Source organism: Curvibacter sp. EU05-FHT14A10, from assembly GCF_058791075.1.
In genome coordinates, this window is record NZ_JBYTDE010000001.1 from 344,095 (window position 1) to 399,626 (window position 55,532).

A 55,532-nucleotide genomic window follows, 5' to 3' on the forward strand; every position below is an offset into this window, starting at 1 on the left:
GCCGTCAGGCCGCACCGCTGCCCAGCACCCGCAGCTGTCCGGAATGCCTCAGCGAAGGGCATCTCGCGGCGGCTCGGTATTGCTACCACTGCGGTGCCGCCTTGCCCTGACGCAGGCGTGCCATGGTGACATCTGTCACGGCCTGGCCGGGTTGTGTGGCGGTTTTGTCGTCGAAATGGGTTACAAATATCGTTTTCTGATGACAACTCGCTGCCCGATCGCAGCACGATACCCATGGCCCTGTTTTCTCTGCTTCCCTGGCTGGCCCTCCCGGCTGCACATCGGTCTGCGCTGCCCGGGGTGGCGCCGTGATCGGTCGGTGGCTGTTGCAAGTCGGCCTGGGCTGCGGGGTCGGCGTGCTGGCCTGGGCCGGGCCATTGGGGGGTACCCCCGCTGCGGAGGGCGTTGTCGCTGGAGTTTATGGCCGCGTCAGCGAATGGGGCGAGCAGACACCCCCTGTGCTCAATGATCGACCCGTGCAGGTACGCAAGACACCCGGGCAAGCTGTCGAGCCGATCTATCTGAATGTGCCTCCGGCCGAAAGTCGCCACTGGGCCCAGCATTGCGCCCGTCACAGGGCCTGTGCGACGCCGGTGTATTTTGTCGATGCGCCGCGCTGGGCCCAGGTCCAGGCGGCTCGCACTGAGCCGACGGCGCCGGCGGCCGAGGCCACGGGTCCGAGCTCAGGCGCGGCTGAATAAGAAGAAGTCACGTTGCTTGAGTGGTGGTGTGGGCGCCGGCACGCGGTAAGCTCCAAGGCCATGACCACCCCCACTTTTCCTCCTCCGGCCGTTGAGGCCGATCAAGTGCTGCACCAGCTTCGTGAACGCGGTTATGCGGTGTTGAACGCGGCCACCGTCAGCCAATGGGCCACCTGCGCACTGCCTGACCTGCAGGGGCTGCGGCCGGACTGGGACGGCTTGCCGCCGGACAATTTCCTCAAGGACGGGGGCCGGTATCGGCGGCGCCGCCATTCCTGCTTTGTGGTGCAGGGTGAGCATGTCGAGCAGGTGCCTCACCGATCCCATTGGCAACCGTTGGAGTACAACGCCTTGCATGGCGGCATGGAGCGCTGGTTTGAACCCATGTTGCCTGGCACCGTGGCCCAGCCCGTGTGGGCGCAACTGTTGTGCGCGGTGGCCGGTACCACGGCGGCCCTCAAGCGGCCGGCAGGTGCCCGCCCCGAGCCCTGGTTCATCGAGGCGCACCAGTTCCGCATTGACACCACCGACGGCATCGGCCGTCCCACCCCGGAGGGGGCCCACCGTGATGGCGTGGATCTGGTGGCTGTGTTCCTGATCGAACGCAGCGGCATCAAAGGCGGCGAAACCCGTGTCTTTGAAGCCGACGGCCCCAACGGGCAGCGCTTCACCTTGTCCGAGCCCTGGTCCCTCTTGCTGCTCGACGATGCGCGCGTGATCCACGAGTCCACCCCCATTCAGCCCTTGGCTGAGGGCGCCCACCGCGATACGCTGGTGTTGACCTGCCGCGCTGGCGGGTTCCAGGGATTGCCGGTTTGACACCGTTCTTTTTCCGATTTGATGCGTGTCAATGCGGCTGGCGAACATTCCGGCACACTTCCTGACATCAACCCACAAGGAGTTCTCCATGTTCAAGCACATCCTGATTCCGGTCGACGGTTCTGCCACGGCGACGCTGGCTGTGGACAAGGCGATTGGTCTGGCCAAGGCTTTTGCCAGCGATGTGACCGTCATCTACGTCATCGATCCTTACCCGTTCACCGGCGTCGGCGCTGATTTTGCCTATGGGCAATCGCAGTACCTGAGTGCTGCCACGGCTGAAGCCAATGCCGCGTTGGCCAGCGCGCGTGCTGCCTTCGAGGCCGCGTCTGTGCCGGTGAAGACGACCGTGGTTGAAGGCCATGCCATCCATCGTGGCATCCTGGACACGGCCCAGAGCCTGGGCACCGACCTGATCGTGATGGGCTCGCACGGCCGCCGCGGTATCGAGAAGCTGGTGCTCGGCAGCGTGGCCCAGAAGGTGCTGTCGGATGCCCACCTGCCGGTGCTGGTGGTGCGCGACTGAACACCGCCTGTCTGGCCCTTCGGGGCCTTTGAACCAGGGGCGGGAAATGGCTCTCATGGTTGTCCCTAGGTTGGGGCACCTGGGGGCTGTCTCCGTTGGTCAGGCTTGATAGCATGGTTGCACGATCTGCACTTTGCGCCCCAGGCCCATACCACCATGTCTTCCACCCCGGAAACGCTTCCCCTGGTTCGTACCATCGGCATCATGCAACCCTTGACCTGGCTGGCATTGGCCTGGCGCGACATGGCTCGCGCGGGCTGGATCAGCTTCGCCCATGGCCTGGCGATGACCGTCTTCGGAGGGCTCATCATCGCCGTCGCCGGTAACCGTTTCTGGTTGCTGGCCGGGGCACTGTCGGGTTTTCTGGTGGTGGCACCTGTGTTGGCCACCAGCCTGTATGCGCTGAGCCGGGCCCTGGAGCGCGGTGAACCGGCCTCGATGCAAGTCGTGTTCAAGACCTGGTTCAACTGGCAACACAGTCATTTCAGCAAGTGGACCCATCAATACTGGTGTCTGGTGCAGTTCGGCCTGTTGCTGGCCCTGGCCGCCACCACCTGGGTGCTGACCTCGGCGGCCCTGATCACCTTGCTGGCGCCTGAGCCGGTGCACACGCCGGTCGATTTCCTGCGGGTGGTGGTGGCCGACCCCGAGTCGGGGCTGTTCGAGCTGTGGTTGGCATTGGGCGGCTTTCTGGCAGCGCCCATCTTTGCTTCCAGCGTGGTGTCGATCCCCTTGCTGCTGGACCGCCGTATCACCCTGATGCAGGCGGTGCTCACGAGTTGGCGCACCGTGCTCTACAACCCGATTCCGATGGCTTTCTGGGCGGCCTTGATTGCCGGCTTCACGCTGCTGGGGGTCGGGTCTCTTTTGTTGGGCCTGATTGCGGTCATGCCCATGTTGGGGCACGCCAGCTGGCATGCTTACCGTGACCTGGTGGACGTTTCGACGCTGCCCTCCCGGGATGCAGCGTTGGCCCCCGTTTTTGTTCAGGTCAGACACTGATGTTTGGTTTTTCAGAAGAGCAGATCTCCACCTTCGGCCTCACGTTCGGGGTGGGGGGCTTCATGCTCTACATGTTGTTCATCATTGGCCACCTGGCCTGGGAGTCGAAGGCCGGCAAATTCGGCACCTTTGTGCTGTTTCTGGGGCTGGGCCTCGGCATGGTGGGTTTTGCCGCCAAGTTTGTGATCCAGTGGTACATGACCAAGTAGGCTGAGGCCCTAGCCACGGCCCAGCGCCTGAGTGCGTCCAGGTTTCAAAGCAATTCTTCAGGCACCAGCGGCCCGAGCAGCCAGGCCTTGAGCCGCAGTTTCAAAGAGGCATCGGGCTCGGTGTCCAGCACCATTTCACTGTCGTCCTGAAAGCCCAGCCATTGCAGACCGCGGCCATCCGGGGCCAGGCGCAGTCGGTAGGCGCTTTGAAGCCGGTCGATGTCGATGATGCGGATCAGCTCACGCGCCACCTCAGGGCTGTCGATCACGGCACCGAACTCGGTGTTGATGGTGGCTGAGCGGGGGTCCAGGTTCATCGAGCCGATGAAGGAGGTACGCCGGTCGATGACGAACAGCTTGGCATGCAGTCGCCCCAGGGATTTTCCGAACAGGAAGGGATGCTTGTTGTTGCTGACCTTCGAGGGGCTGAGCTCGTAGAGATCGACCCCCATCTTCAGCATGTCTTCCCGGTAACGGCTGTAGCCGACATGGACAGCAGGTTCGTCGGTCGAACTCAGCGAGTTGGTCAGCACCGTCACCTTGACGCCCTGGTCGCGCAGGGATTTCAAAAACGCCATGCCTTTCGGGCCAGGCACAAAGTAGGGCGACGAGGCGACCACTTCCTTCTTGGCCTTGGCCACGGCTTCCAGAACGTTGTAGGTGACACTGGTTTCCAGAAGCTCGCCACCGGCGACCCCGTCGAAGGGCTTGTCGGGATGGTCGGCAAAAACATAGGCCTGGCCCCAGTTCAGGCCCAGGCGGCCGGCATCCAGGTCATCGGCAATCGGCGCGTAACCCAGCACATCATTGGGTGGCAAGGGGGCCGGTGCCGCAGTGGTGGCTGGACCGGTGGCGGTCTCGAACTGTTGCCGCAGCGCCTCGGGGCTCAAGGGGCTGCTGGCAATGCTGGTCAGGGGGTAGACCGCCAGACTGTTCCAGTAACGGTCGAACAGCGCTTGCATGGCCGGCAGTACTGCCCCGGTCGTGAAGGCATCGACATCGACGAAATTGTCAGTGGCGCCTCTCAGGTAGTACTCATTGGCCACATTGCGTCCACCGATGATGGCCATCGCGCCGTCGGCGATGAACATCTTGTTGTGCATGCGGTGATCGAGCCGACTCCAGTCGCCGGTAGAAGCCAGGAAACGGGTGACTTGCCCTTTCCCTCGGGCACAACAGAAGGGATTGAAAAGCCTCACCTCGACGTTCGGGTAGGCCGTGAGCCCGAGAAACAAAGGGTCGTGTCCCCCGGTGTAGAGATCGTCGATCAGCAGGCGAACCCGCACGCCTCGTTGTGCCGCGTCCCGCAGGGCACGCAGAAAGTAGCGGCCGGTGGCGTCGGCCTCGATGTTGTAGTACTGCACATCAAGTGAAACCTCAGCGCGGCGAGCCAGTTGCAGCCGCGCATCGAGCGAGAAGGTGCCCAGCGGCATGAGTCGGAAGCCCGACTGATCGGGGGCCGGTTGGGATTCCTGCGCGATGCGGCCCAGGGTGCTGGTCGCCGCGGCTGGGATGGCTTCGCTGGCCAGCCGCTCCCGGTCCACTTGTGGCAAGCGGGTGGCGCAGCCCCCAAGGGCCAGCAAGAGGAGGGCGAATGCCCACAACAGCAGTCTTGTCGGCCATCGGGTGACAAGCCACCTCTCCAACCGACCCAAGAGCCTGTGCTGGCGCTCAGGGTATGAGCCAGACACCAGACCCATGTCATGGTGCTCGCTATACTGACATGGGTACAAAGCTGCCATCAGGTAACGCAATGAACGCATGGTCTAGGACGGTTGTCTTTTGCGGGATGAGCCTGTTGTGGGGCTCGGCCCAAGCCGCGCTCGACATTGGGGATGCTGCGCCGGAGTTTACGGCAAAGGTGGCTCTGGCCGGCAATCTGCAGAGCTATTCTCTGCATGATGAATTGAGCCGGGGCCCGGTGGTGCTGTATTTCTTTCCGTCTGCATTTTCCGTGGGCTGCTCGATTGAAGCGCACCAATTTGCCGAGGCGCTGGACGACTACAAAGCCTTGGGTGCTTCGGTAGTGGGGGTGTCCCGCGACGACCTGGAGACCCAGAAGAAATTCTCGGTGCAGGAATGCCGGGGCAAGTTCCCGGTGGCTTCGGACGCCGATCAGTCGATCATGAAGGCCTATGACGCGGTGCTGCATTTCCGGCCCGACTATGCGAACCGGGTGTCCTATGTGATCGCCCCGAATGGCAAGATCATTTACCAGTACACCAGCCTGAACCCGATGAAGCACGTCAGCAACACGCTGACGGCTTTGCGCAACTGGGCCAAGACGGGCATGGTTCAGCAGCCCTGAGGCCCTGGCCTGCCGCTGGGGGCAGACGGCAGGCCAAGCGCCTCAGTTTGGCTCGATCAGAGTCGTTCGAAGATCGCGGCGATGCCCTGGCCGCCGCCGATGCACATGGTCACCAGCGCATAACGGCCCTGGATGCGCTGCAACTCGTACAGGGCTTTCACCGTGATCACGGCACCGGTGGCACCGATCGGGTGGCCCAGCGAAATGCCCGAGCCATTGGGGTTGACCTTGGCCGGATCCAGACCCAGGTCGCGGCTCACGGCGCAGGCCTGGGCAGCAAAGGCCTCATTGGCCTCGATCACATCCAGGTCGTTCACGGTGAGGCCAGCCTTCTTGAGCGCCAACTGGGTGGCCGGCACCGGGCCGATGCCCATGTACTTGGGGTCAACGCCGGCGTGGGCATAGGCCACCAGGCGGGCCAGGGGCTGCAGGCCGCGCGCCTTGGCGGTGCCGGCTTCCATCAGCACCACGGCGGCGGCAGCGTCATTGATGCCCGAGGCGTTGCCGGCCGTGACCGTGCCATTCTCCTTGACGAACACAGGCTTGAGCTTCTCCATGTCGGCCAGCGTGGCGCCGGCCCGGAAATGCTCGTCGGTGTCATAGGCCACCTCACCCTTGCGGCTTTTGAGCATCACCGGGGTGATCTGCTCCTTGAAATAGCCTGCCGCCGTGGCGCGTTCGGCGCGGTTGTGGCTTTCCACGGCCAGGGCATCCTGGTCGGCGCGGGTGATGCCCCACTTGGCGGCAATGTTCTCGGCCGTCACGCCCATGTGAATGGTGTGGAAGGGGTCGTGCAGGGCCCCCACCATCATGTCGATCATCTTGGTATCGCCCATGCGGGCCCCAAAGCGGGTGGCCAGGCTGACATAAGGGGCTCGGCTCATGTTCTCGGCGCCGCCCCCAATGGCGATGTCGGCGTCACCCAGCAAGATGGCCTGGCTGGCCGAGACAATGGCCTGCAAGCCAGAACCGCACAGGCGGTTCACGTTGAAGGCCGGCGTTCCTTCAGCGCAGCCGCCGTCGATCGCGGCCACGCGCGACAGGTACATATCGCGTGGCTCGGTGTTCACCACATGACCAAACACCACGTGGCCCACGTCGGCACCGTCGACCTGCGCACGTTTGAGCGACTCGCGCACCACCTGGGCGCCCAGGGCGGTGGGCGGGATGTCCTTCAGGCTTCCGCCAAAGGTACCAATGGCGGTGCGCACACCGCTGACAACGACGACTTCACGGGACATGTTGACTCCTCGGGTTGAAATTGAATTGAATTCTTAATTACGAATTCAGCCTGCTGATCTTAGCTGCTGCCGAAGGCCACCCGGCCTGGGTGCTGTCACGGGCGCGGCGCGGAGGGGCTTGGCTCGTCAAGGGATTGTTAAGTTGGTTACACTCGCACCCGTTTCAGGTGCCTGCCGTCGCTCTCGACGCGTGGGTTAAACGGGAAGCCGGTGACGTTGACGTGATCAACCATTCCGGCGCAGCCCCCGCTGTAAGAGCCTATTCACGATCTCCCACGGGTCACGCAGCGGTCTTTTCGGGATGGGATGCAAGGCGCGGTGCGCAGTCGATAGCCCGGCTATCGACAAGCGCCGCAACGCCGCAGACCGCCCGAAAAGACCACTGCCCGAAGGGTTGGAGCGAAATCGGGCGATTGGGCGCCCCGACTGCTTGCATGGGCACGAGCCCATGCGGCGCATCCGGGCCACCCACTCATCCCGATTGCGCTCCAACGCGACCTGTGCGAGATCGTGAATAGGCTCTACGCCAGACGACGCCGGACGACGCCACTGTGCATGAACTTGCATGGGAAGGCCCGGGGAAGGATGAAGGCGAGCCAGAAGACCGGCCTGATCCACGCGTGGTGCCAGTCCTCGGGGTGAGGGAAGGGTTCTGTCGGACACCCTTCGGGGCCCTGGGCATGCTTTTGCCTGGGCGCCAGCGCGTGGGTGCCCGTGGGCTTTTCCGGTTCGTCTTGGCGCGGTGCCGCCTCTGCAGTCCCACCGGAGATGCTCTTGTTCTCATGTCTCGGCCCTGTTTTTGCAGGCCACGTTCAACCCGCCTGCCGCCCTTGGCGGTTCGGCCCCTTGCTGGGCTGCCTCGCCACCTTCCCAGTGCTGGCCCAGCCCGCCTTGCCACAACTGGCCGAGATCCGCGTGACGACGGGCGAGGCTCTCGCGGCGGGGGAGTCCGACAGCGCCAGTGAGGGTTACGTCACGGCCACACGCCTGGCCCGGCGCCCTTTGCTTCGCCCGGCGGATCTGATGGAGTCGGTGCCTGGGCTGGTGGTCACCCAGCATTCGGGCGATGGCAAGGCCAACCAGTACTTTCTGCGGGGTTTCAATCTCGACCATGGCAGCGACTTTGCCACCCACCTCATGGGCATGCCGATCAACATGGTGTCGCACGCCCATGGCCAGGGCTACATGGACCTGAACTTCCTGATCCCTGAGCTGGTCAGCAGCCTGCAATACCGCAAGGGCGTGTACCACCTTGAAGACGCCGACTTTGCCGTGGCCGGCAGCGCCCGGATCGACTATGTGCGGCAGTTGCCTGCGCCCTTCATCGAGCTGGGTCTGGGGCCCAGGGGTTACCGGCGCAGCCTCGTGGCAGACAGCCGGGTGATCGATGACAAGCAGCTCCTGATGGCCCTGGAGCTGACGCACAACAATGGCCCCTGGCAGCAGCCCGAGCGCCTGGGCAAGCAGAACGCGGTGCTCAAGCTCTCGTCTGGCACCGTGGCGCGCGGTTATTCGATCAGCGCTCTGCTGTACCAGGCCGACTGGCAGGCCACCGAGCATGTGCCCGAGCGGGCCATCGTGTCGGGCGAAATCGGGCGTTACGGCGTGCTGTCCCCCGGCGACGGCGGGCGCACCCACCGCTACAGCCTGTCGGCCGAATGGGCCGACAGCGGCGCTGCCAGCGCCAGCCGGGCGCAAGCCTATGTGGTCGACTACGGACTGAATCTGTTTTCGGCGCCTTCAGGCTTTGTGAACGGTCTTTCGGGCGACCAGCATGAACAGGCCGACCAGCGTGTTTTGTGGGGCGGCGGGTGGCAGCACAGCTGGTTTCTGGGCGAGGGTGTCGGGTCCACCGAGCTGACGCTGGGTGGCCTGCTGCGGCAGGACCGGATCAGCAACGTGGGCCTGTTCAGCACGGTGAACCGCCAGCGCACCGAGGTGATTCGGCAGGACCGCATCACCGAGACCGCTGTCGGCCTGTCGCTCGAGGCCCGTACCAGCTGGCAGAGCTGGCTGCGCACCAGCCTGGGCCTGCGCCAGGACCACCTGCAGGCCCGGGTCACACCGCTGGCGGGGGCCTTCAATGCCGACAATGGCGGCAACGTGTCGGCACGCCAGCTCAGCCCCCGTCTGGGTCTGGTGCTGGGGCCGTTCCCGGCTTTGGGCGGCACCGAATTCTTTGTCAATGCAGGTCAGGGCTTTCACAGCAACGACGCTCGTGGGGCCACCACCCGCACCAGCCCGCAGGATGGCAGCGGCGCCAGCCCGGTGCCGTTGCTGGTCAAGGCCCGCGGCCATGAAATCGGCCTGCGCACCCAGCCCCTGCCGGGTTGGCAGACCCGCCTCAGCCTCTGGCAGATGCAACTGGCCTCTGAGTTGGTGTTTGTCGGTGACGAGGGCGTCACCGAGCCCCGGGGCGCCTCACGGCGGTGGGGGCTGGAGTGGGCCCAGGACGTGCAACTGGCGCCCGGTCTGGCGTGGGATGGCAACCTGGCCTGGTCACGGGCGCGCTTTGTGCAGGCGGTCAATGGCGGCAGCCACGTGCCCAACGCCGTGCCGCTGACGGCTTCGATGGGCCTGAGCTGGGATCCCGGCGGGCCTTGGTTCGGTGGGCTGCGCCTGCGTTACCTGGGGGCCTATGACCTGGAGGAGACCGGGCAGCAGCAGTCGCGCGGGTACTGGCTGGGCAGCCTGAAGCTGGGCTACCGCTTCCAGGCCGGGTCAAACCGATGGCAGGCCAGCCTGGATGTGCTCAACCTGTTTGACCGGCGTGCCAACGACATCGAGTACTGGGGCGGCGCCTGCACCCAGCGCGAGGCCCTGGGCGGCACCGGCGGCTGCGGCAGCGGCTCGGCCATCGAGGGCCGGCTGATCCATCCCCTGGAGCCGCGCACCCTGCGCGTGGGCCTGCGGCTCAGCTTCTGAGCCGGGCGTTCAGGCGTCGCGCACGTCGGCCACAGGCTGACTGCCGAAGTCGGGCCGTTGCAGGTAGGCCAGCAGGCGGGCGGCGGCCTCCTGGGGCGACGTCAGCTGGCCCTTGTCCTTGAGCGCGGCAAAGTTGCCCTGATCAGGGAAGGCCTCGGCCGGCGCGCTGCGCAGTTGCACCTGCATGTCGGTATCGATCACGCCCGGCGCGAGTGAGCAGACCCGGGCCCCGTTGGGCTTCAGGGCCTCGTCCAGTGCCAGGCAGCGTGTGAAATGGTCCATGCCGGCCTTGGCGGCACAGTAGGGGGCTTGCGAGGCCATGGCCCGCCGACCCAGGCCCGAGGAGATGTTCAGCACCTGGCGTGGCAGCGCCCAGTCGGCGGTGCCATTCAAAAAGGCCGCACACAGCAGCATGGGCGCTTCCAACCCGATGCGCAGTGCCGCCGCCACCAGCGCCGGGTCGCTGTCGGAGAGCGGTGCGATCGGCGGGATCACCCCCGCATTGTTGATCAGCACGGCTCGCTGGTAAGCGGCCGCGTCCTGGGTGCGCAGCCACAGGCCCAGTTCGTGGGCGGCGCCTGTGCTGTCAGCCAGGTCGACCGACCAGCTCAGCAAATGGGCCCCCCGGGCCTCGGCCAGGGCCGGCAGGTCGGGGTGGGGGTTGCGCTGCAGGGTCAGCAAGGTGTTGCCCGCTTGCAGCAGTTGCTCAGCCAAGGCCAAGCCCATGCCGCGCGAGGCGCCGGTGAGGATGTACAAGGAGGTGGTCATGACGCCATGCTAGCGCGATGCGACCGAAGGTGTTGACAGGGTTGTTCCGGCCCAACACCTTCGCCTTGGCGAACGGCTCAGAGTTCCACGTCCAGTGCGGAACCCACCTGGTAGAAATGACCTCCTGCCACGTAATGCAGGCTGCGCAGCTCGTCCGGGGCGTCTTCGAAATGCCAGTGCCCGTCGCGGAACACGCGCTCATCGGCCCAGGCGGCCAGCACCTCGGCCAGGAACAGGTCGTGCGGGCCGGCCACGGCGGCGCTGGTGGGCAGCACGCGGCATTCGAGCCAGCCGATGCAGCCCTGCACCAGCCCGGCCTGCACACGGCTGGCCGGGTCCAACTGGATGCTGCTGCGAGCCAGTTTGTCGGGTTGCTCGTGACCGCTTTCACGCCCCAGGCGCAGGGTGGCCTGGGCCATGGCGGTCGGCGGGATGTTGAGCACGAACTCGCCCGAGGCGTCGACCAGCTCGCGCGTCAGCGTGGCCTTGTCGATCACCACCGCCACCTTGGGCGGCTCGAAGTCCAAAGGCATGGACCAGGCTGCGGCCATCACATTGTGGCGCCCGGCGTGCGCGCTGGACACCAGCACGGTGGGCCCATGGTTGAGCAGGCGGGTGGCTTTGGCGAGGTCGACGGCAAGGCGTGTCATGGGGTCGGGCTCAGAAGGGAACCGGGCTTTCAATGAACAGGGGCGCACCGCTGTCCGGGTGGGGCAGCCGGATCTGGGTGGCGTGCAGCAGCAATCGCGGCGCGCGGGGGGTGGCGATCGGGCCGCCGTAGAGGCGGTCGCCCAGAATGGGGTGGCCGAGCGCCTGCAGGTGCACACGCAACTGATGTGACCGTCCGGTGAACGGTTCCAGCAGCACGCGCGAACTGTTGTCCACCTCGTCGACGGCCAGCAGATGCCAATGGGTCTGGCTGGGTCGGCCCGTGGCCGCGTCGACGATGTGCAGCGGCCGGTTGACCCAGTCCAGCGCGATGGGCAGGTCGATCAGGCCCCAGTCATCGTCGGGGGCCTGCAGGCAGCCTAGCACCACGGCCACATAGCGCTTGTCGACCTCACGCTGCTCGAAGCTGCGGTTGATGCGGCGCTGGGCTTCGGCACCGCGGGCCATCACGATGATGCCGGAGGTGTCCAGGTCCAGCCGGTGCACCACACGGGCCTCGGGGAACAGGGCTTGCACGCGAGCAGACAGGCAGTCCTGTTTGTCCTCCCCCTTGCCGGGCACCGAGTGCATGCCCGCTGGCTTGTCGAAGGCCAGCACGCTGGCGTCCTCATACAGGCAGGTGATGGGCCCGGCCGGGGTGTCCAGCTCCCGGGCTGGCTGAGTGTTGCCGCTGCCCAGTTCAAGGCTCGATGGGGCGACCACGGCGGGAGGCTCGGGCCGGGCGGCTGCCGCCAGGGCGGCCCGCTCTTTGCGGGCGGCGCGGCCGGTCAGGGCAGGCCGGGGTTCAGGCGCTGGGGCGCCCTGGGCTGGCGCGGCGGGGAGAGGGGCTTGCAGGCTGCCGTCGGCAGCGCGGACATGAAAGGTCGGCATGGGGATTCAGAGGGGCTTTGCAGGCCAGGCGGCTTCAGCTCAGCAGGCGCTGCACTGTCGCGCACAGCTCTTCGACATCGTTGGGTTTGTGGATCAGGGCCCTGGCGCCTTCGGCCAGCGCGCTGCGCTCGATCTCCGCCGTCACGTAGCCCGAGGCCAGCGCCACGGGCAGATCGGCGCGGATGCCACGCACCTCACGCAGCAGGTCGACGCCTGAGTAGCCGGGCATGTTGTAGTCGGTCACCAGCAGGTCGCAGGCCTGAGGGTCGGCACGCAGCGCGGCTGCGGCCTCCTGGGGGTCGGTGTAGGTGGTGACGTGGTAGCCGCGGCGGCGCAGCAGGCGCTCCACCAGAAACACCAGGGCCGTGTCGTCATCGACATAGATGACGCGCTGGCCCCGGCCTTCAGAGGTTGGGGGCGCGGTCTTCGCGGCAGCGTTCTGGCCGGGGGCCGGCGCCGCGGCTGGCGGTGTCGGTTCGCTCGCGGTCGTGTGCGTCTCGTGGAACGGATTGATGGCCTGGGCCCCGCGCAGCGCAGGAAAGTACAGCGAGAAGGTGCTGCCCTGGCCGGGTTTGCTTTGCACGTCGACCGCGCCGTCGTGGGTGCGCATCACCCCGTGCACCACGGCCAGGCCCAGGCCGGTGCCTTGTCCCACGGGCTTGGTGGTGAAAAAGGGCTCGAAGATGCGCTGCAGGGTGGCGGCGTCCATGCCCTGGCCGCTGTCGTGCACGCTCAGGCACAGGTAGGGGCCTGGGGTCAGGCGCAGGCGCTCGCGCAAGCGGGCCTCCGGCATCAGCGGGGCCAGCCGGATGGTCACCCGGCCCGGCCCCGGTTCCATGGCGTGGATGGCGTTGGTGCACAGGTTCAGCAGGGCCTGCTCAACCTGGGTGGCGTCAGCCAGCACGCGCGGGGTGTGCGGTGCCAGGTCCAGGTTCAGGGTGATGCCGGGCGGCAAGGTGACATGCAGCAGGCGTTCGGTCTCGTGGACGACCTCTTCCAGCGCCAGGGGGCTGCGCCGCGGTGCCTCGTTGCGGCTGAAGGTCAGGATCTGGCGCACCAGTTCGCGGGCGCGCCGGCCGGCCTTGTCGATCTCGTTGAGGCTGATCAGGGCCGGCGATTCAGTGGCCAGGTCGCCCCGGGCCAATTCGACATTGCCCAGAATGGCACCCAGGATGTTGTTGAAGTCGTGCGCAATGCCACCGGCCATGGTGCCCACCGCCTGCATCTTCTGGGATTCGCGCAGTTGCACCTCCAGCTCGGCCCGGTGGGCCTCGGCCCGTTTACGGGCCGTCAGGTCGCGTGCAAACACGGTGATGGTCTCGCCCTCGGCATGCCGCTCGACCGAGACGCTGACTTCGACCGACAGCTCCTTGCCGCCGGCCGTGCGTGCCGTGAGGTCGCCCAACAAGGCCTGGCTGGCGGTCTGGGTGAAGGCCAGGGCCTCGCTGGCGTTGGGCAGAAAGCGCTCCAGCGGGCTGCCCAGTGCGTCACTGGCGGGGCACTGGAACAGGGCCGCCGCCGTGGGGTTGAACACGGTGATGCGCTGGTCCTTGTCCACGCACACGATGGCATCCAGCGCCGAGTTGATGATGGCTTCCAGGCGCCGTTCGCTGGCGTGCAGTTGTTCGTTGCGCTCCTGCAGGGCCGCGGCGCTTTCCTGCAACGCGCGGCGTTCCGCCAACAAGGGGCCCTGGTCGATCACCGCGCAGATGTACTGCACCAGGGGGGGCGCGCCATCCTGGTGGGTTTCGAGCCGGCGCACATGCAGGTCGCCAGTCAACTGGCCACTGTCACCGATGGCAAACACCACTTCGGTGGCCTCGGCCTGGCCTTCGCTCTGGGCCAGAGCCAGGGCCTGCTGAACCTTGCCGACATGGGCCTCGCTCACAAAAGGCATCAGTGACACCAGTGGACGATCGGCTTCGGTGGGCTGGAAGCGGCGGTGCGCCATCGAGTTGGCCTGGGCCACGATGTCGTGCTCGTCAATCACCATCAGCGGCAGCGGCACACTCGAAAACAGGGTCTCGAAGCGCTCTGAGGCACTCTCAGCATTGGCCTGGCTGTAGCGCAGGATCTCGTTCTGGCTTTGCAGCTCGGCCACAAGCTGGCGCAGCACCTCGGCACCGTCGGTCGGCAAAGGGCGTGCCGGATCGGCCATATCCTGGGAGTAAAAGGCGGGTGATGTCATGGGCGGTCGAAACTGAGGCCCAAGTGTAATGACTGACGGCTGACACTGTGGCGTGCTAAGCCGGTTGCTGACTCGCTGAGGCAATAGGATCAGCGCGGCTCCGAACAACAAGCAGCCATGCCATATGGGACGGCAATGCGCTTGGAGATCAAGGCACGGTTCCCGCTGGTGGCCTGTTGATTTTGAAACACCGGTCTTGATTGCCTATCATCTCGACAATTGGCCTTAACAAAGGGTTTCCATGCGACCGTCCGTTGCGCTTGAGTTGAAACGATGCGAAGTGCGGGAAACCGCAGGCCGCTATCGTGTGGAAAACCCACGCGTCTTCGGCTCGGTACTGCATGGCAGCGATCAGGACGGCAGCGACATTGACATCCTGGTCGATGCCTTGCCGGGTACAACATTGCTGGATTTGGGCGATTTGCAGGAGGAGCTGAAATCACTGCTTGGTGTGTCCGTCGATTTGCTGACACCCGGCGATCTGCCCTCCAAGTTTCGTGACCATGTCCTGGGAGCGGCGCAGCCGGTATGAACCGGAATCGCCTTCCTGAGTATTTGGAGCATATCGAACTGGCCGCCACCGATGCCTGCAGCTTTGTGGAGGGCATGGGGCGAGACGATTTTCAGGCTGACAAGCGCACCCAAATGGCGGTCATCATGTGTTTGATCGTCATCGGCGAGGCGGCCACCAACGTCATGGATTCGTACCCCACGTTTGCTTAAAAGCACCCCGGTGTGCCATGGCGCAGCATGCGCAATATGCGCAACCGCATGGCATGGCTACTTTGAAATCAACCTGGATGTCGTCTGGGAGACCGTGCAGGCATGGTTGCCAGCCTTGCTTGGGCAACTGCCCTCGGTGCGCCAGGATGCCGGGGGCTGAAGAGGCGCTCGGCCCGGTACCTTAGGCTTCAGCAAGCGATGCCCTGCAGGGACAGGGCGCATCGCTTACTGAGCGTACTCACTCACCGGCACGCAGCTGCAGAACAGGTTGCGGTCGCCCCACACGTTGTCGACCCGGCCCACGGGCGACCAGTACTTGGTCTGGCGCAGGCTGGCCACCGGGTAGGCGGCCACCTCGCGCGAGTAGGGGTGGGCCCAGTCGGCGCCCATCAGGCTGGCGGCGGTGTGGGGGGCGTTCTTCAGCGGGTTGTCGTCTTGTGGCCAGGTGCCGGCTTCGACCTGGCGAATCTCTTCGCGGATGGCGATCATGGCGTCGATGAAGCGGTCCAACTCGTCGCGGGTTTCGCTCTCGGTGGGCTCGACCATCAGGGTACCGGGCACGGGGAAGCTCAGCGTCGGTGCGTGGAAGCCGTAGTCGATCAGGCGCTTGGCCACGTCTTCGGCAGCCACACCGGTGGCGTCTTTCAGGGGGCGCAGGTCCAGGATGCACTCGTGCGCCACATGGCCGTTCTCGCTGGCGTACAGCGTGGGGTAGTGGTCTTTCAGGCGGGCGCTGATGTAGTTGGCCGACAGGATCGCGGCCTCGGTGGCCGCCTGCAGGCCTTCGGCGCCCATCATGCGGCAGTACATCCAGCTGATGGGCAACACGGCGGCATTGCCCAGCGGCGCTGCGCTGATGGCGCCCACGCCATTGACTGGCAGGCCTGCGGTGGCATGGCCGGGCAGGAAGGGCATCAGGTCTTCAACCACGCACACCGGGCCGACACCGGGCCCGCCACCGCCGTGCGGGATGCAGAAGGTCTTGTGCAGGTTCAGGTGGCTCACGTCGCCGCCGAACTCGCCCGGCGCCGCCACGCCGACCAGGGCGTTCATGTTGGCGCCGTCCACATAGACGCGACCACCGTGTTGATGCACCAGGGCGCACAGCTCTTTGACGCTGGTCTCGAACACGCCGTGGGTGCTGGGGTAGGTGATCATCACCGCGGCCAGACGCTCGCTGTACTGCTCGCATTTGGCGCGCAGGTCGGTCAGATCGACGTTGCCGTTGGCATCACAGGCCGTGACCACCACCTGCAGGCCCACCATCTGGGCGCTGGCCGGGTTGGTGCCGTGGGCCGAGGAAGGGATCAGGCAGATGTTGCGGTGGCTTTCGCCTCGCGAGGCGTGCCAGGCCTTGATGACCAGCAGGCCGGCGTATTCGCCCTGGCTGCCGGCATTGGGCTGCAGGCTGATGCCGGCATAGCCGGTGGCCTGGCAAAGCCACTGGCGCAGTTGCTCGTCCAGTTCTTTGTAGCCCTGCAGTTGGTCGGCAGGCGCGAAAGGGTGCAGATTGGCGAACTCGGGCCAGGTGATGGGGATCATCTCGCTGGTGGCGTTGAGCTTCATGGTGCAACTGCCCAGCGGGATCATGCTGCGGTCCAGGGCCAGGTCCTTGTCGGCCAGGCGGCGCAGGTAGCGCAGCATGCTGGTTTCGCTGTGGTGGCTGTTGAACACCGGGTGCGTCAGGTAGCGGCTGCTGCGGCGCAGTTCGGCCGGGATCAACGGTTCGATGCCTTTCTCGAACGCGGCCATGGCGGGCAGTGCCTGGCCATCAGCGGCAAAGAAACGCCACAGGTCTTCGATGTGTTCGCGGGTGGTGGTCTCGTCGAGCGAGGCGCTGAGTGTGCCGCCCTCTGACAGGCGCAGGTTCACACCCGCGGCCAGGGCCTTGGCCAGGATGGCCTGGGCTTGTGCGCCGGCAGCAACGCTCACGGTGTCGAAGGCACCGCTTTGCTGGATCGTGTGACCCAGCTGCTGCAGGCCGGCGGCCAGCACCGCCGTGTAGGCCGCGATGCGGCTGGCGATGCGCTTGAGGCCGGCGGGGCCGTGGTAGACGGCGTACATGCTGGCCACCACCGCGGGCAGCACCTGCGCGGTGCAGATGTTGGAGGTGGCTTTCTCACGGCGGATGTGCTGCTCGCGGGTCTGCAGGGCCAGGCGGTAGGCTGGTTGGCCGTGGCTGTCGACGCTGACGCCCACCAGGCGGCCGGGCATGGAGCGTTTGAACTCATCGCGGCAGGCCATGAAGGCAGCGTGCGGGCCGCCCGCGCCCATGGGCATGCCGAAGCGCTGGGTGCTGCCGATCACGATGTCGGCGTTCCATTCGCCGGGCGGCGTGAGCACGGTCAGCGCCAGCAGGTCGGCCGCCACGATGAAGGCGGCCTGCTTGGCGTGCACTGCAGCCACGTCGGCACTGAAGTCGCGCAGTTCACCGAAGGTGCCGGGGTATTGGGCCACGGCGGCAAAGTAGTCGCGCTCAGTCAGGGCGGTGGCCCATTCTGCAGCGCTGCGGGCCACGATGACTTCGAAGCCCAGCGGTGCGGCACGGGTCTGGATCACTTCGATGCTTTGCGGGTGGCAGTCGCCGGCCACCACGATGGCGTTGGCTTTGGATTTGACCGAGCGCTTGGCCAGGGTCATGGCCTCGGCAGCAGCCGTGGCTTCGTCCAGCATCGAGGCATTGGCCATGGGCATGGCGGTCAGGTCGCACACCAGGGTCTGGAAGTTGACCAGCGCCTCCATGCGGCCTTGCGAGATTTCGGCCTGGTACGGCGTGTAGGCGGTGTACCAGGCGGGGTTTTCCAGAATGTTGCGCAGGATCACGCCAGGGGTGTGGGTGCCGTAATAGCCCTGGCCGATGTGGCTGCGCAGGATTCTGTTCTTGGATGCCATCGCCTTCAACTCGGCCAGGGCGTCTGCTTCCGTCACGGGGGCGGGCAGGTCCATGGCCGTGCCGCGCGCAATGCTGCGCGGCACGATGCCTTCGATGAGGGCCCGGCGCGAGGCGGCGCCCACGGTGCTCAGCATGTGGGCTTCGTCTTCGGGGCCGATGCCGATGTGGCGGGCCCGGAATTCGGCCGGGTTCTCAAGTTCAGCGAGGGGAAGGGCGGATTGCATCAGCATGGGAAAACTCGGGGTGGGGCGCCTGGGCTCAGGCGTTCTTGGTGAAGTCGGAGTAGGTGGTCTCGTCCATCAGGCCGTCGAGTTGGGCCGGGTTGGACAGCTTGACCTTGAAGAACCAGCCACTGGCCAGCGGGTCGCTGTTGGCCAGCGAGGGGTCGTCGCGCAGGGCTTCGTTGACTTCGACGATCTCGCCGTCCACCGGCATGTAGACGTCGGCCGCGGCCTTCACCGACTCGACCACGCCGGCCACGTCGCCGGCCGCAAAGGTCTTGCCGACTTCGGGCAGGTCGACGAACACCACATCACCCAGCGCATCTTGCGCATGGACCGTGATGCCGACCACGGCGGCGTTGCTGTCGGCGGCGTTGATCCACTCGTGCTCTTTGGAAAATTTGACGCTCATGAATTTCTCCTGAAATAGGTGTGTTGCTTGGGAGGCTGGATGCAAATCAGCCCCGGTAGTATCGGTTGGGAACGAAGGGCATGGCAGCAACTTGCATCGCCACGGGCTTGCCGCGCACGATGGCGTTCAGCCGGGTGCCCAGGGCGGCCTGGTCGGCGCGCACATAGGCCATGGCCACGGGTTGGTTGATGCTGGGGCCGAGCAGGCCGCTGCTGACTTCGCCAATGCGCTCGCCCGCCAGGGTCTGCAACTCGGTGTGTTCGCGCACCGGCACCCGGTCCAGGGCCACCAGGCCTACGCGCTTGCGGGTCAGCACGCCAGCAGTGCCCTGCAGATCAGCCAATTGGGCCAGGACCTTGGCGGCACCCGGGAAGCCACCTTCGCGCTCACCACCGGTACGTCGCACCTTCTGGATGGCCCAGGTCAGGCCGGCCTCGACCGGGGTGGTGGTGGTGTCCAGATCGTTGCCATACAGGCACAGCCCGGCTTCCAGGCGCAGTGAATTGCGGGCGCCCAGGCCGATGGGCTTGACTTCGGGCTGGGCCAGCAGCGTGCGTGCCAGGCTGTCGGCCTGGGCCGCGGGCACGGAGATTTCGAAGCCGTCTTCGCCGGTGTAGCCGCTGCGGGTCACGTAGCAATCGATGCCGCCGATGCTGAAGACGCCGCCGGTCATGAACACCAGTTGCTCCACGCCCGGGGCCAGGCGGCTCAGGGCGGTCACGGCCTGCGGGCCCTGCAGGGCCAGCAAGGCTTGATCGGGCAGGGGAATCACCTGGCAGCGCTGGCCGATGCGGGCCTGGATGTGGGCGATGTCAGCCACCTTGCAGGCGCCGTTCACGATCACGAACAGATCGTCGCCCCGGTTCACGAACATCAGGTCGTCCAGAATGCCGCCCTCCTCATTGAGCAGCAGCCCGTAACGCTGCTTGCCGACGCCCAGGCCGATGACATCGACCGGCATCAGGCTTTCGAAGGCTGCAGCAGCGTCCGGCCCCACCAGGCGCAACTGACCCATGTGCGACACATCGAACAGACCGGCGGCGCTGCGGGTGTGCAGGTGCTCGGCCATCAGGCCGGCCGGGTACTGCACCGGCATCGAGTAGCCGGCAAAAGGCACCATGCGGGCGCCGAGTTCAAGGTGCAGGGCGTTCAGGGGGGTGGTCAGCAGAGCGGAATCGGTCACGGTCAAGCCTTTGGCAGAGGGGGCACGGCACGCGCAGCCACAACGGCTGCTGCGCAGGGGCCCCGGCTGTCCGCTTTACCTGAGAGATTCACCCGGCGATGCGGGCTTGCTCCTTCGGTGGGCTGCGCCATGCGTTGATGGTGGGCAGCCTCTCTCCAGCTGGGAAACGTCTGTTGCCAGACGGCTGTCAGTCCTTCTGCCTGAGCGTTAGGGCGATGCACCGGTTGTTGCGCTTCGCTTTCGCCTTCGGCGGCCCGATTCGGGATCGGGCTCTCTCCTGACGGGCGGCAGTATAACGTGCGCGCCCAGGCCTGGGGCCGATTATTTGAAACCGAGCACGTGCGGCAGCCAGCTGCTGAGGGCCGGCACGAAGGTGATCACCACCAGCACCACGCCGTGCGCCCACAGGAAGGGCATCAGCTCGCGCGTGAGATCGGACAGCGGCACCTTGGACACGTTCGAGGTCACGAACAGCAAGCCCCCCACGGGCGGTGTGATCATGCCCAGGGTCAGGTTATAGATCACGATCATGGCGAACTGGATCGGGTCCACGCCGAGCTTCAGGGCCACCGGCGCCAGGATCGGCACCAGCACCATCACGCCGGGCAGCGGTTCGATGAAGATGCCGAACACCAGCAGGAACACGTTCACCACGATCAGGAACATCCAGGGTGACAGGTTCATGCCGATCAGCCAGTCGGCCATCAACTGGGGCATGCCCTCGATGGTCAGCAGCCAGGCAAACGAACCCGACAGGCCGATGATGATCAGCACCGAGGCGGTCAACAGCGAGGAGTAGGCCAGGATGTTGGGAACGGCCGACCACTTCAGGGTGCGGTACACGTATTTGCCGCAGAACAGCGCGTAGAACACCGCCACCACCGAGGCCTCGGTGGGGGTGAACCAGCCGGCGCGCATGCCGCCCAGGATCAGAATGGGCAGCATCAGTGCCGGCAAGGCCTTCCAGGTGTTGACCAGGATCTCTCTGAGCGGGGGCAGTTGGCCGGCCCCTTTGTAGTTGCGCTTTTTCGAGACATGCCAGTTGACAACGCACATGGCGATCGAAATCAGGATGCCGGGCAGAATGCCCGCCACGAACAGTGCGCCCACCGAGACGCTTTCGTCTTGCAGTGCGTAGACGATCATGGTGATGGACGGTGGGATGATGGGCCCCACGATGGCGGTCGAGGCGGTCAGGGCGGCGGCATACGACCTGTCGTAGCCGGCCTTGTCCATCATGCGGATCAACATCGAGCCCGGGCCGGCCGCATCAGCCAGGGCCGAGCCCGAGATGCCCGAGAAAAAGGTGAGCGACACCACATTGGTGTAGCCCAGGCCGCCGCGTTTGTGGCCGACGAACTGGCCGGCAAATTTGAGCAGCACCTCGGTCAGAGAGCCGCCGCTCATCAGCTCGGCGGCGAGGATGAAGAAGGGCACGGCCATCAAGGGAAAGCTGTCGACACCGGTGAAGGTTTCCTTCAGCAGCACCAGCAGCGGATAGCTGTCGGTCAACACCAGGGCGGTGGCGGTGGCCAGGCCCAACGCAAAGGCCACGGGCACGCCGATGGCCAGGTACACGCAGGCCGCAATGATCAGAACAAAACTGGGGTTCATGGGGAAGGCTCTGCGAGGTCAGATAGAGGCGCTGGCCGTGGCATCGAACTGCGCATCGGTGGCGAATTGGCGATCGGTGATGTAGTGGCGCAGCACCAGCAGGAAATGGATGCACAGCAGCAGCCCGCCCACCGGGATGGCCATGTAGATGTAGCCGAAGGGGATCTGGGTCGCGGCCGTCAACTGGAACATGGCGCGCTGGGTGTATTGCCAGCCGATCCAGGTCATCATCACGAAGAAGGCCATCAACAGGATGGCCACCAGCACGCGGATGGCCTGGCCCACCGGGCGTGGAAAAGCATCTTGCAGGTTCTCGACCGCGATGTGACCCCCGTAGCGCATCACCATGCCCGAGCCGATGAAGGTCAGCCAGATCATCATGTGGCGGGCCACCTCTTCGGCCCATTCGATCGAGGCATTGGTCAGGTAGCGCAAGGCCACGTTGGCAAAGATGATGACCGACATGGCCGCCAGCAGCACGATCAGGGCCCAGCGATTGGTGGCCACGAAGTAGCGTTCAAAGGTGTTCATGAGGATTCAGCGCGGTGCGCCCAGGGCAGGGGAGAGCGCGCTGCCAGCAAGGCGGCGCGGGGTCCGGCCCGCTTGCAGCTGAGGCAAGCCGGCCGGCAGGGCGGTGCTCAGCGCACGTCCTGGATCTTCTTGATGTTGTCGGCGCCAAATTCCTTGGCGTAGCTCACATAGGCGGGCTTGAGGGCTTCGCGGAAGGCGGCACCGTCGACCTTGCGGGTCACGGTCATGCCGTCTTTTTCCAACTGGGCAATGCCGTTGTTCTCGTCGTCGTTGACCTTCTTGCGCTGGGCCACGGCGCCTTTCTTGGCGGCCTCCTGGAACACCTTTTTATCGGCGTCGCTGAGCTTGCTCCAGACACGCTGGGACACCAGCAGCAGGGCGGGCGAGTAGACGTGGCCCGTCAATGAGAGGTGTTTTTGCACCTGGGCGAATTTGGACGACAGAATCACCGGAATGGGGTTTTCCTGACCGTCGACCGTGCCCTGCTGCAGGGCGCCGAACAGCTCCGGGAAGGCCATGGGCGTCGGCAGGATGCCGAAGGTCTTGTAGCCCTCCATGTGCACCTTGTTCTCCATGGTGCGCATCTTCAGGCCGGCCGCATCGCTGGGCTTGACGATGTCGCGCTTGTTGTTGGTCATGTGGCGGAAGCCGTTTTCCGTCCAGGCCAGGGCGATCAGGCCCTTGGAGGGGAACTTGCTCAGCAGGTCCTGGCCGATCGGGCCGTCCATCACCTTGCGGGCGTGGTCGTAGTCGCGGAACAGGAAGGGGATGTCGACAATTTTCACCTCGGGCACAAAGTTGCCGACCGGGCCGGTCGAGGTGTTGACCAAGTCCTGGGTGCCCAACTGCACCGCCTCGATCATCTCGCGCTCACCCCCCAGGGCAGAGCTGGGGAACTGCTGGCATTTGTAGCGGCCTTGGGTGCCTTTTTCGATCTCGTCGCAGAACACCGTGGAGCCGACACCGTAATGCGAGTCCTTGGTGGTGGCGTAGCCGATCTTCAGCGTGGTGGTCTGGGCGAAGGCGGTGCCGGTGAGGCCGGCGGCCAGCATCATGGACAGGGCGGTGCGGGAAAGGGTCATCTTGTCTCCTTGCTTGTGCTTGTTTCTGTTGCGATTCAAAGTAAATTTGTCATACAACTTTTTCATTATGCGGGGCAGGGACAGACGGCTGAATCCGGGTTTTCGCTAGCTTTGGCGGGCCACCAACGCCTGCGGGTCGTCCAGGTGACTTCCAGCCGCCTTCAAGGGGAGGTGGCAAAGAAAAAGCGCCCACAAGGGGCGCTTTGAAGGGGGGGAAGGGGGGGGAGAGGGGTCTGCCGCGTTGGCAGCCCCCATGCTCACATGCCCGAGTAGTTCGGGCCGCCGCCGCCCTCGGGGGTCACCCAGACGATGTTCTGGGTCGGGTCCTTGATGTCGCAGGTCTTGCAGTGCACGCAGTTCTGGGCGTTGATCTGCAGGCGGTCGCTGTTGTCGTCGTTCTTGACAAACTCGTACACGCCGGCCGGGCAGTAGCGGGCCTCGGGGCCGGCGTACTTGGCCAGGTTCACCTTCACCGGCACAGACGCGTCTTTCAGCGTGAGGTGGGCGGGCTGGTTTTCTGCGTGGTTGGTGTTGCTGATGAAGACACTGGACAGGCGGTCAAATGTCAGTTTGCCATCGGGCTTGGGGTAGTTGATCGGCTGGCACTCGGCGGCCGGCTTCAGGTAGGCATGGTCCGGCTTGGTGCGGCGCAGCGTCCAGGGGATGTGGCCGCGCAGCACGAACTGCTCGAAGCCGTTCATCAACGTGGCGGTGGTCAGACCGTACTTGAACCAGTTCTTGAAGTTGCGGTCCTTGTTCAGTTCGGTGTGCAGCCAGCTGTGCTCGAAAGCCTCAGGGTAGGCCGTCAGCTCGTCGTGCTGGCGGCCGGCCACCACGGCGTCATAGGCCGCTTCGGCGGCCAGCATGCCCGTCTTGATGGCGGCGTGGCTGCCCTTGATGCGACCCACGTTGAGGTAGCCGGCGTTGCAGCCCACCAGCGCGCCGCCCGGGAACACCGTCTTGGGCAGGGCATTGATGCCGCTGGCGTTGATGGCGCGGGCGCCATAGGACAGGCGCTTGGCCGTGACCTCACCCTGGTCGTTTTCGAAGTAGTAACGCACGTTGGGGTGGGTTTTCCAGCGCTGCAGTTCTTCGAACGGGCTCAGGTAGGGGTTGGTGTAGCCCAGTCCGGTGACAAAGCCGAGCGCCACCTTGTTGCCTTCAAGGTGGTACAGGAAGGCGCCACCATAGGTGTCGGACGCCATGGGCCAGCCGGCGGTGTGCATCACGAAACCGGGCTTGTGGCGGGCGGGGTCGATCTCCCACAGCTCTTTGATGCCGATGCCGAAGCTCTGCGGGTCGCGACCCTCGTCGAGCTTGAAGCGGGCAATCAGCTGCTTGCCCAGGTGGCCGCGGGCGCCTTCAGCGAACACGGTGTACTTGGCGTGCAGTTCCATGCCCAACTGGAAGTCGCCGGTGGGTTCGCCTTCCTTGTTGATGCCCATGTTGCCGGTGGCCACACCCTTGACCGAGCCGTCCTCGTTGTAGAGCACTTCGGCGGCGCTGAAGCCCGGGAAGATTTCCACGCCCAGGGCTTCAGCCTGCTCACCCAGCCACTTGGTGACGGCACCCAGGCTGACGATGTAGTTGCCATGGTTGTGGGCAAACGGAGGCAGCAGGAAGTTGGGCACGCGAAAACCCGATTTCTCGCCCAGAAAGATGTAGGCATCGTCGGTCACCGGCTGGTTCAGCGGGGCGCCGTCGGCCTTCCAGTTCGGCAGCAGTTCGGTCAGGGCCTTGGGGTCCATGATGGCGCCCGACAGGATGTGGGCACCGGGCTCGGAGCCTTTTTCCAGCACCACCACCGACACGTCGGTGCCTTTTTCGGCGGCCAGTTGCTTGAGCCGAATCGCGGTGGCCAGCCCGCCCGGGCCACCCCCAACGACGACGACGTCGTATTCCATGGCCTCTCGCGGGCCGTATTGGGACAGGATTTCTTCGTTGGTCATGGGGCGTCTCGCTGGATAATGATTTGGGTTCGGTGACTCAGTTGTAACCGGCTGCGCGGCATTTTATTCGCAGCATGGCTGAATTAGAACGGTCGTTCGTTTTTTTGTCCTTGTGGAGACACTGTAAATGGCTTTCAGCATCGATTTGTCGGGCCGCGTGGCCTTTGTCACCGGCGCCTCCAGCGGCCTGGGTGCCCAGTTTGCCCGCACGCTGGCCCGGGCCGGTGCTGCGGTGGTGTTGGCCAGCCGCCGCGTCGAGAAGCTCAAGGAGCTGCGTGCCCACATCGAGGGCGAGGGCGGCAGCGCCCATGTGCTGCCCCTGGATGTGACCGATCTGGACAGCATCCGTGCCGCAGTGGCCCATGCCGAGACCGAGGTAGGCTCGATCGACATCCTGGTCAACAACTCGGGGGTCAGCACCACCCAGCGCATCCAGGACGTGGGCGAGGACGATTTCGACTTCATCTTCAACACCAACGTCAAGGGTTCGTTCTTTGTGGCGCAGGAGGTCGGCAAGCGCATGCTGGCCCGTGCCCGCGGGGCGGCGCCCGGCACCTACACCGGCGGGCGCATCATCAACATTGCGTCGATGGCCGGCCTGAAGGTGCTGCCCCAGATCGGCGCCTACTGCATGAGCAAGGCCGCGGTGGTGCAGATGACCAAGGCCATGGCGCTGGAGTGGGGCCGCTTTGGCATCAACGTGAACGCCATCTGCCCCGGCTACATCGACACCGAGATCAACCACCACCATTGGCAGACCGAGCAGGGCCAGAAGCTGGTCAACATGCTGCCACGCAAGCGCATCGGCAAGCCCGAAGACCTGGACGCCTTGCTGGTGATGCTGGCCAGCGATCAGAGCCATTTTGTGAACGGCGCGATCATCGCCGCTGACGACGGCTTTGCGGTCTGAGGGGCGGCGCGGTGCGGATCGAAATCCCTGAGCGCAAGCGCCTGGTCCATGAGATGCGCATCCCCATCCGATGGGGTGACATGGACGCCATGGGCCACGTCAACAACACCAGCTATTTTCGTTACCTCGAAACCCTGCGCATCGACTGGATGCAAGCCATCGGCTGCCCGCCCGCGCCGCAGGGCGAAGGGCCGGTCATCGTCAACGCATTCTGCAATTTCTACCGCCAACTGGAGTACCCGGGCGAGGTGCTGGCGCGCATGTATGTGAGCGACCCGGCCCGCACCACCTTCGAGACCTGGGCCACGCTGGCGCGGGTGGACGAGCCTGATGTGATTTGCGCGGCGGGCGGGGCCACCACCATCTGGGTGGATTTCCCCAAGCAGAAGGCCGTGGCACTGCCCGACTGGATGCGCGCCCACGTGGCGGATTGAGGTCTCAGCGCAGCACGCGGTAACGATCGGCGTTGGCCTGAAGCCAGCGCTCTGCCAGTTGTTGGGCCGAGACGCCCGCGTGCTCTCCTTGGGCAGGCTGGCTGTCGGCCTGATGCGCGGGATGGAAATCGGCCCGGTAATAGCGCAGCAGGGCCGGTACGGAAAGCCGCAACACACCGTGTCGACCCAGCATGAAGTGCAGGGCGCTGCGCCAGGTGCTCAGGCGCCACAGGCTGCCGTCCCGCTTCAGGTTGAGCACGGCCTGGCCCAGGCAGTCCAGGCTGAAGAGGATCAGCACATAGGTGAACCAGCGGCGGCGCCAGGTCAGGTTGCCGCCCAGTGCCTGGTAGAGGTCAAATGCCACGGCGCCATGCTCGGTCTCTTCGGCGGCGTGCCAGCGCCACAAGGTCTGCATGCGGGGCTCGGCACCGGCCAGCAAGGTGTCGTGGCGCAGTGTGAGGTCGGCCAGCACCGCTGTGCAATGCTCATAAGCGCAGGTCACGGCCAGAGGGTGCAGGGCCTTGAGGTGGCGTGCTCGCTCAATGCGCCGCTGCGCCCAGTGCTGCCAGCGATTGACCAGTCCTTGGCGCTCCAACTGCTCGTTGTAGAGGCCATGCACCCGCCGGTGGGTGGCTTCCTGCCCGATGAAGCCCTGGATCGCCTCGCGCAAGGCAGCGTGCTGCGGCCCCTCGGGCAAGGCCTTGAGCGCTTCGCGCACCGAGTCGATGAAGAACTGTTCGCCGACCGGAAAGCTCATCGACAGCGCATTGAAAAACATGCTGCGAAAAGCGTCGCCGCCATGCCAATGGCGCTCAAAGCCGGCGCTCAGGTCGATATCCAGCCTGCGAACGTTCAATGGGCCTGGGGTCGTCATCGCACCCCCCTCAAGCCTTGGCCTTGGGCACGCGCCCCATCAGGTAGAACTCGGGGTTGGGCAGCATGCCGCTGAAACTGGCGATGCGGTTGGACATGCCGAAGAACGCGGTGATGGCCGCGATGTCCCAGATGTCCTCGTCCGAGAACCCGTGCGCGTGCAACGGTGCGAAATCCGCTTCGTCCACTTCGTGCGAGCGTTCGCAGACCTTCATGGCGAAGTCGAGCATGGCGCGCTGACGCGGGCTGATCTCGGCCTTGCGGTAGTTGATGGCCACCTGGTCGGCCACCAGCGGCTTTTTTTCATAAATCCGCAGCAGCGCGCCGTGGGCCACCACGCAGTAAAGGCATTGGTTGGCGGCACTGGTGGCGGTGACGATCATCTCCCGGTCGCCTTTGCTCAGGGAGCCTTCTTCCTTGAGCATCAAGGCATCGTGGTAGGCAAAAAAGGCCCGCCACTCGGCAGGGCGGCGCGCCAACGTCAGAAAAACCTGCGGCACAAACCCGGCTTTGTCCTGCACGGCCAGCATTTTTTCCCGAATATCGTCTGGGACATTGTTCAACTCTGGTGGCTCATAGCGTGAACGGTTCATTTCGGTCTCCATAGTGCTTGTGCTTGCCATCATAGGGTTGCAAGGGGAGGGGCTTTCCTCGATGAAAGTCTTGGGTTGATAAAAACTATTGAATATTTAGAAGCAATTTGTTTTGTTTATTTTGAGTGGTTTCCTACCATTCCTTCATCCAGGTCCCTTTGCATCCAAGGACAACATCATGAGCCAGCCCACCCTGACCACGGCCTCCGGCATTGCGGTCGCAGACAACCAGAACAGCCTCACGGCCGGCCCCCGGGGCCCGATCCTGCTGCAGGACTTTCACCTGATCGAAAAGCTGCAGCATTTCAATCGCGAGCGCATTCCTGAGCGTGTCGTGCATGCCAAGGGTTCGGGGGCGTACGGCACCTTCACGGTGACCCACGACATCACCCGCTACACCAAGGCCAGCCTGTTCAGCACGATCGGCAAGCAGACTGAAACCTTCACCCGTTTCTCGACCGTGGGTGGCGAGCGCGGGAGTGCCGACACCGAGCGCGATCCACGTGGCTTTGCCACCCGCTTCTACACCGAAGAAGGCAACTGGGATCTCGCGGGCAACAACACCCCCATGTTCTTTATCAAGGACCCGATCAAGTTCCCGGACTTTGTGCACACCCAGAAGCGCGATCCGCAGACCAACCTCAAGTCGCCCACCATGATGTGGGACTTCTGGAGCCAGGCGCCCGAGAGCCTGCACCAGGTCACCATGTTGTTCAGCAACCGGGGCACGCCCGATGGCTACCGCCACATGGACGGCTTTGGCAGCCACACCTTCAGCCTGATCAATGCCGCAGGTGAGCGCGTCTGGGTCAAGTGGCACTTCAAGACCCAGCAAGGCGTCAAGAACCTGTCTGCTGCCGAGGCCGGCCGCCTTGCGGGTGCTGATCCCGACTATGCCCAGCGCGATCTGTTCGAGGCCATTGCCCAGGGCGATTTCCCCCGCTGGAATGTGTTCATCCAGGTGATGACCGACGAACAGCGCCTGGCCTGGGAGGCCCGCACCGGCTGGAACGCGTTTGACCTGACCAAGGTCTGGCCGCACAGCGATTTTCCGCGCCTGCCCGTGGGCGTGCTTGAACTCAACCGCAACCCCGCCAACTACCATGCCGAGGTCGAGCAGGCCGCGTTCAGCCCTGCCAACGTGGTGCCGGGCCTGGGCTACAGCCCCGACAAGATGTTGCAAGGCCGCTTGTTCGCTTACCACGATGCGCAGTTGTACCGGGTGGGTACCAACCACCAGCACCTGCCGGTGAACCGCCCGCGCTGCCCCTTCCACAACCAGCAGCGCGACGGCGCCATGGCCATCGACAACGGAGGCTCGGCGACCCATTACGCCAACGTGGCCGCTGCGGGCACCGCGCCGCAAGGCATGGGCCATGGTGAGCCGGGGTGGGACCTGGCGGGGGCCGCCGCTCGCTACGACGCTCGTGGCACCGAGGACGACTTCACCCAGGCCGGCAATCTGTACCGCCTGCTGTCCGTTGCCGAGAAAGACGACCTGACCAGCAACATTGCCGGTGCCATGTCCAGCGTGCCGCGCGAGATCCAGGATCGCCAGATTGCGCACTTCAGCCGGGCCGATGCCCAATACGGCGCCGACGTGGCCCGTAAACTCGGCCGGGGGGCATGATGCGGGCCCGCCTGTGGTTGGGGCTGGCCCTCAATGTCGGGGGTCTGGCGGTGGTGTTGCAGCGCCTGGCTTCGCACGGGGCGGGCACATGAAGGCCGACATCAGCCTGCCGGGCCACCTGCGGCCCTGGTGCGATGAGTTCTGGCAGGCTTTGCAGGGCTGGGCTGCGTCCGTGGGGCAAGGCACAGCGGCCTGAGGGCCTGCAAGGGCTTGCACGGTCCAGAGCGTGTGGGTCTGGTCAGGCGGCTGCAATGACCGTTGTTTTCAAGATCCGGGTTGCGCAACGACCCGGCTCGCGGCCACCCTGTTTCAGGGTGGCCTTTTTATGGAGACCCAGGGCGTAGGGTCAGGCTCAGCGTGCGCCCAGGTAGTCCAGCTTGCCCAGGGGCACGCCCTGATGGCGCAGCAGGTCGTAGGCCGTGGTCACGTGGAAGAAGAAGTTGGGCAGTGCAAAGCTCAGCAGGTAGTCGATGCCGGTGAAGTGTCGGTCGCCGCTGCGCAGCTTCAACACCACCTCACGGGCTTCCGAGCCATCGATCTGTGCCGGGGCGATGGTCTTCAGGTAGTCCAGCGTCTTGGCGATGCGGGCCTGCAACTCGGCCAGAGTGACTTCGGTGTCCGGGAAGGCCGGGGCTTCCAGACCGGCCAGGCGTGCGGCGCAACCTTTGGCGGTGTCGGCGGCGATGAAGACCTGGCTGGTCAGGGGCAGCATGTCAGGTGCGAGGCGCAACTGGCTGTAGGTGGCGGGGTCGATCCCCTGGGTGGCGGCATGGGCCGCCGCTTTTTCCAGAATGCCGGACAGGGCGCTCAACTGGCGCACAAAAACGGGCACGCTGGCCTGGTACATCGAAATGCTCATGGGGCTTTCCTGGGGGTGTTGCTTGAAAACCGCCATGATCCGCCAAAACCGGTCTTCGTGCCGATCGGTGCCGCATCACCCCGCCAGCAGCCGGTGCACCAGATCGGCGGTGGTGTTGGCCTTGTACTTGCGCATCAGGCGGGCGCGGTAGATCTCGACGGTGCGGTGGCTGATGGCCAGCGCCCGGCCAATCTCCTTGGACGTCAAACCATTCATCAAATGGGCGGCCACCTCGCGTTCACGGGCCGTCAATTCGGCCTTGACCGGGCGGCGGGAGCTCAGGTCTTCAAAGGTCCAGATGCCGGCTTCATGCGGGTTGTCCCGATTCAGGGCCCGGCCGGTGACGTGGCACCAGAAGGTCTCGCCCTTGAATCGACCATCGACCCGCTTCATGACCCGGTCGTCTGAATAATGCCCATGGACATTCAAAATGGGGGCGATGCGCTCGCCGGTGCGTTCGTATTCGTCAGCACTCGGGTACAGCACCCTGAAAGACTGGCCCACCAACTGGTCCCGCGTGGTGCCGAACATCTCGCACACATGGAGGTTGCAGTCCACGATGGCGCGGTGGCGCGACAACACCAGGCCCACGGGGGCGAGGTCGAAAGCCAGGCGGTAGTCGAGTTCGATCAAGGGCGTCCTACAGAGTCTTGCTTACGAGCTTCTACGTATCCAAATAAGTAGTATCTTCTGCATTCTAAGTTCCACCTGCACGCATCTTCAGGAGACATTTGTGAACAAACTTTTTCCCTCCGCCACCGAAGCGCTCAAGGGCGTCGTCAGTGACGGGCAATTGCTGGCCGTCGGCGGTTTCGGCCTCTGCGGCATCCCCGAGGCCCTGATCGACGCCTTGCGCGACACCGGTGCCAAGAACCTCACCGTGATCTCAAACAATGCCGGCGTTGACGGCTTTGGCCTGGGCAAGCTGCTCGAAACCCGCCAGATCAAGAAAATGATCTCCAGCTACGTGGGCGAAAACAAGGAGTTCGAGCGCCAATACCTGGCTGGCGAACTTGAGTTGGAGTTCACGCCCCAGGGCACGCTGGCCGAAAAGCTGCGCGCTGGTGGTGCCGGCATCCCGGCCTTCTTCACCAAGACCGGCGTGGGCACCGTGGTAGCCGACGGCAAGGAACTGCGTGAATTCGATGGCGAAACCTATGTGATGGAGCGCTCGCTGGTGCCCGATGTGGCCCTGGTGAAAGCCGACGTGGCCGACAAGGCCGGCAACCTGCGTTTCCGCTACACCGCGCGCAACTTCAACCCCGCCGTGGCCATGGCCGGCAAGCTGTGCATCGTCGAGGTCGAGAAGATCGTCGAAGTGGGCGAGATCGCCCCCGATGACGTGCACCTGCCCGGCATCTATGTGCACCGCCTGGTGCTCAACGCCCAGCCCGAGAAGCGCATCGAGAAACGCACCATCACCGAAAAGGCAGGAGTCTGAACATGCCCTGGAATCAAGACCAAATGGCGGCCCGTGCCGCGCACGAACTGCAAGACGGCTTCTACGTCAACCTGGGCATCGGCATCCCCACCCTGGTGGCCAACCATGTGCCGTCCACCATCGAGGTGTGGCTGCAGTCCGAGAACGGCATGCTGGGCATCGGCCCCTTCCCGACCGAAGACGAGGTCGACGCCGACCTGATCAACGCCGGCAAGCAGACGGTCACCACCATCAAGGGCTCGTCGATCTTCGGCAGCCATGACAGCTTTGCGATGATCCGTGGCGGCAAGATCAACCTGTCCATCCTGGGCGCCATGCAGGTCAGCGAAAAAGGCGATCTGGCCAACTGGATGATCCCCGGCAAGATGGTCAAGGGCATGGGCGGCGCCATGGACCTGGTGGCGGGCGTCAAGCGCGTGATCGTGCTGATGGAGCACGTGGCCAAGAAGAAGGACGGCACCGAAGACCTGAAGATCTTGCCGCAATGCACCCTGCCTTTGACTGGCGTGGGCGTGGTGGACCGCATCATCACCGATCTGGCCGTGATGGACGTCACCCCCGAAGGCCTCAAGGTGGTGGAACTGGCCCCCGGCGTGACCCGCGAGTTGCTGCAATCCAAGACCGGCGTCACGCTGATCTGATCGCGGCCTGAATCCGCCAGCACCTGCTGACCGCCCCGAGTGTTTCGAGGGGCGGTCGCCCTGAAGACGAGCTTGGCCTCGTCTTTTTTTTCGTGCCACGCCAGCACCCTGGGGGGCAGATGGGCAGAATCGGGCCCATGGAACATGAGCACAGGATGGCCTTCGACGTCACGCCAGCCCCGCCCGGCCCGGTGGTGCTGGTGCTGGCCTCGGGCCGCGGCGAGCGTTTTCGCGCCTCGGGTGGGCTGATGCACAAGCTGCAGGCCGACCTGGGTGGGCGCACGGTGCTGCAGCGCACCCTGGACGCGGTGCGCGCCAGCGGGCTGCCCTGGCATCTGGAGGACCGGGGTCACCCCGGCATGGGCGACAGCATCGCGGCGGCCGTGCAGGCCACGGCCCAGGCGGCGGGCTGGCTGATCCTGCCCGGTGATCTGCCCCTGGTGCGACCTGAGAGCCTGCAATCCGTGGCCCGGGCCTTGTCGACCTGGCCGGTGGTCCTGCCACGCCATGGGGGTGAAAAAGGGCATCCGGTGGGGTTTGGCCCGGCCTGTCGCGACGGCTTGCTGGCCTTGTCGGGCGATGTGGGGGCGGCCTCGGTGCTGCGCCAGTGGCTGGCCCTGGGGCAGGTGCTCACGCTGGATCTGGACGACGCCGGCATCGTGACCGACATCGATACCCTGGATGACCTGGCTCGCGCGGCCTGCCGGCTGTCCAGGTAGGGGCCTGTCGACAGGCCCCTATTCGGTGCTGTGGGGGGCCAGGCGCAGCAGGCGGGCCAGGCTGCGGTCATGGATGCCCAGCTTCAGCAGCCCCTCGTGCGTCTGGCGCACGTAATCCAGGGTGGTGCCGAATTTGCCGCAGGACTGGCTGAAGATGCGCCGGTAATCGGCCTCGCTGAGGTTCCCGGTGTGGCTGGGGCTGCGTCGCGACAACGTGAAGGCCAGCGCCGACACGGTGCCCGTCGGGGTTTGGCAGCGCAGCCAGCGCGGGTCGTAGACGCCGGTCATCATTTCGCGGTGCCACAGCCGAACCAGGGCCGACTCGGCCTCTTGGCGTGGAATGCGGAACACCGCACCCTGGCAGCTACCGCCCGACAGCATGCCGAACACCAGGCCCGGGCACTCTGGTGTACCCCGATTGATGCGGCTCCACATCTTGAGGGCGCGGTGCCAGCCGTGCACACGCGCCGGCCGCTGCTCGTCAAACGCAAATTCGGGGCGCCAGATCAGCGATCCGTAGGCAAAAACCCACAAATCGTGTTGCCCGCCCCATTGGCGTCGGGTGTGCTCCAGCATGGGACCAGGGTCGCGCAAGGCGGTCATGCCTGCCGGGGTGAATTCACTCATGGCTGCTTCGAAATCCAGGGCACTGGGGTCGGAATGAAGGTGGTATTTTGCGCCCGCTCGGCCGGCTGGTCAGCCGGTGTGTGGTTTTTGGAACGAGCCTGCCGACATTCCCATCGATTTGAAAGCGCGAAAAGCGTTGAATTCATCGTTGGCGACAGCAATTAACCAGATTGTTCGATTCAATATGATATTTTCGAGCACTGATCTCAAAAAGGATCTCATGGAGTCTTGGAGCAATGAAGCGCTGGATGCCCTGCGGTACGCGGGCGATCCACTGGCGGACGCCACGGTGGCCCGGCTGATGCACGATTGGGTGTCCCCCCCGGCCGGGCCGACTCTGGAGCAGTTGCAGCAGCTCAATCAGGTGCCTCTGGAGCGCCTGAATGCGGCCACGCGCCTGCTGCAACAGATGCCGGTCAATGGTGGCCTGGCCGATTGGCGGCCGCTGCCGCCCCCGGCCTATCCCGATCTGGCCGACGTGCTGGTCGACTATGTGCGGCAGGCCCTGCAGGACTATGACTGGGCGCCGGACCCCCTGGTCAACCAGGCCGAGCAGGTGTTTGCCGAGCTGGGCGTGTTGTCCTGCCTGATTCAATTCTGTGCCAGCCTGCCTGAATGCTATGTGGTGCCCGATTTGTCGGACGTCCTGCATGTGGCGGGCCAGCTGGAGCAGCACACCGACCACCGCATCCGCGCCACCGCCGCCATGATCTTTCCGGTCATGTTGCCGGGGGGGCTGACCTCGGCCAACGGGCGCGGGGTGGGGCAGATCCTCAAGGTGCGTCTGATCCACGCCACCATCCGCCACCTGATCCTGCGCGGGGAACCTCAAGCGGTGCTCGCCTCGGTGCGCAGGGCCGCTGGTACCCCCCAAGGCATGGTGCCACCCCTGTCGTCTCCCACGCCAGTGCAGGGTCTGCAGTCCAGCCTGTTGTCCCATGGCTGGGATCTTCAACAGCACGGCATGCCCTGCAACCAGGAGGAGCTGGGCTACACCTTGCTGACCTTCAGCTACGTCTTTCTGCGCAGCCTGCGTCGCCTGGGGCTCGGGCTCTTGCCCGAGCAGGAGACCGCCTACCTGCATTGCTGGAACCGGGCCGCGCGTCTGCTGGGCGTGAGCGATGCCATGCTGGCCAGCCGCTACGACAGCGCGGCCGAGTTGTTCGCCCTGATCCAGCAACGGGCGCGGGCTGACCGCCCCTTGCCAGACGTGCGCCCCCTGCTGGGTCAAGCACTGGTGGCCAACCTCGAAAGTGTGGTTCCCTTGCGCCTGCTCAAGCCGGTGGGCCCTTTGATGATCCAACATCTGTGCGGTCAGGAGGTGGCGAGCGAGATCGGCGTGATCACCCCGGCGGGTGGTTTGAGCGTGTTGATCTTCAATTTGGGCATGGCGCTCACGCGGGGGCTGGATGCCCTTGTGCGCGTGTTCGTGCCCGGGTTTTCGCTGGCGCGCTTCTTCACCCGTCTGATTGGGCAGCAGTATGTGTGGGCTTTTCTGCTCAGTCAGACACGGCCTCTGGTGTTGCCCACCGAGTTGCTGGGCGAGGTCCATGCCACCCTGAACACCTGGTCGGTCGACCCCAAAGCCCCGCGTTGGCTCAATGCGATCGAACGGTGGGTTCATGGCCCCCGATTGGCCAGCGCGTCCGGTACCACCCAACCATGAAGGTCTTGTTGGCCCGGCCGTCTGTTTTTTGGCTGTCGCCATGTCCTTGAGACGGCCCGTGTCGCGTCCACCAGGAGTTCGTTAGATGTTGTGCATTGCCTGTCACGGCGTGTTGGCCGATGGAGATCCGCAGTGCGCTGGCTGTGGACAGGACCAGCGCATGCGCTGTTCAACCTGTGGCACGCCGGCGGCCGCGACCCATCGGTTCTGTGCCTCGTGCGGTGCCCGACTGAGTTTTCAACTGCAAGGTCAGTCTGACGGAGCGCTGAAAGACTCGGCCGAGAAGCGCCACCTGACCGTGTTGTTCTGTGACCTGGTCGACTCGACGGCCCTGTCTGGGGTGGTCGACGCGGAAGACCTGCGCGAAATCATCCAGGCCTACCAGGCAATTGCGGCCGACATCATCCGCCAGTACGACGGTTACATCGCCCAGTACCTGGGCGACGGTCTGCTGGTGTACTTTGGCTATCCGCGGGCGCACGAGGATTCACCGACACGCGCCTTGCGCGCGGCCGAGGGCATCATCTCCGCGCTGCCCCGCCTGAGTGCCCGCCTGCGCCACATCACCACGCTGGATCTGCAGGTGCGCATCGGCATTCACACCGGCATGGTGGTGGTCGGGCAGGTCGGGGCAGGGGCCCGCCACGAGCGCCTGGCCATCGGCGAAACCCCCAACATCGCAGCCCGCCTGCAGGCCGTGGCCCAAGGCAATGAGGTGGTGGTGTCGGGCAGCACCCATCAGGCCATCCGCGATGCCTTGCCCTGGCAGGCGCTGGGCGAGCTCCACTTGCGCGGGGTGGCCCATCCGGTGGAGGCCTGGCGCCTGTGCCGGCTTGGCGAGTCCGGCACGGTGGGCGGGCCCGGCCCGGCACGGCGTCAGATCGGGCGTGACGGCGAGTTGGGTCAGCTCTTGCAGGACTGGCAACAGGCGCTGCTTGGCCAGCCGCGGATGGTTCTCATCGAGGGCGAGCCCGGGATTGGCAAGTCGCACCTGCTGGCCCAGTTGAGGCAGAAGGCCCGGGGCGATGGTGCCCTGTCGCTCGTGTTGCGCTGCTCGCCGTACCACGCGGCCAGCGAATGGTTTCCGGTGATTGAAGGCATGGAGCGCCTGGCCCAGTTCCAGCCCCAGGACGACGCCCACGAGCGCTACCGCAAGCTGCAGGCCTGCCTGCCCCCCAGCATGGCCGAGCATGAGCAAGACGTGCTGTTGCTGGCCCGGCTGCTCCGGGCGTCTCCCGACGGCCCAGCCGTTGCCTTGAACCTGGCGCCCGCATTGGCCAAGAAGCGCACCGAAGCCGCCGTGCTGCGCTGGTTGAGTCTGGTGGTGCGGCAGCATCCCATGATGCTGGCAATCGAGGACCTGCACTGGGCCGACCCTTCCACCCTGGCGCTCGTCGAATCCCTGGCCGAGCAGATGGCCTCGCAGCGCCTGCTGCTGGTGCTGACCCAGCGCGCTGGCGACAGTGCCCGCTGGGCCCCGACGCCGAGCACCCGACACCTGGTGCTGGACCGCTTGCCCAGCGAGGCGGCCGAAGCCCTGCTGCTGCACTGCATGGGTGGCAAACGCCTGCCCGCCGTGGTGGTAGCCCGGATCATCGAAAACACCGATGGCGTGCCTCTGTTCATCGAGGAGTTCACCCGCACCGTGCTGGAGTCCGATGTGCTGCAAGAGACCCCGGGCGGCTTCGAGTTGCGTGTGGCCCTGCCGGTGGCGCTGATCCCGGACAACCTGCGTGACTCGCTGGCCGCGCGTCTGGACCGGCTCGATGCCGGCCGCGCTGTGGCGCGCCGCGCCTCGGTGATCGGCCGGCGCTTCCGGCGCAGTCTGCTGGCCGCGCTGTGCGGTGCCGACGAGGCGCTGGTCCAGCAAGGGTTGCAGGAGCTGCTGGCGGCAGGCCTGGTGTTCGCCCTGGAGGGCAGCGACCAGGATTTCGAGTTCAAACACGCGCTGGTTCAGGCCGCCGCCTACGACTCGATGCTGCGGCGCGACCGGCTCATGCTGCATGGGCTGCTGGCGGGCGAGCTGCTGCGGCGCGACCCCGGCCTGATGCAGCGCCAGCCCGAGCTGCTGGCCCATCACCACAGCGAAGCCCATCAATGGTCCAAAGCCGTGCAACTGTGGTTGCGCGCCGGGCAGATGGCCCTGGCCCGCTCGGCCAACCACGAGGCGGTGCTGCACCTGCGCGCCGGTCTGGCGCTGGTGGGCCATCTCACGCCAGAAGAGGGGGCTCAGCTCGAACTCAGCCTGTTGAGCACGCTGGCCCCAGCCATCAAGGTCACGCGGGGCTTCACCGCACCCGAGCTGGAAACCTTGTATGCCCGGGTCGAAGCCCTGTGCCAGGTCATGCCGGATCGGCCTGAGATCTTCGTGGCCCTGAATGGCGTCTGGGGGTATCGGCAGGTCAAGGGGCAGCAGGCCGGCCTGGTGCAACTGGCGGAGCAGAACCTGGCCTTTGTGCAACGTGCCGGGGCCCCCACCATGCTGGCCCAGGCCACTTTCTCGGTGGGGGTGTCCCTGCTGTGGACCGGCGATTTCCGGGGTGCCAACGAAACCTTTTTGCGCGCGGTCGAGGTCTACGACCCCGTGCGCGATGCCGAGACCTGTCGCATCTATGGCTCCGACCCGCGCGTAGCCGCCGAATGCTACCGGTCCTATGCCTTGTGGGCGCTGGGCCTCACCGATCAGGCCCAGGCTGCCATCGAGCGAGCCGGGCGCTGGTCGAGTGCGCTGAACCATCCCTTCAGCCAGGCCTGGACCCTGGCCTTCCGCAGTGCCTACAACGTGATGGTTCATGAGCCTGAACGCCTGTTGCAGGAGATCGACCAGCACATCGCCTATTGCCGCGAGGTCGGCCATGTGTTCTGGCTGGCCACCACCACCGCCAGCCGAGGCTGGGCCCTGGCCATGAGCGGCCGCCTGACCGAGGGCATCGAGGCCCTGCGCGCAGCGCTGGCCTTCCAGGGCTCGATTGGCGTCGGCGTCATCCAGCCGCAGTGGCGATGCAAGCTGGCCGAGGCCCTGATGCTGAATGGCCAGTACCAGGATGCCTCCGATGAGATCGAGTCGGCGCTCAAGGCCTGCGAGGCCAACGAGGATTTCTTCTGCCGCATCGAGATCCTGCGCGTTCGGGGCGAGATCGAATGGCGCCGCCACCCTCAAGAGCCCGAACTGGGCTTGGGCCACCTGCGTGCCGGTCTGGAGCTGGCGCTGCGCCTGCACCAGCTGCCCTGGGGGCTGCGCATCGCCACGCAGTTGTGGCGGGCCGCGCAGGCCGGGGGCCCGCCGGCGCCCTGGTTGCCCGAGCTGCTGGCCCAGGTGACCGAAGGTCAGGATACCTGGGTCGTGCGCGAGGCGCGCGCGGCCCTGGCGGCCAGCACCTGCCCGCTCAGCACAGATCCTGCCCTGTAACCCCTTCGTACAGCGGGCGGCCCAGCACGGCGTTGCCAGCCTGCAGCCCGGCCATGGCGGCCGCCTCCACGCAGCCGGCGTTGAAGCCGTTGTCGATCCAGTCGCCCGTGATCACCAGGTTGTCAAAGCCGGTTTCATTGGCCTTGATGCGCGCCGAGGCGCTGCCCGCCACCGACATCACGTAGCGCTCCGAGGGATCGACGTTGGCACGCTGGTAGACCTCGACCACGGCGTCGGCGGGCAGGGCGCCCGCACCGTTCACGGCCTGGGGCCACAGCAGGCGCACGTGCTCGCGGGTCAGCACCTCGGTGGCGGCCTTGACCTTGTCCAGTGCCCGGTGGGGTGTGGCCGCGTCTTGCGGGTCCAGTGGGGGCTCATCCAGTGCGCCGCAGAAGTAGGCGACGTTGCGCGGTGCCTGGCCTTCGGGCCAGATCTCCATGGGCAGCAGGTGGCTCATGTCGGCCCAGCTGTCCAGCGGCTCGATGAAGGAGTCGACGATCGGCGGCGGGGCGGTCCAGCCCAGTTCGGCCAGAGGGGGGCGAAGCCAGAACTGCACGCCCTGGGTGCACACGGTCTTGACCCGGTCGACCATGGTCTGCCAACGCGGCTCGGCCCGGCACAGCTCGTCGCACAGCAAGGGCACGCTGCCCAGTGAGATGCCGAACACCACGGTGTCAAAGTCACGCCCGCGTTGCAGCTCGAACTCGGCTGCGTTGTCCCAGCGGAACCACAGCGACTCCAGGTCCAGGCCCTGTTCGGTCGCGGCCTGGCGCAAGGCCTCGCCCTGGCTCAGTTGGCTGTAGTCGGGCTCGGCCGGCCAGCAGTCCAGGCCTTTCACGTTCACCAGCGGTTGGTAAGGGCTGGGGGTGTCGACCTGGCGGGCCATGCCGATGCGTTCGATGGCGCGGCGGTCCTCCGACAGGCTCAGGCGCTGAACTTTGTGGAAAAAGCGGAACTGCACCCCGCGCTGGGCCAGGGCCTTGTACAGCGGGGTGAAGATGGTGTCGCCCATGCCGGCACGCATCTTCCAGAAGATCGCACCGTTGTAGGTGCAGCACATGCGGAACAGGGTGCGCACCGTGGGGGCCGTGGCGTAGTTGGCGCTGCGTTCGGTGTCCTGACTGTCCCCTTGGTCGAAGGCGAACACAAAGTCGTAGAACAGTCGCAGCAAGGGGTTGACACGGGTGTCCAGGGTGGCGGGCATGGCCCCGTGGCGCCGCAGCCAGACCCGGATCTCCTCGTCCAGCTCGCCCAGCGGCCGGCCTTCCAGCACCTGGTCGATCAGCAGGCCCCGCAACACCGACACCACCAGATCGACCATCAGCAGATGGCGCAGGGCGGCCAGGTCGTCCGGGTCCAGTCGTTCGTACTCATGGGCCACCCAGGTCTGCAGGTGCCCGAGCAGGCTTTCGATCAGTTCGCGCTCGCGCGCCTGGTGTGCCTTGGGGTCTTTGGCCAGGCGGGCCAGCAATTGCTGCAGCAGCACCAGGGCACCCAAGCCAGCGCTGACGGCCACCTCTTCCACTGTCAGGGCCAGCTCCTCGGCCTGCTCCTTGATCCAGCCGATCAGGCCATGGTGATGGATCGGGTGCTCGTTGCGGTACACCCGCGCATGCACCGACTGGCCGGCCTGCCCCAGCAGCAACTGCACCAATTCGGACAGGTAGGACCACAGTGAGGGCAGGGCACCACCTTGCCAGGGCCGTTGGCCGTTGGTGGGCATCTGCATCATCCAGGGCGTGGGGTCGCCGTCGAAGGCTTCGTAAGCCCCCACATAGCTGTGCGGCTCGAAAGCATCCTCGCACCGCAGGAACACGCCCTTGGCGATGCGCGGCGGGGTGTGGCCCACAGCCACGGGTTCGGCGTCGGGGTTCAGCTCGGTCAACGCCTGCTGCATCATGCGAAACGCGTTGTGGTAGAAGCCCAGCCAGATGTGCAGCCCGTGTTCCTCGATGCGCCAATGCGGGGCGCGTCGCCCGCTGGCCCCCTTGCCGCCCAACCGCCAACCCATCTGGTACACCGTGACCTCGTAACGGTCCTGCCAGCCCGGTTCGCTGGTGATCTGGAAGGCGCTGGTCATGGCGCCGACGCCACCTCCCAGAATCGCGATCTTCTGCTTGCCTGAAGCGTTCTGCGCTTTGTTCATGGAGCGTTCTTAATTGTTAATAATGATCATTTTTCCGATCAGCGGCGAGTATCCGGGGACGTTCTGTATGGGGTCAAGTCGTTTTTTGAGGCAGGGCCAGCCTCTGCAGGCCCTGCCGCATGGCATGGGAAATGCATGATCCGGGGCAGGGCAGCGTGCCGTCCGGGCCCGTGCCTTCTGTGTTCCTCTGTCCCCTGGGCCTCCACCTGATGACCTCTGATTCCCCTCTGACAGCCCCTGCTGCTGCCGCTGACCTCTTGCCCACTGAAGTGCTCCTGGATGAGCGCGACGGCCGCTACCTGCGTCAGGCCATTGGTCTGGCCGACCTGGGGCGCTCGCGCGGCAACCGGCCTTTTGGTGCGGTGCTGGTGTCGCCTGAAGGCGAGGTCATGGGCGAAGCCTGGTGCAATACCACCGAAACAGGCGACTGCACCGGGCATGCCGAAACCAGCCTGGTGCGCGCGGTCAGCCCGCGCTACACCCGCGAGGTACTGGCCCAGGCCACCCTGTATTCCTCGGGCGAGCCCTGCGTGATGTGTGCCGGGGCCATCTATTGGTCCAACATCCGGCGCGTGGTGTACGGCATTGACGCCTGGCGTCTGCGTGCCTTCCGGGGCGAACGCCTGGACCAGCGCGATGCCGAGTTGTCATGCCGCGATGTGTTCGAGGCCTCGCCCTATGCCATCGAATGCATCGGCCCAGCGCTGATCGACGAAGCCAGCCGCTCGCACGTCGGCGCCTGGAAGGCTTGACGGGCCTCGCATGAACGCCCAGCCCAAGGCCCTGGACGACACCGGCCCTCAGACCCGACAGCGGCTGGGCCGTGAGCGCACGTTGGCCCTGATCCGTGAGGCGGCGATTGCCGAGTTCAGCCTGCACGGCTTCAAGGGCGCGTCGACCCAGGCGATTGCCGAGCGGGCCGGCCTGACCAAGCCCCAGTTGCACTACTACATCCGGGGCAAAGACGAGTTGTACGAAGAGCTGCTGGGCTCGGTGCTGGCCGGCTGGAGCAACGCCTTCGTGTTTGACGGCAATGCCGACGAGCCGCGCGAGGTGCTGCGGGAATACGTGCGCCGCAAGCTGGACTACGCGCTGGACAACCCCGGCCTGTCGCGCATCTTCACCAGCGAGGTGCTGGCCGGCGGACGCAAGCTGGGGCGCTACTGGCCGGTAGCACGCCAGTCCACTGACGACAAGGTGGCCGTCATCGAACGCTGGATGTCCCGGGGGCTGATCCGCCCCCTCAACCCACGCGTGCTGCTGATGCAGATCTGGGGCATGACCCAGCATTACGCCGACTACGGCGTGCAGGTGCGGGTGATGCTCGGGCTGGCGCCCGATGCACCGATCGAACGCGAGCCCATCGTGCATGAACTCACCAATTTCGTGCTGCTGGGCTGCGGACTGCCCGCGGATGACGCAGCGGTGCATCGCCCTGGGGCATCCGGGCCTGCTTGACCCGGGTCATGCCCGCTGCCACCTCGAATTCAGCCTGGCACAGGCTTTGCAAGTGATTTGACCGATTGATCAAATCAAACGGTCAACTTTCAGCCGATGGGGTCTTGCTGGGGTTGATGCCTTCGCCACGAAAGGGGAGAAGTCGATGCGGATTCTGGTGATTTATGCCCACCCGGTGGAGACCAGCTTCAATGCGGCGCTGCACCGCCAGGTGCTGGAAAGCCTGCGGCAGGCGGGCCATGAGGTCGATGACTGCGATCTGTACGCGGAAGAGTTCAATCCGGTGATGTCGCGCGAAGAGCGGCTGGGCTACCACGAGGTGCCGCACAACCAACGCCCGGTGCAACGCTATGTAGACCGCCTGATGTGGGCCGAGGCCCTGGTGTTCTGCTTTCCGACCTGGTGCTTCGGCTTGCCGGCCATCCTCAAGGGCTTTTTTGACCGGGTGCTCATGCCCGGCGTGGCGTTCGACATCAGCGACCCGCAGAACGTCAAGCCCTCGCTCACCCACATCCGGCACATCTCGGCCGTGGTCACCTATGGCCGCCCGCGCTGGACGGCGCTGCTGATGGGCGACCCGCCGCGCAAGGTGATCTCTCGCTACCTGCGCCTGCTCACTGGAGGTGGGGCCAAGGTCAGCTACCACGCCCACTACCACATGAATGTGGCCACCCCGAAGACGCTGGAGGCCTTCAAGGCCCGTGTCGGCCAGGCCATGAGGCGCTTCGCATGAATCTCTCCGATCTGAATCCATCCGTCCCGATGGCCGCTGTGGGCCAGGGCGATGCACTGCCGGCCCTGGGCGGAGCGCGCCTGCCGGCCTGGGCGTTGCCGGCCGACTGGCCGCGCAGCCAGGGCCTGCCCGCGCTGGCCGATGTGCTGCTGGAGGGCGGGCGCATCAGCGCTGTTCGCCCCCAAGGCAGTGGGCCTTTGCCCCCAGGCGCCTGGGCCCTGGGCGGCGCGCCCGTGTTGCCGGGGCTGGTGGATGCCCACACCCACCTCGACAAGGCCTTCACCCTGTCGCGCATGGGGCAAGTCCAGCCCGGTCTGTTGGGCGCCATCGAGGCCATGATGGCCGACCGCGCCCACTGGAGCGTCGAGGACGTGCGCCAGCGCGCCAGCCAGGGCCTGCAATGGGCCCATGCCGCCGGGGTGGTGCACCTGCGCACCCACTGCGACTGGTGGGAGCCCGAGGTCACGCCCGTGGCCTGGCCCGTGTTGCGCGAACTGGCCGAAGACTGGCGCGGCCGGCTGCAGCTTGACCGCGTCAGCCTGATCCCGCTGCACCTGTTTGCCGAACTCGACACCGCGCTCTCGCTGGCGGCCCGGGTGGCGGCCTCTGGGCCCGGGGCCTGCCTCGGAGGGTTTGTGCACAGCACCAACTGGAACCCGCAGGCCCTGCGCCACCTGCTGATGGCGGCCCGCCAGCACGATCTGGACGTGGACCTGCATGTGGACGAAGAATTGCACGCCGAGGCTCAGGGGCTGGCCCACGTCGCCGAGCTGGTGCCGGCCCTGGGCCTGCAAGGCCGGGTGGTGTGCGGCCACACCTGTGCCCTGGCCGCCATGCCCGAGGAGCGGGCGCTGCCCATCCTCGACGCGGTGGCCCGCGCCGGCCTGACCCTGGTCACCCTGCCCATCACCAATCTGTTGCTGCAGGACGCCGTCACCGGGCGCACGCCGCGCCAGCGCGGGCTGACGCTGGTGAAAGAGGCGAGGGCGCGCGGCATCCCGCTGCTGCTGGCCAGCGACAACGTGCAAGACCCGTTCTGTCCGCTGGGCAGCTTCGACCCGCTGGAGGCCTTTGCCACCGGCGTGGCCATGGGCCAATGGGCCCAGGCGTCCCAGGCCTTCGACGACTGGACCGACACCTTGTGCCGCCGCGACTGGCTGGCGCGCGCCGGCTCAGCCCGCCCCTGGGGCGTGGGCAGCCCGGCTGACCTGCTGATCTTTCCCGAGGCCAACGCCTGGGGCTTTCCCTCGCGCACAGCCCGGCGGGTGGTGCTGCGCGAAGGCCGGCGCCTGGCTGCGCCCCACCCATTGCAAGAGGTCGCACCATGAGCCCGCAAGCCACCATCGCCCAACCCCTGGCCCGCTATGCCGCCTGGCGCCGTGCCGGTGATTTCATCTTCCTGTCGGGGGTGATTGCGGTCGAGCCGGCAGAACAGAAGATCGTGCGCGGCTTTGGCGACATCCCGGACGAGGCGGCCGAACTCATCGGCCGCACCGGTGAGTTCTCCAGCGATTACAAGGACGGCCCCATCCTGGCCCAGAGCTGGTTTGTGCTCGACCGCATCCGCCTGACCGTCGAGGCTGCGGGCGGCCAGATGAGCGATGTGTTCAAGCTGGTCCAGTACTTCAAGTGTCTGGATGACTTTCCGCGCTACAGCCGCGTGCGCCGGCTGTTTTTCCCGGGCGAGCCGCCGGCCTCCACCGTGGTCGAGGTCAGCGGCATGTTGCCCAGCCCCGACATCGTGATCGAGGTCGAGGCCACGGCCTACCTGCCACTTCGCTGAACCGAAGCGTCGAACCCAAGCGTCGAACCCAAGGACTGCCCATGCTGCACGGTTACAACCCGCCCCAACGCTACCTGCCTTACCTGAGCTGGCGCCAGATCGCCGACCTGCCCGACCCGGCCAACACGGTCATCGTGTTGCCCACCGGCGCCACCGAGCAGCACGGGCCGCACCTGCCGTGTGCCGTGGATTCGGTGATTGCCGCCGGCGTGGTGGGCCACGCACTGGCCCGCCTGAGCCCCTCGGTGCCAGCCTATGCCATGGCCCCCATCACCTACGGCAAGAGCGAAGAGCACCTGCACTTTCCCGGCACCATGACCTTGAGTGGCGAGACCCTGCTGGCCACCATGAACGAGGTGGGCGAATCGGTGTACCGGGCCGGCTTTCGCAAGCTCCTGATCGTCAATGGCCACGGCGGCCAGCCCCAGGTGATGGAGATGGCGGCGCGCGAGCTGCGCCTGCGCCACGGTGACTTCATCGTGGTGCCCAGCTTCACCTGGCGCGTGCCCCATGTGGCGGGGCGCTACCTGTCGGAGCGCGAAAAGAAGCTGGCCATGCATGCCGGCCATGCCGAAACCGCACTCATGCTGGCGCTGGCGCCCGAAACGGTGGACATGTCGCGGGCGGTCTGCAACTACCCGCCCGAGTTTCCCTCGCGCCTGCTGTCGCCCGACGGCCGACCTGCCTGCGCCTGGAGCGCACGCGACTTCGGCCCCAGCGGGGTCATCGGTGACCCCTTGCCGGCCACGGCCGAGCAGGGCCAGGCCATCCTCGACTCACTGGCCGAGAGCTGGGCCCAGGCCATCACCGAGCTGCACGAGCTGAGCTGGGCACCGCGTGCCGAGCCCACCTGGGGTCGTGCCCAACACAGCGGGCACATCGAGGCCTGATGCCTGAGCCCTGCGCACCTCATTCCGTTCACCCCTGTCTCAACCCTTCCACTGGAGCTATGCCATGACCTTCTCTGCCGTGTCGTCCACTCTTCGCCGCCTGCGCCCGCTGGCCTTGGCCAGCCTGGCCCTGTGCGCCCTGGGTTCCGGTGCCGTGCGGGCCGATGAGCCCTTTGTGTACATGACCAACTGGTATGCCCAGGCCGAGCATGGCGGCTTCTACCAGGCCCTGGCCACCGGCCTGTACAAGAAGGCCGGCCTCGATGTGAGCATCAAGATGGGCGGCCCCCAGGTCAATGTGGTGCAGATCATGGCCGCCGGTCAGGCCGACTGCGTGATGGGCTCCAGCGACCTGCAGATGGTGCAGATCCGCGAAGGCGGCGTGCCCGTGGTCAACGTGGCCGCCCTGTTCCAGAAAGACCCGCAGGTGCTGATCGCGCATGAGGACGTGAAGAAGTTCGAAGACCTCAAGGGCAAGACCATCCTGATCGCGGGCTCGGCCCAAAAGGGCTTTTGGCCCTGGCTCAAGGCCAAGTACGGTTTCACCGATGCCCAGACCCGCCCCTACACCTTCAACATCCAGCCCTTTGTGGCCGACAAGAACACGGCCCAGCAGGGCTACCTGACCAGCGAGCCTTTCGCCATCCAGAAGGCCGGTGTCAAGGCCAACACCCTGATGTTCAGCGACCACGGCTTCCCGGCCTATGCCACCACCATCTCGTGCATGGACAAGACCACCCAGACCCGCAAAAAAGCCGTGGCTGCCTTTGTGAAGGCCTCCATTGAGGGCTGGAAGAGCTACCTGGCCGATCCGGCGCCTGGCAACGCCCTGATCAAGAAGGACAACCCGCAGATGACCGATGAGCAGTTGGCCTACAGCGTCAGCAAGCTCAAGGAAACCGGCATGGTGGGGGGCGGCGATGCAGCCAAACTGGGCATCGGGGTGATGACCGACACGCGCATCAAGGCCAGCTATGACTTTCTGGTCAGCACCCAGTTGATCGACCCGGCCAAGGTCAAGATGAACGAGGCCTACAGCACCGAGTTCGTCAAGGACGTGAAGGTACTGCCTTGATCCTGCTGCCTTGACCCGTGCTGACCACGGCCTGCGACTGCTCACAGGCCGCTTCGACCCCGAAAGCCCCGCCATGAAACCCGACCCCAGTCGCCTGCCGTCCGCGCCTCGGCCCCCCGTCGTCGATCCGGCCCCCGTGCCCGAGGTGCCCGCCGTTGACATTCTGTCGGCCGAGAAAATCTACCCCAACGGGACCCGGGCCCTGTTGCCGGTGGATCTGAGCCTGCGCGAGGGCGAATTCGTGACCCTGTTGGGGCCCTCGGGCTGCGGCAAGAGCACTTTGCTGAAGATGGTGGCCGGCCTGCTGGAGCCCAGCGACGGGCGCCTGCTGTTGTGGCGCAAGCCCGTGGCCGAGCTGACCCAGACCGGGCGCCGCATGGCCTTTGTGTTCCAGTCGCCCACCCTGATGCCCTGGGCCACGGTGCGCAGCAACGTGCGCCTGCCCCTGGACCTGGCCGGTGTGCCCCGCGCCGAGGCCGAGGCCCGCGTGAGCGAGGTGCTGGCCCTGGTGGGGTTGTCCCAGTTCGACCGGGCCTTGCCCCGGGCCCTGTCGGGCGGCATGCAGATGCGGGTGTCAATTGCCCGCGGGCTGGTCACCGAGCCCGATCTGCTGTTGATGGATGAGCCTTTCGGCGCGCTCGACGAGATCACCCGCCACAAGCTCGACGCCGACCTGCTGGAGCTGTGGCGCAAGAAGAAGCTCACCGTGATCTTCGTCACCCATTCGATCCACGAGGCGGTGTTTCTGTCGAGCCGCGTCGTCATGATGGCGGCCCGCCCCGGCCGGGTGGTAGAGCAGTTTTTCATCGACGAGCCGCACCCGCGGGCGGCCGACTTCATGGTCTCACCGCAGTTCAGCCAATACGCCCGTCAGTTGCAGGACAGTCTGTTGCGCGCCAGCGCCGAGGAGACCCAGCCATGAGCTCGATCGTCCCCGCCCCCAAGGCCCCTGTGGCCTGGCTGCACCGCCCCGAGGTGCAGCGCGTGGTGTACCCGCTGCTGGTGGGCCTGTTCCTGCTGGCCCTTTGGCAGGGCCTGGTCAGCGGGCTGGAGCTGCCGCCCTATCTGGTGCCCTCGCCGGGCCTGATGCTGCAGACCCTGATCAAGGATTGGGCCACCCTGGGCCTGGCCTTGTGGGTCACCCTCAAGATCACGCTGTTCGCCTTCGTCCTGGCCGTGGTGGTGGGCGTGTTGATCTCCTTCCTGTTTGTGCAGAGCCGCCTGATCGAGACCGCCTTGTTTCCCTACGCGGTGCTGCTGCAGGTGACCCCCATCGTGGCAGTGGCCCCGCTGATCATCATCTGGGTGCGCGATGCCACGCTGTCGATGGTGATCTGCGCCGCCCTGGTGGCGCTGTTTCCGATCATCAGCAACACCACGCTGGGCCTGCGCAGCGTCGAGCCCGATCTGCAGAACTACTTCCGGCTCAACCATGCCACGCGCTGGCAGTCGCTGGTGCGCCTGCGCATCCCCAGTGCCTTGCCGTATTTCTTCGGTGGCCTGCGCATCTCCAGCGGCCTGGCCCTGATCGGCGCGGTGGTGGCTGAGTTCGTGGCCGGCACCGGCGGCAGCGGCGCCGGGCTGGCCTACCAGATCCTGCAGGCAGGCTTCCAGCTCAACATCCCGCGCATGTTTGCGGCGCTGCTGTTGATTTCGTTGACCGGCGTGGCGCTGTTTGCGCTGATGGCCTGGCTGAGCCGGCGGGCCCTCAGCGGCTGGCACGCCAGTGAAACCGCCCACGAGTGACCCTTTTCCTGTCCCTGACGTCCATCCCCCGCCTTCCGGAGACCTGACCATGACCGCCTCCAGCCTGAGCGCTGCCGAACTGCCCGACCAACTGCCCCAGATCGACTGGATCACCGACCCCTCACGGGTGGCCCGCCTGTCGCAGGACTTTGCCTGGTTCAGCCCTGTGCTCAAGCGCGAGCTGGGCGGCAAGGTGGGCGAGGTCGTGGTGCGCCCGCGCACCGAGGACGAGATACGCCAGGTGGTGTCGCTGTGCGCGCGCCAGGGCGTGCCCGTCACGGTGCGCGGCAGCGGCACTGGCAACTACGGCCAGAGCACACCGCTGTCGGGCGGCGTGGTGCTGGACCTGAGCGCCTACAACGGCTTCATGTGGTGCCGCGACGGTGTGGGCCGGGCCCAGGCCGGCATCCGCCTGGCCGATTTCGACCAGCGCAGCCAGCCCTTGGGCTGGGAGCTGCGCTGGCTGCCTTCCACTTACCGCAGTGCCACCCTGGGCGGCCTGTTCGGCGGCGGCTTTGGCGGGGCCGGCTCCATCACCTGGGGCCCACTCGCCGCCAGCGGCAATGTGCTGGGGGTGCGGGTGATGTCGGTCGAGCCCGAGCCGCAGATCACCGAGCTGCGTGGCGAAGACGCCATGTTGCTGCACCACACCTATGGCACCAACGGCATCGTGCTGGAGCTGGAGGTGGCCCTGGCCCCGGCCACGCCCTGGGTGGAATGCATCGCGGTGTTTGATGATTTCGAGGGCGGGCTGCGCTTTGCCAGTGAATTCGGGGCGGCACCCGGGCTGCTCAAGAAGGAGGTGTGCTTTCTGGGCGCACCGATCCCGGACTATTTCGTCAACCTGGCCGAGCACCTGCCGGCCGGCAGCCACGCCGTGCTGCTGATCCTGGCCCCGGCGGCCGAGGCCGGCATGCAAGCCCTGCTGGCGCGCCATGGCGGGCGCATCAGCTACCGCAAGACCGCCGAGGAAGTGGCCGACAGCCACCGCACGCTGCTTGAGTACACCTGGAACCACAGCACCCTGCACGCGCTCAAGGTGGACAAGGGGCTCACCTACATCCAGAGCGGCTTCGACCCGGGTCGCCACCTGGCCCAGGTGCTGGCCCTGGAGCAGGCCCTGGCCGGCGAGGTGATGACCCACCTGGAGTTCTTGCGCACCAAGGAGGGCGTCTTCACCTGCAGTGGGCTGCAGATCATCCGCTACAGCACCGAGGAACGCCTCAACGCCATCATGCAGATCTACCGCGACCATGGCGTGTTCATCAACAACCCGCACGTCTTTGTGGTGGAGGACGGCAAGCAGGCTGGCAAGCTGGCCGAGGGGGTGCTGGAGATGAAGCACCGCTTCGACCCGCAAGGACTGCTCAACCCAGGCAAGCTGCGCAGCTGGGCGCCGGCGACGCCGTAAGCCTGGAGGCTTGAAATCGCAGGGCAAGGTCGGGCCGCGTGTGAAAATAGGCGGTCTTGCCTGTACCCCGCCGTACCCATGTTTGCCGCCCAGCACCTGACCTCCGCCGATCTCCACGACCTGTCTGCCACGCTCTCGGCCTGGCAGGCCCGCTGGCCTGACATGGGCGTGTTGGCCCTGGTGCCTGAAGCCTTGGCCGCCTGTGTGCCCGATCTGCAGGCCCAATGCCGCGGGCGGGGCGTGCCCTTGGTGGGGGCTGTGTTTCCCAGCCTGCTCACCGCCCACGGCTTTGTCGCCGATCAGGTGCTGCTCCTGTGCCTCGCTCCGATGCCGCCCTGGCTGTTCCAGACCGTGCTCGACGAGGCGGGTCGCGAGGCCTGGTACGAAGCGGTTCGCTTCATGCAGGCCACCCAGCCCGCCCAGGCCGGCGCCGAACCGCTGTTGTTCATGATTTTTGACGGCATGTTGCCCAACGTGGGTTCGCTGGTGGAAGAGCTTCACATGTCGCTGGAGCAGCCCTTGCGCTATTCAGGCGTGAACGCGGGCAGTGAGACCTTCCAACCCATGGCCTGCCTGTTCGATGCCGAGCGGCAGGCTGGCATGGGCGTGATCTGTCTGCTGCTGCCCCCGGCGGCGGAGGCCTTGACCCGCCATGGCTACCCGATCAGCCGCGCGCTGATGACCGCGACCTCGGGCCAGGGCAACCGCATCGACACCATCGATCACCGGCCGGCCTTCGATGTCTACCAGCAGCTGATCCTGGCGGAATACGGCGTGCACCTGACACGCGAGAACTTCTACGACTACGCCGTGCATTTCCCTTTCGGCCTGGTGACGATGGTGGATGTGCTGGTGCGCATCCCGGTGGCCCTGGGCGATGACGGCTCGCTGATCTGCGTAGGCGAGATCCCGCCCAACACCTTGATGCGCCTGCTGCGCGCCCCCGAGGCCGGGCAGGGCACGGCCGTGACCGAACTCGCCAACTTTGTGGCCGAACGCCAGGCCGGATCGTCCCCACGCAGCTGGCTGCATTTCTACTGTGCCGGGCGCCGCCTGCACCTGGGTGAGCAGGCGCTGCAAGAGCTGAAAGGTCTGCAACAGCAGAGCGGGCCGATGGCGCTGATGGGCGCACTGACCCTGGGCGAAATCGACACCTTGGACGCGGTGGGCCTGCCGCGCCTGCCTCGTTTTCACAACGCCTGCCTGGTGGCCCTGGGCTAAGGCCCCGGCGGCGTCGACGCGGCCCGGGCCAGGTGGACCTGGTGCAGGGTGATCTTGCGCACCTCGGCCTGGCTGGTCTGGATGTGGGCGCGCAACAGCATCACGGCCTGGTCACTGCGGTGCGAGCGAATGGCGCTCAGGATCTTGCCGTGCTCTTCGTAGGTGGCGGCAATCCGGTCCTGCTTGGTGAAATCCAGTCGGCGGATGATGCGGATGCGCTCGGTCACCTCCCGGTGCACGCGGGCCATCTCGCGGTTGCCGGCGGCCTCGACCAGGGCGCAGTGAAAAGCCTCATCCCAGCGCGACACCTCGGTGCCGTCGTGGCTGCGTTCGGCCTCCGGGACCAGCCAGATGCCTTCGAGCTGGCGCAGCAAGGCCTGGTCCACCTTCTCGTCACCCGAGCACAGGCGCTGCACGGCGGTTGATTCCAGCACCTGACGCAGGTCGTACAGCTGCTCGAACTGCTCGAAATCAAACGGCAGCACCCGCCAGCCACTGCGAAACTGCACCTCGACATAGCCTTCCTGCTGCAGCCGGACCAGGGCCTGGCGCACCGGCGTGCGCGAGACCTGCAACCGCTCGCACAGCTCGTTTTCGGAGAAGCGGTCGCCGGGCACCAGTTGGAAGCCCGCGATGTCGGCCTTGAGCTGATCGTAGACGTCGTCGGCGCGCGAACGGCGGGCGGGAGCGCGGTGAGCGCGGGGAATCTGTTGACCTGTGGTGTGCACGGCAGGACTGTATCAGGCTGACATGCCCAGCAGGCCGAGCAGGGCGGCACTGGGCGCGACCCAGCCCACGATGGCGCCCTGGGCGCTCACCATGTCCAGGGTGGCTGCCTTGAAGGCGGCAAAGTAGCTTTCGGTGCAGTCTTCCAGCAACAGGCAGTCGTAGCCGCGATCATTGGCCTCGCGCAGGCTGGTCTGGACGCAGACCTCCGTGGTCACGCCCATCACGATCAGGTGGCTGATGCCGCGCTGTTGCAGCCGCTCATGCAGTCCGGTGGCATAAAAAGCGCCTTTGCCGGGTTTGTCGATCTCGATTTCGCCGGGCAGTGGGGCCAGCTCGGGGATGATCTGGTTGCCGGGTTCTCCGGCCACCAGGATGCGTCCCATCGGACCTGGGTCGCCGATGCGCAGGCGTGGCTGGCCCCGCAGGCGCTTGGCGGGCGGGCAGTCGCTGAGGTCGGGGCGATGGGCTTCGCGCGTGTGCACGACACAGGCGCCCAGGTCGCGCCAGGCCTGCAGCACGGCCTGGCAGGCCGGCACGATGGCCTGCAGCAGGCTCACGTCGTTGCCCAGTGATTCGCCAAATCCCCCGGGTTCCACGAAATCGCGTTGCATGTCGATGATCAACAGGGCGGTGTGGGCCGGGTCGAACACGTAGTCGAAGGGTCGGGCGGCAAGGGTGAGGGTGCTCATGGTGGGCTCCGTGCGGATGGAATGGGGGGCAGGGGAGAGGCGTGACGGGAGGGCGGTCCCTCAATGGGCACCGCCGCCCATGTGGGCCCCCAACTGAAGTCGGTCGGCCCCCGCGGCAGCGGTTTCGTAAACGATGCGGCCCTCGCTCATCACCACCACCCGGTCCGCCAGCTCAAGCAGTTCGTCCAGGTCTTCGCTGACCAACAGCACGGCACCGCCACGCTCGCGCACCTGCAGGATGCGTTGGTGGATCTCACGCACGGCGGCAAAATCCAGGCCGAACACCGGGTTGGCCGCCATCAGCACCTGGATGTCGCCGGCCAGTTCGCGGGCCAGCACGGCCCGCTGCACATTGCCGCCTGACAGGCTCTTGATGGGGGCGTTTTCACTGCGGGTCTTGACGCCGTAGGCCGCAATCCAGTCGCGTGCGCGCTGGCGCCACAGGTGCGGCCTCAGCCAGCCGTGGCGGCTCAGCGGGGGCTGGTCGAAGTCGCGCAAGGCCATGTTCTGCGCCACGCTGAGTTCGCCGACGCAGGCGTTGCGCAGCGGCTCTTCGGGCAGGCTGCGCACCCGCAGGCGGCGGGTCTCTTCGCGCCGGGCGTGATAGGCCTGGCCTGCCACCAGAACGCTGCCCGCAGTGCGTGCACGCTGGCCCACCAGGGCCTCGACCAGTTCGCGCTGGCCGTTGCCGGACACCCCGGCCACCCCCAGGATCTCACCCGCCCGCACCTGCAGGCTCAGGTCGTGCACGGCGGGCAGGCCTCGGTCGCCGGGTGCCTGCAGGCCCCGTACTTCTAGGGCCACCGGGGCATCGGCCGCCAGCGGGCGGCGGGGGGCGGTTTCGGACAGGCCGCCGGCGGGCGCGTCAGGCGGGCTCTCGGCCTCGCCCATCATGGCGCGGGCCAGCCGGGCCGGGCTGGTGTCACCCACTTCGGCGTGCAGCACGGCCTGGCCGCGGCGCAGCACCGACACGGCATCGGCATAGGCCATCACCTCGCGGAACTTGTGCGTGATGATCAGCACCGTGCACAGGCGCTGGCGTGCCAGTTCCCGCACATGGCCCAGGACTTCGTTGGCCTCTTGTGGGGTCAGCACCGAGGTGGGTTCGTCCAGGATCAGCAGGCGCGGGCGCAGGTACAACTGCTTGAGCAGTTCCAGCTTCTGCTTTTCGCCGGCCGCCAGTTCGGCTGGCCGGGCATCCAGGTCCAGCCGGAACGGTGTGGATTCGATGAAGCGCTTGAGCTCGCCACGGCGCTCGTGCCAGTGGATCAGGCCCGGCACCTGACCGCCAGCCAGCAGCAGGTTTTCGGCCACGCTCATGCCCGGGGCCAGCGTGAAGTGCTGATACACCATGCCGATGCCCAAGGCCCGGGCGACCACGGGGTTGCTGATGGCCTGTTCGCGTCCGTCAATCAGCACGCTGCCCTCTTCGGCACGCTGGAAGCCGGCCACACATTTCACCAGCGTGCTCTTGCCCGCGCCGTTTTCACCCAGCAGGGCGTGCACGCTGCCGGCGGCCACCTTCAGGTCCACGCTGTCCAGAGCGGTGAAGGCGCCAAAGCGCTTGGTGAGCCGGTAGGTGTCCAGCGCCAGGGCGCCGGTGCCTGCGGGCAGCGCCCCGATGGGGTGTGGGTGCTGGTGCTGGCCAGACAAAGGGGTTGGGGTGGTGCCGGGCATGGTGGGCTCCTGGGGGCTTGAGGACGTCAAGGTGCACTAGAGGGATGAAAGCCCCGCCAGGGCCTGCAGCAGTTGGTCCGAGCTGGCGTGGGCGCCGAACACGCCCCCCTGCATGGTGATCATGTCGAGCGCGGCCTGGTGGTTGGCCGGGTCGGTGGCGGCCGTGCCATCGGACAGCAGCAGGCATTCGAAACCGCGGTCGTTGGCGTCGCGCATCGTGGTGTGCACGCACACGTCGGTGGTGATGCCCCCCAGGATCAGGTTCTCGATGCCGGCCAGGCGCAGCACCATGTCCAGGTCGGTGGCGTAGAACGAGCCCTTGCCGGGCTTGTCAATCACCAGCTCGCCGGGCAAGGGGGCCAGCTCGGGGATGAGCTCCCAGCCCGGCTCGCCCCGCACCAGGATGCGGCCGCAGGGCCCGGCGTCGCCAATGCCCAGGCCGTCCCGGCCGATCTGGCGTGAGCGCCAGCGTTTGTTGGCGGGCAGGTCCGACAGGTCGGGGCGGTGACCTTCGCGGGTGTGGATCACCAGCAGGCCCAGGGCGCGCAGGCGGGCCAGCACCCGGCGCAGGGGCTGGATGGGGGCCCGGGTGAGCGAGATGTCGTAGCCCATCACGTCGACATAGCCACCGGGGCCGCAGAAATCGGTCTGCATGTCGATCACGATCAGGGCGGTGTTGTCGATGCGCAGCGCGCCGTTCCAGGGCCAGGCGTAGGGCTGGGCATCCACGTGGAGCGAGGTCGGGGTGGGAAGGAGGGGGCTCATGGTGTCAGGGGCTTGGTTGATTGGGGGCCAACTGGATCAGCGTGATGACAGTTCACCGGGGCTGCCGGCGGCCACGCTGCCGGGGCGGCAGGTGATCACGAGGATCAGCAGGGTCAGCACGTAGGGCACGGTGTTGAACAGGTGATAGCCCCAGCCGATGCCCACCGACTGCAAGGCGGGGCCGATGGCGCCCGCACCGCCGAACAGGGCGGCCGCGCCCACACAACGCAGCGGGCTCCAGCGGGCAAAGATGACCAGGGCGACGGCGATCAAGCCTTGGCCGCTGGAGATGCCTTCGTTCCAGCTGCCGGGGTAGAACAACGTCAGCGATGCCCCACCCAGGCCGGCAATCAAGCCGCCGCAGGCCGTGGCGGCCCAGCGGATGCCGCCCACCGAGTAGCCCAGGGCGCGTGCGGCGTCGGCCGAGTCGCCGGCCAGGCGCACCAACAGGCCCAGGCGGGTGTTGGCAAAGGCCCAGCTCATCAGCGCGGCCAGCACCAGGCCCAGCGGCAGCAGCACGTTCACCTGCAGGGCGGCCTGCACGGCGGCGTTGCTGCTCCATTGGCCCAGGGG

The 55,532-nt window shown here is 66.0% G+C and carries 52 protein-coding genes and 4 riboswitches (2 of these 56 only partly in view); of the genes, 28 read left to right on the forward strand and 24 right to left on the reverse strand.

All coding sequences use genetic code 11. The annotated features are described in order from the left end of the window. From AC3WUT_RS01470 to AC3WUT_RS01490, 5 genes are all read left to right on the forward strand, one after another. Positions 1-110: the 3' end of an ion transporter gene (locus AC3WUT_RS01470; protein ID WP_492345283.1), read on the forward strand. 748 nt of this gene lie to the left of the window's left edge; 110 of the gene's 858 nt are visible here — the last part of the coding sequence; its start codon lies off the left edge, out of view; the stop codon is at positions 108-110. 651 nt (positions 111-761) lie between these two features. Next, a complete protein-coding gene (locus tag AC3WUT_RS01475; RefSeq protein ID WP_492345284.1) occupies positions 762-1,520 on the forward strand; it encodes a 2OG-Fe dioxygenase family protein in 759 nt (252 codons plus the stop codon). Positions 1,521-1,608: 88 nt separating this feature from the next. Continuing rightward, positions 1,609-2,046 (forward strand): universal stress protein, encoded by a 438-nt coding sequence (locus AC3WUT_RS01480; RefSeq protein WP_492345285.1) that lies wholly within the window; start codon positions 1,609-1,611, stop codon positions 2,044-2,046. 156 nt (positions 2,047-2,202) lie between these two features. Further along, on the forward strand, positions 2,203-3,048 hold the full coding sequence (locus tag AC3WUT_RS01485) for a DUF2189 domain-containing protein (RefSeq protein WP_492345286.1): 846 nt from the start codon (positions 2,203-2,205) through the stop codon (positions 3,046-3,048). Continuing rightward, entirely contained in the window at positions 3,045-3,257 is a 213-nt protein-coding gene (locus tag AC3WUT_RS01490) for a DUF2788 domain-containing protein (RefSeq protein ID WP_492345594.1), read from the forward strand. The genes AC3WUT_RS01485 and AC3WUT_RS01490 overlap by 4 nt, the downstream gene beginning before the upstream one ends. 44 nt (positions 3,258-3,301) lie before the next feature. On the opposite strand, the gene AC3WUT_RS01495 is transcribed toward AC3WUT_RS01490, so the two are convergent. After that, positions 3,302-4,801 (reverse strand): phospholipase D family protein, encoded by a 1,500-nt coding sequence (locus tag AC3WUT_RS01495; RefSeq protein WP_492345595.1) that lies wholly within the window; start codon positions 4,799-4,801, stop codon positions 3,302-3,304. 209 nt (positions 4,802-5,010) lie between these two features. On the opposite strand from AC3WUT_RS01495, the gene AC3WUT_RS01500 reads away from it, so the two are divergent. Further along, positions 5,011-5,565 (forward strand): peroxiredoxin, encoded by a 555-nt coding sequence (locus tag AC3WUT_RS01500; RefSeq protein ID WP_492345596.1) that lies wholly within the window; start codon positions 5,011-5,013, stop codon positions 5,563-5,565. 56 nt (positions 5,566-5,621) lie between these two features. Here AC3WUT_RS01500 and bktB read toward each other — a convergent pair whose 3' ends face one another. After that, on the reverse strand, positions 5,622-6,806 hold the full coding sequence (gene bktB, locus AC3WUT_RS01505) for a beta-ketothiolase BktB (RefSeq protein ID WP_492345287.1): 1,185 nt from the start codon (positions 6,804-6,806) through the stop codon (positions 5,622-5,624). A gap of 148 nt (positions 6,807-6,954) precedes the next feature. Further along, positions 6,955-7,194: riboswitch (cobalamin riboswitch) on the forward strand. A 10-nt stretch (positions 7,195-7,204) separates the two neighbouring features. Then, positions 7,205-7,433: riboswitch (cobalamin riboswitch) on the forward strand. 219 nt (positions 7,434-7,652) lie between these two features. Here bktB and AC3WUT_RS01510 point away from each other — a divergent pair. After that, entirely contained in the window at positions 7,653-9,731 is a 2,079-nt protein-coding gene (locus AC3WUT_RS01510; protein WP_492345288.1) for a TonB-dependent receptor, read from the forward strand. A gap of 9 nt (positions 9,732-9,740) precedes the next feature. Here AC3WUT_RS01510 and AC3WUT_RS01515 read toward each other — a convergent pair whose 3' ends face one another. The 4 genes from AC3WUT_RS01515 to AC3WUT_RS01530 form a co-directional block, all read right to left on the reverse strand. Beyond that, positions 9,741-10,499, reverse strand: coding sequence for an SDR family NAD(P)-dependent oxidoreductase (locus tag AC3WUT_RS01515; RefSeq protein ID WP_492345289.1), 759 nt, complete (start codon positions 10,497-10,499; stop codon positions 9,741-9,743). Between the two features lie 77 nt (positions 10,500-10,576). Beyond that, on the reverse strand, positions 10,577-11,149 hold the full coding sequence (locus AC3WUT_RS01520; RefSeq protein ID WP_492345290.1) for a flavin reductase family protein: 573 nt from the start codon (positions 11,147-11,149) through the stop codon (positions 10,577-10,579). Positions 11,150-11,159: 10 nt separating this feature from the next. Continuing rightward, on the reverse strand, positions 11,160-12,038 hold the full coding sequence (locus AC3WUT_RS01525) for an RluA family pseudouridine synthase (protein ID WP_492345291.1): 879 nt from the start codon (positions 12,036-12,038) through the stop codon (positions 11,160-11,162). A 34-nt stretch (positions 12,039-12,072) separates the two neighbouring features. Beyond that, positions 12,073-14,226 (reverse strand): PAS domain-containing hybrid sensor histidine kinase/response regulator, encoded by a 2,154-nt coding sequence (locus tag AC3WUT_RS01530; RefSeq protein WP_492345292.1) that lies wholly within the window; start codon positions 14,224-14,226, stop codon positions 12,073-12,075. Positions 14,227-14,467: 241 nt separating this feature from the next. Here AC3WUT_RS01530 and AC3WUT_RS01535 point away from each other — a divergent pair, with 241 nt between their 5' ends. Together AC3WUT_RS01535 and AC3WUT_RS01540 are read left to right on the forward strand one after the other, a co-directional pair. Further along, positions 14,468-14,758, forward strand: a complete 291-nt coding sequence (locus AC3WUT_RS01535) for a nucleotidyltransferase family protein (RefSeq protein ID WP_492345293.1) — start codon at positions 14,468-14,470, stop codon at positions 14,756-14,758. Next, positions 14,755-14,949, forward strand: a complete 195-nt coding sequence (locus AC3WUT_RS01540) for a HepT-like ribonuclease domain-containing protein (protein ID WP_492345294.1) — start codon at positions 14,755-14,757, stop codon at positions 14,947-14,949. Before AC3WUT_RS01535 ends, AC3WUT_RS01540 begins: the two co-directional genes overlap by 4 nt. Positions 14,950-15,174: 225 nt before the next feature. Here AC3WUT_RS01540 and gcvP read toward each other — a convergent pair whose 3' ends face one another. The 7 genes from gcvP to AC3WUT_RS01575 all read right to left on the reverse strand — a co-directional run bounded on the left by gcvP (position 15,175) and on the right by AC3WUT_RS01575 (position 24,834). Next, on the reverse strand, positions 15,175-18,072 hold the full coding sequence (gene gcvP / locus AC3WUT_RS01545; protein WP_492345295.1) for an aminomethyl-transferring glycine dehydrogenase: 2,898 nt from the start codon (positions 18,070-18,072) through the stop codon (positions 15,175-15,177). Between the two features lie 28 nt (positions 18,073-18,100). Continuing rightward, complete coding sequence (gene gcvH / locus AC3WUT_RS01550; protein WP_019575226.1) at positions 18,101-18,475, reverse strand: glycine cleavage system protein GcvH; 375 nt, start codon at positions 18,473-18,475, stop codon at positions 18,101-18,103. Between the two features lie 46 nt (positions 18,476-18,521). After that, a complete protein-coding gene (gene gcvT / locus AC3WUT_RS01555; RefSeq protein WP_492345296.1) occupies positions 18,522-19,664 on the reverse strand; it encodes a glycine cleavage system aminomethyltransferase GcvT in 1,143 nt (380 codons plus the stop codon). A gap of 50 nt (positions 19,665-19,714) precedes the next feature. Continuing rightward, a riboswitch (glycine riboswitch) is annotated at positions 19,715-19,827 on the reverse strand. Between the two features lie 9 nt (positions 19,828-19,836). Continuing rightward, positions 19,837-19,948, reverse strand: a riboswitch (glycine riboswitch). 31 nt (positions 19,949-19,979) lie between these two features. Further along, the gene (locus AC3WUT_RS01560; RefSeq protein ID WP_492345297.1) at positions 19,980-21,272 is read right to left on the reverse strand and encodes a TRAP transporter large permease; all 1,293 of its coding nucleotides are present in this window, start codon (positions 21,270-21,272) and stop codon (positions 19,980-19,982) included. Between the two features lie 18 nt (positions 21,273-21,290). Further along, positions 21,291-21,803: a TRAP transporter small permease gene (locus AC3WUT_RS01565; RefSeq protein WP_492345298.1), complete on the reverse strand. Its 513-nt coding sequence runs from the start codon at positions 21,801-21,803 to the stop codon at positions 21,291-21,293. 107 nt (positions 21,804-21,910) lie between these two features. Further along, complete coding sequence (locus AC3WUT_RS01570) at positions 21,911-22,885, reverse strand: TRAP transporter substrate-binding protein (RefSeq protein ID WP_492345299.1); 975 nt, start codon at positions 22,883-22,885, stop codon at positions 21,911-21,913. A 257-nt stretch (positions 22,886-23,142) separates the two neighbouring features. Then, positions 23,143-24,834: an electron transfer flavoprotein-ubiquinone oxidoreductase gene (locus AC3WUT_RS01575; RefSeq protein WP_492345300.1), complete on the reverse strand. Its 1,692-nt coding sequence runs from the start codon at positions 24,832-24,834 to the stop codon at positions 23,143-23,145. A gap of 127 nt (positions 24,835-24,961) precedes the next feature. Between AC3WUT_RS01575 and AC3WUT_RS01580 the strand changes: the two genes are divergently transcribed. Together AC3WUT_RS01580 and AC3WUT_RS01585 are read left to right on the forward strand one after the other, a co-directional pair. Beyond that, the gene (locus AC3WUT_RS01580; protein ID WP_492345301.1) at positions 24,962-25,744 is read left to right on the forward strand and encodes an SDR family oxidoreductase; all 783 of its coding nucleotides are present in this window, start codon (positions 24,962-24,964) and stop codon (positions 25,742-25,744) included. Between the two features lie 11 nt (positions 25,745-25,755). Further along, entirely contained in the window at positions 25,756-26,178 is a 423-nt protein-coding gene (locus AC3WUT_RS01585) for an acyl-CoA thioesterase (protein ID WP_492345302.1), read from the forward strand. Between the two features lie 4 nt (positions 26,179-26,182). Here AC3WUT_RS01585 and AC3WUT_RS01590 read toward each other — a convergent pair whose 3' ends face one another. Continuing rightward, positions 26,183-27,052: a metal-dependent hydrolase gene (locus AC3WUT_RS01590; protein ID WP_492345303.1), complete on the reverse strand. Its 870-nt coding sequence runs from the start codon at positions 27,050-27,052 to the stop codon at positions 26,183-26,185. Between the two features lie 10 nt (positions 27,053-27,062). Continuing rightward, positions 27,063-27,644 carry a peroxidase-related enzyme gene (locus tag AC3WUT_RS01595; RefSeq protein WP_492345304.1) on the reverse strand — a complete coding sequence of 194 codons (582 nt, stop codon included), beginning with the start codon at positions 27,642-27,644 and terminating at the stop codon, positions 27,063-27,065. 178 nt (positions 27,645-27,822) lie between these two features. On the opposite strand from AC3WUT_RS01595, the gene AC3WUT_RS01600 reads away from it, so the two are divergent. Beyond that, positions 27,823-29,274: a catalase gene (locus AC3WUT_RS01600; RefSeq protein WP_492345305.1), complete on the forward strand. Its 1,452-nt coding sequence runs from the start codon at positions 27,823-27,825 to the stop codon at positions 29,272-29,274. A 352-nt stretch (positions 29,275-29,626) separates the two neighbouring features. Here AC3WUT_RS01600 and AC3WUT_RS01605 read toward each other — a convergent pair whose 3' ends face one another. Further along, positions 29,627-30,133 (reverse strand): DUF1993 domain-containing protein, encoded by a 507-nt coding sequence (locus tag AC3WUT_RS01605; RefSeq protein ID WP_492345306.1) that lies wholly within the window; start codon positions 30,131-30,133, stop codon positions 29,627-29,629. Positions 30,134-30,208: 75 nt separating this feature from the next. Beyond that, the gene (locus AC3WUT_RS01610) at positions 30,209-30,763 is read right to left on the reverse strand and encodes a helix-turn-helix transcriptional regulator (RefSeq protein WP_492345597.1); all 555 of its coding nucleotides are present in this window, start codon (positions 30,761-30,763) and stop codon (positions 30,209-30,211) included. Positions 30,764-30,866: 103 nt separating this feature from the next. Between AC3WUT_RS01610 and AC3WUT_RS01615 the strand changes: the two genes are divergently transcribed. From AC3WUT_RS01615 to AC3WUT_RS01625, 3 genes are all read left to right on the forward strand, one after another. Beyond that, on the forward strand, positions 30,867-31,574 hold the full coding sequence (locus AC3WUT_RS01615; protein WP_492345307.1) for a CoA transferase subunit A: 708 nt from the start codon (positions 30,867-30,869) through the stop codon (positions 31,572-31,574). Between the two features lie 2 nt (positions 31,575-31,576). Further along, complete coding sequence (locus tag AC3WUT_RS01620) at positions 31,577-32,215, forward strand: CoA transferase subunit B (protein ID WP_492345308.1); 639 nt, start codon at positions 31,577-31,579, stop codon at positions 32,213-32,215. A 137-nt stretch (positions 32,216-32,352) separates the two neighbouring features. After that, positions 32,353-32,934: a nucleotidyltransferase family protein gene (locus tag AC3WUT_RS01625; RefSeq protein WP_492345309.1), complete on the forward strand. Its 582-nt coding sequence runs from the start codon at positions 32,353-32,355 to the stop codon at positions 32,932-32,934. An 18-nt stretch (positions 32,935-32,952) separates the two neighbouring features. Here the strand turns inward: AC3WUT_RS01625 and AC3WUT_RS01630 are convergent, their stop codons facing one another. After that, on the reverse strand, positions 32,953-33,561 hold the full coding sequence (locus AC3WUT_RS01630) for a gamma-glutamylcyclotransferase (protein WP_492345310.1): 609 nt from the start codon (positions 33,559-33,561) through the stop codon (positions 32,953-32,955). A 220-nt stretch (positions 33,562-33,781) separates the two neighbouring features. Here AC3WUT_RS01630 and AC3WUT_RS01635 point away from each other — a divergent pair, with 220 nt between their 5' ends. Beyond that, positions 33,782-35,227 carry an oxygenase MpaB family protein gene (locus tag AC3WUT_RS01635; RefSeq protein ID WP_492345311.1) on the forward strand — a complete coding sequence of 482 codons (1,446 nt, stop codon included), beginning with the start codon at positions 33,782-33,784 and terminating at the stop codon, positions 35,225-35,227. A gap of 160 nt (positions 35,228-35,387) precedes the next feature. Further along, positions 35,388-38,636, forward strand: coding sequence for an AAA family ATPase (locus AC3WUT_RS01640; protein WP_492345312.1), 3,249 nt, complete (start codon positions 35,388-35,390; stop codon positions 38,634-38,636). On the opposite strand, the gene AC3WUT_RS01645 is transcribed toward AC3WUT_RS01640, so the two are convergent. Further along, positions 38,614-40,782: an NAD(P)-binding protein gene (locus tag AC3WUT_RS01645; protein ID WP_492345313.1), complete on the reverse strand. Its 2,169-nt coding sequence runs from the start codon at positions 40,780-40,782 to the stop codon at positions 38,614-38,616. The genes AC3WUT_RS01640 and AC3WUT_RS01645 overlap by 23 nt on opposite strands. Before the next feature lie 209 nt (positions 40,783-40,991). Here AC3WUT_RS01645 and AC3WUT_RS01650 point away from each other — a divergent pair, with 209 nt between their 5' ends. The 11 genes from AC3WUT_RS01650 (at position 40,992) to AC3WUT_RS01700 (ending at position 51,099) form a co-directional block, all read left to right on the forward strand. After that, on the forward strand, positions 40,992-41,534 hold the full coding sequence (locus tag AC3WUT_RS01650; protein WP_492345314.1) for a nucleoside deaminase: 543 nt from the start codon (positions 40,992-40,994) through the stop codon (positions 41,532-41,534). 10 nt (positions 41,535-41,544) lie between these two features. After that, a complete protein-coding gene (locus AC3WUT_RS01655) occupies positions 41,545-42,240 on the forward strand; it encodes a TetR/AcrR family transcriptional regulator (protein ID WP_492345315.1) in 696 nt (231 codons plus the stop codon). Positions 42,241-42,385: 145 nt separating this feature from the next. Beyond that, positions 42,386-42,973: an NAD(P)H-dependent oxidoreductase gene (locus AC3WUT_RS01660; RefSeq protein WP_492345316.1), complete on the forward strand. Its 588-nt coding sequence runs from the start codon at positions 42,386-42,388 to the stop codon at positions 42,971-42,973. A gap of 29 nt (positions 42,974-43,002) precedes the next feature. Then, positions 43,003-44,301 carry an amidohydrolase family protein gene (locus tag AC3WUT_RS01665; RefSeq protein ID WP_492345598.1) on the forward strand — a complete coding sequence of 433 codons (1,299 nt, stop codon included), beginning with the start codon at positions 43,003-43,005 and terminating at the stop codon, positions 44,299-44,301. Then, entirely contained in the window at positions 44,298-44,756 is a 459-nt protein-coding gene (locus AC3WUT_RS01670) for a RidA family protein (RefSeq protein ID WP_492345317.1), read from the forward strand. The genes AC3WUT_RS01665 and AC3WUT_RS01670 overlap by 4 nt, the downstream gene beginning before the upstream one ends. Positions 44,757-44,797: 41 nt before the next feature. Beyond that, positions 44,798-45,646 (forward strand): creatininase family protein, encoded by an 849-nt coding sequence (locus AC3WUT_RS01675; protein WP_492345318.1) that lies wholly within the window; start codon positions 44,798-44,800, stop codon positions 45,644-45,646. A gap of 64 nt (positions 45,647-45,710) precedes the next feature. Beyond that, on the forward strand, positions 45,711-46,721 hold the full coding sequence (locus AC3WUT_RS01680) for an ABC transporter substrate-binding protein (RefSeq protein WP_492345319.1): 1,011 nt from the start codon (positions 45,711-45,713) through the stop codon (positions 46,719-46,721). A gap of 73 nt (positions 46,722-46,794) precedes the next feature. Beyond that, on the forward strand, positions 46,795-47,643 hold the full coding sequence (locus tag AC3WUT_RS01685) for an ABC transporter ATP-binding protein (RefSeq protein ID WP_492345599.1): 849 nt from the start codon (positions 46,795-46,797) through the stop codon (positions 47,641-47,643). Further along, positions 47,640-48,467 carry an ABC transporter permease gene (locus AC3WUT_RS01690; protein ID WP_492345320.1) on the forward strand — a complete coding sequence of 276 codons (828 nt, stop codon included), beginning with the start codon at positions 47,640-47,642 and terminating at the stop codon, positions 48,465-48,467. The genes AC3WUT_RS01685 and AC3WUT_RS01690 overlap by 4 nt, the downstream gene beginning before the upstream one ends. 49 nt (positions 48,468-48,516) lie before the next feature. Then, positions 48,517-49,878: an FAD-binding oxidoreductase gene (locus tag AC3WUT_RS01695; RefSeq protein ID WP_492345321.1), complete on the forward strand. Its 1,362-nt coding sequence runs from the start codon at positions 48,517-48,519 to the stop codon at positions 49,876-49,878. 78 nt (positions 49,879-49,956) lie between these two features. Next, the gene (locus AC3WUT_RS01700) at positions 49,957-51,099 is read left to right on the forward strand and encodes an FIST signal transduction protein (RefSeq protein ID WP_492345322.1); all 1,143 of its coding nucleotides are present in this window, start codon (positions 49,957-49,959) and stop codon (positions 51,097-51,099) included. Here AC3WUT_RS01700 and AC3WUT_RS01705 read toward each other — a convergent pair. The 5 genes in view from AC3WUT_RS01705 to AC3WUT_RS01725 are tightly spaced (at most 60 nt apart) and all read right to left on the reverse strand, a layout consistent with a single transcriptional unit that may run on beyond the window. Beyond that, the gene (locus AC3WUT_RS01705; protein WP_492345323.1) at positions 51,096-51,827 is read right to left on the reverse strand and encodes a GntR family transcriptional regulator; all 732 of its coding nucleotides are present in this window, start codon (positions 51,825-51,827) and stop codon (positions 51,096-51,098) included. The genes AC3WUT_RS01700 and AC3WUT_RS01705 overlap by 4 nt on opposite strands. A gap of 12 nt (positions 51,828-51,839) precedes the next feature. Beyond that, on the reverse strand, positions 51,840-52,517 hold the full coding sequence (locus tag AC3WUT_RS01710; RefSeq protein ID WP_492345324.1) for a cysteine hydrolase family protein: 678 nt from the start codon (positions 52,515-52,517) through the stop codon (positions 51,840-51,842). 60 nt (positions 52,518-52,577) lie between these two features. Next, entirely contained in the window at positions 52,578-54,194 is a 1,617-nt protein-coding gene (locus AC3WUT_RS01715) for an ABC transporter ATP-binding protein (RefSeq protein ID WP_492345325.1), read from the reverse strand. Between the two features lie 36 nt (positions 54,195-54,230). After that, complete coding sequence (gene biuH, locus AC3WUT_RS01720) at positions 54,231-54,959, reverse strand: biuret amidohydrolase (protein WP_492345326.1); 729 nt, start codon at positions 54,957-54,959, stop codon at positions 54,231-54,233. 36 nt (positions 54,960-54,995) lie between these two features. Next, on the reverse strand, positions 54,996-55,532 hold the 3' portion of the coding sequence (locus AC3WUT_RS01725; RefSeq protein ID WP_492345327.1) for an ABC transporter permease. The gene runs 381 nt beyond the window's last position; only the last 537 of its 918 coding nucleotides appear in the window; its start codon lies off the right edge, out of view — the gene reads right to left on this strand; it ends in the stop codon at positions 54,996-54,998.

What these genes read in the sequence shown, in the direction of transcription:
- AC3WUT_RS01710 (WP_492345324.1), bottom strand. Translation starts at nt 52,517, where the DNA reads ATGAGCACCCTCACCCTTGCCGCCCGACCCTTCGACTACGTGTTCGAC.
- AC3WUT_RS01695 (WP_492345321.1), top strand. Translation starts at nt 48,517, where the DNA reads ATGACCGCCTCCAGCCTGAGCGCTGCCGAACTGCCCGACCAACTGCCC.
- bktB (WP_492345287.1), bottom strand. Translation starts at nt 6,806, where the DNA reads ATGTCCCGTGAAGTCGTCGTTGTCAGCGGTGTGCGCACCGCCATTGGT.
- AC3WUT_RS01655 (WP_492345315.1), top strand. Translation starts at nt 41,545, where the DNA reads ATGAACGCCCAGCCCAAGGCCCTGGACGACACCGGCCCTCAGACCCGA.
- AC3WUT_RS01640 (WP_492345312.1), top strand. Translation starts at nt 35,388, where the DNA reads ATGCGCTGTTCAACCTGTGGCACGCCGGCGGCCGCGACCCATCGGTTC.
- AC3WUT_RS01690 (WP_492345320.1), top strand. Translation starts at nt 47,640, where the DNA reads ATGAGCTCGATCGTCCCCGCCCCCAAGGCCCCTGTGGCCTGGCTGCAC.
- gcvP (WP_492345295.1), bottom strand. Translation starts at nt 18,072, where the DNA reads ATGCTGATGCAATCCGCCCTTCCCCTCGCTGAACTTGAGAACCCGGCC.
- AC3WUT_RS01605 (WP_492345306.1), bottom strand. Translation starts at nt 30,133, where the DNA reads ATGAGCATTTCGATGTACCAGGCCAGCGTGCCCGTTTTTGTGCGCCAG.
- AC3WUT_RS01500 (WP_492345596.1), top strand. Translation starts at nt 5,011, where the DNA reads ATGAACGCATGGTCTAGGACGGTTGTCTTTTGCGGGATGAGCCTGTTG.
- AC3WUT_RS01635 (WP_492345311.1), top strand. Translation starts at nt 33,782, where the DNA reads ATGGAGTCTTGGAGCAATGAAGCGCTGGATGCCCTGCGGTACGCGGGC.
- gcvH (WP_019575226.1), bottom strand. Translation starts at nt 18,475, where the DNA reads ATGAGCGTCAAATTTTCCAAAGAGCACGAGTGGATCAACGCCGCCGAC.
- AC3WUT_RS01620 (WP_492345308.1), top strand. Translation starts at nt 31,577, where the DNA reads ATGCCCTGGAATCAAGACCAAATGGCGGCCCGTGCCGCGCACGAACTG.
- AC3WUT_RS01680 (WP_492345319.1), top strand. Translation starts at nt 45,711, where the DNA reads ATGACCTTCTCTGCCGTGTCGTCCACTCTTCGCCGCCTGCGCCCGCTG.
- AC3WUT_RS01625 (WP_492345309.1), top strand. Translation starts at nt 32,353, where the DNA reads ATGGAACATGAGCACAGGATGGCCTTCGACGTCACGCCAGCCCCGCCC.
- AC3WUT_RS01650 (WP_492345314.1), top strand. Translation starts at nt 40,992, where the DNA reads ATGACCTCTGATTCCCCTCTGACAGCCCCTGCTGCTGCCGCTGACCTC.
- AC3WUT_RS01530 (WP_492345292.1), bottom strand. Translation starts at nt 14,226, where the DNA reads ATGACATCACCCGCCTTTTACTCCCAGGATATGGCCGATCCGGCACGC.
- AC3WUT_RS01665 (WP_492345598.1), top strand. Translation starts at nt 43,003, where the DNA reads ATGGCCGCTGTGGGCCAGGGCGATGCACTGCCGGCCCTGGGCGGAGCG.
- AC3WUT_RS01480 (WP_492345285.1), top strand. Translation starts at nt 1,609, where the DNA reads ATGTTCAAGCACATCCTGATTCCGGTCGACGGTTCTGCCACGGCGACG.
- AC3WUT_RS01540 (WP_492345294.1), top strand. Translation starts at nt 14,755, where the DNA reads ATGAACCGGAATCGCCTTCCTGAGTATTTGGAGCATATCGAACTGGCC.
- AC3WUT_RS01700 (WP_492345322.1), top strand. Translation starts at nt 49,957, where the DNA reads ATGTTTGCCGCCCAGCACCTGACCTCCGCCGATCTCCACGACCTGTCT.
- AC3WUT_RS01590 (WP_492345303.1), bottom strand. Translation starts at nt 27,052, where the DNA reads ATGACGACCCCAGGCCCATTGAACGTTCGCAGGCTGGATATCGACCTG.
- AC3WUT_RS01570 (WP_492345299.1), bottom strand. Translation starts at nt 22,885, where the DNA reads ATGACCCTTTCCCGCACCGCCCTGTCCATGATGCTGGCCGCCGGCCTC.
- AC3WUT_RS01645 (WP_492345313.1), bottom strand. Translation starts at nt 40,782, where the DNA reads ATGAACAAAGCGCAGAACGCTTCAGGCAAGCAGAAGATCGCGATTCTG.
- AC3WUT_RS01560 (WP_492345297.1), bottom strand. Translation starts at nt 21,272, where the DNA reads ATGAACCCCAGTTTTGTTCTGATCATTGCGGCCTGCGTGTACCTGGCC.
- biuH (WP_492345326.1), bottom strand. Translation starts at nt 54,959, where the DNA reads ATGAGCCCCCTCCTTCCCACCCCGACCTCGCTCCACGTGGATGCCCAG.
- AC3WUT_RS01485 (WP_492345286.1), top strand. Translation starts at nt 2,203, where the DNA reads ATGTCTTCCACCCCGGAAACGCTTCCCCTGGTTCGTACCATCGGCATC.
- AC3WUT_RS01660 (WP_492345316.1), top strand. Translation starts at nt 42,386, where the DNA reads ATGCGGATTCTGGTGATTTATGCCCACCCGGTGGAGACCAGCTTCAAT.
- AC3WUT_RS01595 (WP_492345304.1), bottom strand. Translation starts at nt 27,644, where the DNA reads ATGAACCGTTCACGCTATGAGCCACCAGAGTTGAACAATGTCCCAGAC.
- AC3WUT_RS01670 (WP_492345317.1), top strand. Translation starts at nt 44,298, where the DNA reads ATGAGCCCGCAAGCCACCATCGCCCAACCCCTGGCCCGCTATGCCGCC.
- AC3WUT_RS01525 (WP_492345291.1), bottom strand. Translation starts at nt 12,038, where the DNA reads ATGCCGACCTTTCATGTCCGCGCTGCCGACGGCAGCCTGCAAGCCCCT.
- AC3WUT_RS01535 (WP_492345293.1), top strand. Translation starts at nt 14,468, where the DNA reads ATGCGACCGTCCGTTGCGCTTGAGTTGAAACGATGCGAAGTGCGGGAA.
- AC3WUT_RS01685 (WP_492345599.1), top strand. Translation starts at nt 46,795, where the DNA reads ATGAAACCCGACCCCAGTCGCCTGCCGTCCGCGCCTCGGCCCCCCGTC.
- AC3WUT_RS01580 (WP_492345301.1), top strand. Translation starts at nt 24,962, where the DNA reads ATGGCTTTCAGCATCGATTTGTCGGGCCGCGTGGCCTTTGTCACCGGC.
- AC3WUT_RS01715 (WP_492345325.1), bottom strand. Translation starts at nt 54,194, where the DNA reads ATGCCCGGCACCACCCCAACCCCTTTGTCTGGCCAGCACCAGCACCCA.
- AC3WUT_RS01630 (WP_492345310.1), bottom strand. Translation starts at nt 33,561, where the DNA reads ATGAGTGAATTCACCCCGGCAGGCATGACCGCCTTGCGCGACCCTGGT.
- AC3WUT_RS01675 (WP_492345318.1), top strand. Translation starts at nt 44,798, where the DNA reads ATGCTGCACGGTTACAACCCGCCCCAACGCTACCTGCCTTACCTGAGC.
- AC3WUT_RS01575 (WP_492345300.1), bottom strand. Translation starts at nt 24,834, where the DNA reads ATGACCAACGAAGAAATCCTGTCCCAATACGGCCCGCGAGAGGCCATG.
- AC3WUT_RS01600 (WP_492345305.1), top strand. Translation starts at nt 27,823, where the DNA reads ATGAGCCAGCCCACCCTGACCACGGCCTCCGGCATTGCGGTCGCAGAC.
- AC3WUT_RS01565 (WP_492345298.1), bottom strand. Translation starts at nt 21,803, where the DNA reads ATGAACACCTTTGAACGCTACTTCGTGGCCACCAATCGCTGGGCCCTG.
- AC3WUT_RS01515 (WP_492345289.1), bottom strand. Translation starts at nt 10,499, where the DNA reads ATGACCACCTCCTTGTACATCCTCACCGGCGCCTCGCGCGGCATGGGC.
- AC3WUT_RS01520 (WP_492345290.1), bottom strand. Translation starts at nt 11,149, where the DNA reads ATGACACGCCTTGCCGTCGACCTCGCCAAAGCCACCCGCCTGCTCAAC.
- AC3WUT_RS01475 (WP_492345284.1), top strand. Translation starts at nt 762, where the DNA reads ATGACCACCCCCACTTTTCCTCCTCCGGCCGTTGAGGCCGATCAAGTG.